Here is a 56,211-nt window from a genome sequence, read left to right as displayed (position 1 = left end):
ACCGCGAGCGTCGCCCGCAGCAGCGCGACCGTGTGCTGGGCGCGCTCGACCCGGATGCCGCCGTCGAGGAAGCCCCACGTCTGGTCGCGCACCATGCTCTCGTGCACGACGCCGGCGACGGCCAGGAGCGACTCCAGCACGGTGTCGAGCTGGAGGCGCAGCGGGGCATCACCGGCAGTCGGCGCGACCAGCGTGCGGCTCAGCCGGGACAACACGTGCCAGATGTCCTGGGACAGCTGGTCGCGGACGTTGTCGGCGGCGGCCACGAGGCGGTGGGTGGCGTGCGCGACGGTGCCGACCCGGTGCGGCCGGCCCACCATCGCGCGCAGGTGGTCGACCGACCCCTGGCCCGGCTGCGCCTGGATCCCGGTCAGCGCCACGGCCGCCTGCACCATCACGTCGGTGGTGTCCGCGCCCGGGGTCCCGGGCCGCCCTGCGTGGTCCTCTGCGAGGTCGTCGGCCACCCGCAGCAGGCGGGCCACGCCCTCGGCGCGCTCGGCGTAGCGACCGACCCAGAAGAGGTTGTCGGCGACACGCGGTGCGACCGCCGTCCGCCGCTGGAGCCGGACGAGCGCGGGTTGCGTCGCCGGATCGGGAGCCGCCCAGCCGCGCACGCCGGACGGCTCGTCGGTCAGCACCCACACGTCCTTCGCGAGCGCGCCACTGGCGTTGGAGACGAGCATCGAGTCGGCCGACGTGTTGACCCGGCCGAGGCCACCCGGCATCACGTGGTGGTCGTCGCCGCGGGCGACGCCGAAGGTGCGCAGCACGAAGCGCCCGGGGGCGAGCCCCGCACGGGTGACGACGGGCGCGGTCGACATCGCGACGGGCTCCTGGCCCACCCACGCCCACGGCCGCGCCTCCACCTCGCGGCGCAGGTCGTCACGCTCGGCGGCGGAGAGCTCCCAACCGAAGCGGGCGGCCACGACCGGACCGCGCGCGATCGGCTTGACCACGAGCCGGTCGAGGTGGGCGAGGACGTGGGAGAGGCCCAGCGGGTCACCGCACCACCAGGTCGGCGCCGAGGGTAGCGCCAGGTCCTCGTCGAGGAGCCGCCGCGCGATCGCAGGGAGGTAGGGCGCCAGCCCGGCGTTCTCGAGGACCCCGGAGCCGAGCGGGTTCGCCAGCCGGACGGCGCCGCGGCGCGTGGCCTCGACCAGCCCGGGCAGCCCGAGCTGGGAGTCGCCGCGCAGCTCGAGCGGATCGCAGAACTCGGCATCCACCCGGCGTACGACGACGTCGACCGGCTCCCGGCGCCCGGTGCTGCGGATCCAGACGCGGCCGTCGCGCACGTGGAGGTCGTCGCCCTCGACGAGCGGGAAGCCGAGCAGCGTGGCGAGGAACGCCTGGTCGTAGGACGTCTCGGAGCCGGTGCCGGGCGTCAGCAGGGCGACGCGCGGCACGTCCACGTCGCCGGGCGCCGCCGCGCCGAGGGCCTGGGCCATCGTGTCGAAGAAGCCGCGCAGCCGGGCCAGCGACGCACGGCGGTGCACCGACCCGAGCACGCGGCTCGTGACGCGGCGGTTGGCCATCGCGTAGCCCGCACCCGCGGGCGCGGCCGTCTTGTCGGCGATGACGGTCCAGTCGCCGCCGGCGCCGCGGGCGAGGTCGGTCGCGGTCAGCACGAGCCGCTGGTGCGCGATGCCGTCGACGGCGCGGACGAAGCCGGGGTGGCCGAGCACGACGTCCGCGGGCACGACGCGCTCGGCGAGCAGCCGCCGCGGTCCGTAGAGGTCGTCGTGGAGGAGCTGCAGCAGGCGGGCGCGCTGGCGCACGGCGGCCTCGAGGCCGGCCCACTCGCCCGCACCGATCACGACCGGGAGCGGGTCGATCAGCCAGCTGCGGCCGCGCTCGGGCTCGTCGTTGGACTGGTCGGGTCCGGCGGGTCCGTAGCGGATGCCGTCGTCGTCCACCAGCCGGCGCGCCTCGGCGCGGGCGGCGAGCAGGCCGGGCAGGCCCAGTGCGTCGATCGCGGAGGTGACCGGCTCCTGCTCGGGCCGCAGCCGGCCGGCGTCGTCGTACCACTCGTCCGGGCCGCCCGCCGCACCGGCGAGGGCGCGGTAGTCCGTGAGCGCACCCGTGCCGGGATCGCTCACGGGGACACTGGCCGGGACGCTCACCCGCGAACCCTAACGATCTCCGGGGAGGTGGCGACGCAGGTCCAGCGTTGCTGGATATTCCACGCCGCGGTCGGGGAGCGGACCCACCTCCATCCGGCCGCTCGTGTGGCCCAGCGCCTCGAACCGCGACGCCCGGCGGGCCTCGGCCGCCATCGCGTTGACGGGGTGGTCGTCATAGCTGCGGCCGCCCGGGTGCGCGACGTGGTAGGTGAAGCCGCCGAGCGAGCGGCTGCTCCACGTGTCGACCAGGTCGAAGGTGAGCGGGGAGTGGATGCCGATGGTGGGGTGGAGCGAGGAGTACGGCGCCCATGCGCGGTAGCGGACCCCGCCGACGGCGCGGCCGTCGAGGCTGCGCATCGGGACGGGTACGCCGTTGCAGGTCACGACGTGGCGACCCTCGACCAGCCCGGTGGCGGCGACCTGCACCCGCTCGACCGAGGAGTCGACGTAGCGCGACGTGCCGCCCAGCGACACCTCCTCGCCGAGCACGTGCCACGGCTCGACGGCCCCGCGCAGCTCGAGGCCGACGCCGGCGACGGTGGTCTCGCCGAGCCGCGGGAAGCGGAACTCCCAGAAGGGCTCGAGCCAGGCCGGGTCGAAGTGCGGCGCACCCTCACCGAGGTGGTCGTTGGTCTCGCGCACGACGTCCTCGAGGTCGGCCATCGCGAAGGCGGGCAGCAGGAAGGTGTCGTGGAGCCGCGTGCCCCACCGCACCAGCGGCCCGGTGTAGGGCTCCGACCAGAATCGCGCCACGAGCGCGCGGAGGAGAGCAGCCTGCACCAGTGCCATCCGCGGGTGCGGCGGCATCTCGAAGCCGCGCAGCTCCAGCAGCCCGAGGCGGCCGCGGTCGCTGTCGGGGCTGTAGAGCTTGTCGATGCAGAACTCGGAGCGGTGGGTGTTGCCGGTGACGTCGGTGAGCAGGTGGCGGAAGAGCCGGTCGACGAGCCAGGGCGCGGCCTCGCCGTCCTCGCGCGTGGTGCGCTCGAGCTCGGCGAAGGCGATCTCGAGCTCGTAGAGCGTCTCGTGGCGGCCCTCGTCGACCCGGGGCGCCTGGCTCGTCGGGCCGATGAAGCGCCCGCTGAAGACGTAGGACAGCGACGGGTGGTGCTGCCAGTAGGTGACCAGGCTCCGGAGCAGGGCGGGCCGGCGCAGCAGCGGGGAGTCCGCGGACGTCGGGCCGCCGAGGGTGAAGTGGTTGCCGCCGCCGGTGCCGGTGTGGGTGCCGTCGGTGTCGAACTTCTCCGTCGCGAGGCCGACCTGCCGGGCGTCCTCGTAGAGGCTCTCGGTGAGGTCGCGCAGCTCGCCCCACGTGCGCGTCGGCTGGATGTTGACCTCGATGACACCGGGGTCGGGCGTCACCGACAGGCTCGTCAGCGACGGGTGGCTGGGCAGGGGTAGCCCTCGAGCACGACCGGGACGCCTGCTGCAGCGGCCGCGGCCTCGATGGTGCGGACCAGCGCCAGCGCGAGGGCGACGTCGGTGAGCGGTGGCAGGAAGACGAACAGGTGGCCGTCGCGCTCCTCGACCACGACGGCGTGGCGGGGTGACTCCTCGACGTCGTGGACGGTGGCGGGCCCGACACCCACCGTCCCCAGCGGGGAGGAGGGGGCGAAGGGGGAGCGGTCGGGCAGGTCCGGGGGCGGGTTCCACGCCAGGGAGTCGAGCGGCAGCCGGTAGCCCGCCGGTGAGTCGCCGGTGGTCAGGAAGAGCCGGTCGCGGCGCAGCCGCCACCGCGCCGTGCCCCAGCCCTCGCCGGACGGGTCCTCGAAGACCGGCACGACCCACGCCCGCGGGCTGCCGGCCGTGACGTCGACCGAGGCCACCTCCGGGACCTCGGGATCGACGGGGTCACCGACCGGCCGCCGGGCCTCGTCCCACGCCCGGGCGAACGGGTCGTCGTACGCCGCCAGGACGTGCTCGTCGGGGACGCCGAGCCCGGCCGCCAGCGATCGCGCGACCGCCTCCGTCGGGGCCTCGCCCGCGGCGACGACGGGGTCGACCCACGGGTGGTCGAGGAGTGCCCGGTCGTGCCACAGCGGCTCACCGTCGGCGCGCCACCAGAGCTGGGCCTGCCAGCGCGGGAGCGGCTCGCCGGGGTACCACTTGCCCTGCCCGTGGTGCACCAGCCCGCCCGGCGCCCAGCGCTCGACCAGCCGCTCGGTCAGCCGCCTGGCCAGCACCCGCTTGTCGGGGCCGTCGGCTGCGACGGTCCACTGCTCGCTGGCCTGGTCGGCCGCCGACACGAAGGTCGGCTCGCCGCCCATCGTGAGGCGGACGTCGCCGGCGCGCAGGAGGCCGTCGACGTGCTCGCCGAGCCGGTCGACCGCGGCCCACTGCGCCTCCGAGTAGGGGAGCGTGACGCGGGCGTCCTCGTGGATCCGGGTGACGACGTTGTGGAAGGCGAAGCCCACCTCCACCGGCGCGGTCGCCCCGCTGATCGGCGCGGCCGACGCGGGGGAGGGCGTCGCGCAGAGCGGGATGTGCCCCTCGCCCGCGAACAACCCGCTCGTCGGGTCGAGGCCGATCCACCCGGCGCCGGGCACGAACACCTCGGTCCAGGCGTGGAGGTCGGTGAAGTCCTCCGCCGGCCCTGACGGCCCGTCGATCGCGGTGACGTCGGAGGTCAGCTGGACGAGGTAGCCCGACACGAAGCGCGCCGCGAGCCCGAGCTGGCGCAGCACCGACACCAGCAGCCAGGCGCTGTCGCGGCACGAGCCCCACTGGCTGGTCAGCGTGTGGTCGGGCGTCTGCACGCCGTGCTCCATCCGCACGGTGTAGCTCACGTCGCCTCGCACGGTCTGGTTGACCGCGACCAGGAAGTCGACGATGCCGTCGGTGCGGTCGGCGAGCCCGCTGGCCGCGAGCCACTGGCGCACGACCGGCCCGGGCCCGCCGAGCCCCTCCTCGTCGACCGGCTGGAGGTACGGCGCGAGCTCGGCCGCGAGGCCGGGCTCGTAGGCGAACGGGTAGCGCGCGGCGTCGTCCTCCACGAAGAAGTCGAACGGGTTGACGACCGTCATGTCCGCCACGAGGTCGACGGTGATGGCGAGCTCCTTCACCGGCTCGGGGAAGACGAGGCGCGCGAGGTAGTTGCCGAACGGGTCCTGCTGCCAGTTGAGGAAGTGCCCGCGCGGCTCGACCGTGAGCGAGTAGGCCTCGATCGGCGTCCGGGAGTGCGGTGCGGGTCGCAGCCGGACGGTGTGCGGGTGGACCGTCACCGGCTCCGCGAAGGTGTAGGTGGTGCGGTGCTCGAGGGCTACGCGGATCGTCACGCGCGCCACCGTAGTCGGGCCATGTGGCCGTCATGTTTCGCGTCGTCGCGTCGCCTGCGACGAGCGCTAGGCTCCCCGCATGCTGAGGACCCGCGAGCAGGTGCGCGTGCTGGGCCCGGGTGACCGGGACCGGTTCATCGCGCTCGCGGAGCAGGACCCGGTCGTCAACGTCTTCGCCGACTACCGTGCGCGCCTGACCAACCTCGACGAGCGCTGGCTCGGGGGGCAGGTCTGGGGCCGGTTCGAGGGCGAGGAGCTCGTCGCGGGCTGCCACCTCGGCGCCAACCTGGTGCCGGTCCAGTGCACCCCCGAGGACGTCGGGGCGTTCGCCGACGTGGCGCTGCGCCGGCGCTCCAGCGTGGGCACGATCGTCGGGCCGAGCGAGGTCGTCGGCTCGCTGTGGGGCATCATCGAGCCGCGGTGGGCGCGCCCCCGCGAGCACCGGCCGCTCCAGCCCCACCTGGAGATCTCGTCGCCGTCCGCCGTGGCGGCAGCGGTCGACGTACGCCCCACGACGCCGCGCGACCTCGAGCAGCTCTATCCCGCGTGCGTGGCGATGTACACCGAGGAGGTCGGCGTCTCCCCGGAGAACGACGCCGGCGGCGGTGACCTCTACCGCGCCCGCATCCAGCAGCTCATCGCGCGCGGGTGGTCGATGGCGAGCTTCGACGACCGCGGCGTCGTCTTCAAGGCCGAGGTCGCCTGCGTGACGCCCTACGCCGCCCAGGTGCAGGGGGTCTGGGTGCGACCCGACCGCCGGGGCGAGGGCCTCGCGACGAGCGGGATGTCCGCCGTCGTGCAGCACGTCCTCGGGACCGGCATGGCGCCGGTCGTGTCGCTCTACGTCAACGAGTGGAACACCGCGGCCCGTGCGGCCTACGCCCGCGTCGGCTTCGAGCAGACCGCCACCTTCGCGACCCTCATGTTCTGACCCGGCCGGCCTACTCCGGTAGCGGGGTCGGGTCGGAGGCGGCCTGGCAGCGCTTCGGGGTGCACCGCACCATCGCCGTGCTCGTGCGCCCGTCGACGCGGAAGCTGATCGCCGAGCCGGTCTCCCACCTGATGTCGGTGAACCGCTCCGCCGTCCAGCGACCGAGCTCGCGGCCGGTCACCGTGCGCATGACGAGGAACCGCACCCGGCCGAAGCCGAGGAAGACCCGACGGTCGGTCGTCACCATCCGGCGCCCGTCGGGGGAGAGCGCGACGACCTGCTCGTCGCACGACCTCCACAGCCGGCGGTGCGGTGTCGCGAGGCGGGCGGTGAAGGTGCAGCGCTCCCCGGGCGCGGTCCAGCCGGCGGCGACGCCGTCGGCGAGGCTGCCCACCTGCAGGTGCCACTTGTCGTCGATGACGTCGCGCAGCGTGTCGCGCTTCCAGTCCCACACCACCACCCGGCCGCCGTCGCCACCGATGAGCAGGCGGTGGCCGTCGAGGTCGATCGGGTGCGCGAAACGGCCGATGTTGGTGTCGACCCAGCTGCGGAACGTGCGCGTGCCGAGCCGCTCGCCGTCCTTCACCCGGCGGACGGTGACGACGGTGACCCCGTCGCCGGCCAGCCCCGCCGAGGCGTAGAGCCGGCCGTCCGGGCTGGTGATGGTGTCCTCGTCGGCACCGGGCAACCGGGACTTCGCGCCGTCGTGGTCGACGAGCACGACGTCGGCGAAGCGTCGGTCGCGCACGAGGTAGCCGCCGCGCACCTCGGCGACGAGCACCGGTTTCTTCACGGGTACGACGACCACGCGGGTGCCGTCGACGATGGTCGTGCCCTCGACGTAGGGGAGGGCCAGGTCGGCGCCGCGCGGCAGGGACCCCGGCCGGAGGTCGGCCGCGGCCGCCGGCGCGGCCAGCAGCGCCAACGGGGCGATCAGCGCGGTCGCGGCCGTGGCGATCCTTCGATGGTGGTGGCGCATGGTCCCTCCCGACCGAGTCCCTGGGGCGAGTGCCTGTGACCACCATGGCGCAGCCGGGAGCGGCTGGCGAGAAAAAGTTCGACTGGTACGTATCAGCACGGCGCGTGCCCGCTCCTGTACTGACATGGGGACAATGGTCACCATGTCAGAGGACAGCAGGACTGAGGGGCAGTCCGACGAGTCACCGTGGAGCAAGGCCAGTGGGGCGTTCATCGCCTGGCGTTCGGGGGACGCCAGGGCCGTGGACGAGCTGGTCTCGACGATGACTCCTGTGCTGTGGCACGTGGTGAGGGCCTACGGGTTGGACCGACAGGCGGCCGAGGACGTGATCCAGGCGACCTGGCTGGGACTCGTGCGCCGCCACCAGACCATTGCCGACCCCAAGGCGGTCGCGTCCTGGCTGATCACCTCAGCCAGGCGCGGCGCAGCCGCACACGCCAGGTCGGCACGCCGTGCCGACCCGGTGGAGGACGAGAAGCTGCATGCCGTGCTCCCGGACGTGGAGTCGGCAGAGGCCCTCGCGATGCTCGACGAGGAGGCGGCCGGGCTCTGGAACGCGGTGGCCTCGCTCGACGAGCGGTGCCAGAAGCTCCTCCGGGTCGTCGCCTTCATGGACCGGCCCGACTACCAGTCCTTGAGCCACGACCTCGACATGCCCGTCGGGAGCATCGGACCCACGCGGGCCCGCTGCCTGGCCAAGGTCCGAACCGCTCTAGCGAAAGGAGGCGGGCGATGAGCGTGCACAGCACGGGGGACGACGCCCTCCTCGAGGAACTGCGTGACATGTGGCTGACCTACGACCCGCCGCCGAGCGACCTCGTGGCGAAGATGATCGCTGCCGTCGCGGCGTCCGACCTCGACCAGGAGTGGGAGCTGCTCGTCCTGGTCCGCGACTCCGCCGAGGAGGCGGCCGCCGCGGTCCGTGGTCTCGCGACAGCCCGGATGCTCTACTTCACGGTCGCCGAGGGCTGGTCCCTCGACGCCGAGATCGACGGCGACCAGGTGCGTGGACAGCTCCTCGACTTCGACGGTGACATGGGGTCCGTCGAGGTCGCCGTGGAGACCCGCGGCGCCTCCGCCGAGCTCTGGCGGTCCGGCCTCGACGAGTTCGGATTCTTCTCGATCGAGGCCGAGCCCACCGGCGAGGTGCGCTTCACCGTCCACTACCGCGGCCACGCGGTCAGCAGCCGCTGGGTCGAGCTCTGAGCCGTCAGGCGTAGGGCTGGCGCAGCTCCCGGTGTGGACCGACCATCGGGTCGGAGTCGTAGACCGACCGGGCGAGGACGGCGTCGCGGGCCTCCTTGGCCGATGAGCCGCTCTCGCTGATCTCGCGGGCGATCAGGCCCGCGACGACCGGCGCGGCGAACGACGTGCCGCTCCAGCGGGCCATGCCCGTGCCGAAGATCCGGATGTCGCCCTTGTCGGGTGTCTCGTGGCACTCGAAGCTGCCGTCGGGGAACGCGTTGACGAGGTTGCGACCGAGCGCGAACACGTCCGCCGAGACGCCGAAGTTGGAGAACTCGGAGACCCGACCGTCACGGTCGAGCGAGCCCACCCCGACGCACCACGGGGCTGCGGCGGGCCAGAAGGGCGCCGCCCAGCCGTCGTTGCCGGCGGCGGCGACCAGCACGCAGTCCCGCTTGCGGAGCCGGGTCCGGTAGAACTTCTCGAACGCGATCGACGGCAGGTCGTCCCGGGTGCGGCAGCCGGCTGACAGGTTGATCACCTGCGGGTCGTGGGTGAGTGCCTCCTCCAGCTGCACGACGAGGTCGGACTCGAGGATCCCGCCCCCACCGATGCCACCGACCGCGAAGCCCTCGACGAAGATCTTCGTCTGCGGAGCCATGCACCGGACGACGCCGGCGATGAAGGTCCCGTGCCCGGCATAGGGGCGGAGGTCGGGTCCGTTGAGCTCGTCGTCGCCCTCGATGTCGTGCATCCACGGGGTGCGGGGATCGGTCGCGGCCGGCGGGTGCCAGCCGGTGTCGACGACCACGACGCTCACCTCGCAGCCCTTCTCCTGGACGGCGACCGGCGGCCAGGGTTCCTTCAGACCGGTCTCCATCGGCTCGACGGCCGGACAGGCCGTGCCGCCGGGGCCGCCGGGACTCACGTGCACCCAGTGGTCGGGAGAGGCGGCTCCTCGCCGCAGCCCTCCGCGCTCGAGCAGGTCGAGCACGTCAAGGACCGTCTGCCCGCCCGCTCGCGGAGGCAGCAGGTAGCGCAGCAGCTCGCCGTCCAGCAGGACCACGTCGTCACGCTTCGGCGGGTCCTGGAAGATGCCCTCGTCGAGGCGCCTGAGCGCCTGGTCGAACGCGTCGGCGTCGTCGGCGTCCACCAGGAGGCGGTCGGGGTGGTAGAGGTAGGTGAAGTCCGCCGGTGCCTCGGTGTCCCAGGCGACGGCGCCGTCGTTGGCCTCCTTGAGGTCCCTCAGCTGGTCGGTGCTGCGTCGTCGTGCGTCGTCGCCGATCTTCCAGTCGCCCATGGTCCGACGCTAGCGCCGCGCGCGTGTGGGTAGGAGGGGTTTGCCACAGTTTCGTGTCGGATCGGCAAGGATGAGTGCCGTGGACCGGGACGAGGCGGAGGACCTGCTGCGCACCCTGTTCGCCGATCCCGAGCGAGCCCGGTCGACGGCACTGATCGAGCTGATCCCCGATCCGGATCGCGCGATCGCATCGATCGGCCACCAGGTACTGGGGATCGTCTTGCGCGACATGGGCGCGACGGAGGAATCCCTCACCCACCTGCGAACGGCGCTTCGTCTTGCCCACGGCGTCGATGGCGACCGCGAGAGTGACGTGCGGGCGACCCTGGGCGGAACGCTCGTCTACGCCGGCAAGACCCGAGAGGGTCTTGCTCAGCTGGACCGCGCGGCAGAAGAGCTCGAGGGGATCTCACTGGCGCGAGTGCTCGTGCGGCGTGCCCGCGTCTTGAGCTTCAGCCTCGAACGACTCGAGGAGGGCGGCGCCGACCTGGGTCGTGCGCTCGAGATCCTCGACCGGGCCGACGACGACGTGTGGCGGGCGCGCGCCCTTCACCTCGACGGTCTCACCCGGACGGGACTCGGCGACCTCGACGGCGCTCGCCGCTCCTTCGCTGCGGCGCTCGAGATCCACTCCGCGCTGGGGCTGGACTGGGACGCGGCTGTGGGTGTCCACAGCCAAGGATGGCTCGCCTTCCTGGCTGGTGACCTGCCCGTGGCGCTGGAGCGCTACGCACGGGCCGCCGCCATGTTCGAACTGCTCGGAATCACCGCAGTGGACCTCGTCTTCGACCAGTGCGCTGCCTATCTGGCAGGTGGACTCGCAGCGGACGCGCTCCTGGTCGTCGAGCACGCGCTCGAGGCTCGTCCCCTTCTGCCTGTTGAGCGCGCGGACCTCCTGCTGGCGCTGGCGGGCGCTGCGATCGCTGCTCCCGACCCGGATCGGGCCAAGATCGCCGCGGACGAGGCGTGTCGGTTGTTCCGACAACAGGGGCGTGAGCAGCACTGGATCAGGTCCGAGCTGTTCGCGATCGCCGCGCGTGAGGAGGCGACCGGTCGACCGCATCGGCTGTTGCAGCGTGTCAAGAGGCTCGTGGACACAGCCCGAGGGAACAGCGCCATGGAGCTGCCTCAGGCGCTGATGCTCGGCGCCGAGCTGGGCGGTCGCGTCCGGTCGGCGCGTGCCGCGGGTCTCGTCGACGAGTGGCTGGCCGAGGCCTCGGGCTTCCGCGGCTCGCACCTGGGGACGACCCGCGCGCTGGGCTGGCTCGCGCTCGCGCGTCGGCGGGCCAACGCGGGTGAGGTGGGCGGAGTGCTCCGCGCCTGCGAACGCGGCCTCGCGGCGCTCGACGAGCACCAGGCGACCTTCGGCAGCCAGGAGCTGCGCGCGCTCTCGTCCAGCCACGGCGCCGAGCTGGCCGAGCTCGGCACCCGGACCGCACTGGCGTCCGGCGACGCGCGCCGACTGCTCCGGTGGGCCGAGAGGTGGCGGGCCACCGCTCTCTCGATCCCGTGGGCGGGCGCCGAGCACGATGCGGCGACCACGGCGGACCTCGCAGCCCTGCGCGCCCAGCACAGTCGCCTCGCCGAGGCGCGCTCAGCTGGGCAACCCACCGAACGGCTCCAGGCCCGCGCCACCAGGCTCGAGCAGGCGGTGCGCCAGCGGCTCTTCCACGAGCGTGGCTCGGGCGAGACGGCCTCGGCCCTCGACGTCCCCGAGCTCCTCGACGCCCTGCGCGAGGACGACACCACGCTCGTCGAGCTGACCGAGGTCGACGGCGAGCTCCACGCCCTCGTCGCCGGCCGCGGTCGGGTCCGCCACCTCCACGTCGGCCCGGCCCTGGCGGCCTCGAAGGCCGTCGACTTCTCGCTCTTCACGCTGCGCCAGGCCTCGCGCGGTCGTCGTACGCAGGTCGAGGCGGCGGGCGCCCGCCTCCAGCAGGCCGTGCTCGGCCGCGCGCTCGACCGGGTGGGGGAGTCGCGCGTCGTCGTGTCCGGCACGTCCACGCTGCAGGGCGTGCCGTGGGGACTGCTGCCGGCACTGGCCGACCGCCCCTTCAGCAGCACGCCGTCCGCGCGGCTGTGGCTGCGCGCGAGGTCTGCCCGGCCGGCCGACCCCGACCGCCGCGTGATGCTCGTCGGACCCGGGCTGGGCAGCGGCGGCGCCGAGGTCCCCGCTGTCGCCGCGCAGGACCCGAAGGCACAGGTGCTCGACGGCGACGGCGCCACGGTCGCGGCCTCCCTCGCCGCGCTCGACGGCGCGGCCCTGGCTCACGTCGCCGCCCACGGTCACTTCCGTGAGGACAGCCCGCTCTTCTCCTCGCTCGTGATGTCCGACGGACCGCTCCTCGTGCACGACCTCCAGCGGCTCGAGCGTCCGCCACACCGCGTGGTGCTGTCGGCCTGCGAGTCCGGCGTGATGGCCCCCGTCGGCGACCAGGAGCTCCTCGGCCTCGCCGCCGCGCTGCTCTCGATGGGCACCGCGGGAGTGGTCTCGAGCCTCGCCGAGGTCGACGACGCCGCGACCGTCGAGGTGATGGTCGCGCTGCACGCCAGCCTCCGCGCCGGAGGGGGGCTCGGTGACGCGCTGCTGGCCGCCAGACAGGCCGCGGAAGGCGATCCGGTGATGGCCGCCACCGCCGCGTCGTTCACCGTGCTCGGCACCTGACGGAACTGGTTCGCGGCGGCCGGAGGCCCGCACCTATCCTTGCGCCCATGACTGGCCGCCTCCTCCGCATGTCGACCCTGTTCGTGCGCACCCTGCGCGACGACCCCAACGACGCCGAGGTGCCGAGCCACAAGCTGCTGGTCCGCGCGGGCTACATCCGCCGCGCCGCGCCCGGCATCTACACCTGGCTGCCCCTGGGCCTGCGGGTGCTACGCCGCATCGAGGACATCATCCGCGAGGAGATGGACGAGATGGGTGCGCAGGAGCTGTCGTTCCCCGCCCTGCTGCCCAAGGAGCCCTACGAGGCGACCGGCCGCTGGACCGAGTACGGCCCCAACATCTTCCGCCTCCAGGACCGCAAGGGCGCCGACTACCTCCTCGGCCCCACCCACGAGGAGATGTTCACCCTCGTGGTGAAGGACCTCTACTCCTCCTACAAGGACCTGCCCCTCTCGATCTACCAGATCCAGACCAAGTACCGCGACGAGGCGCGTCCACGCGCGGGCCTGCTGCGCGGGCGCGAGTTCGTCATGAAGGACTCCTACTCCTTCGACGTCTCGGACGCCGGGCTCGAGGAGTCCTACCAGAAGCACCGCGACGCCTACGTCCGGATCTTCGACCGCCTCGGCTTCGAGTACGTCATCGTCAAGGCGACCTCCGGCGCCATGGGCGGGTCGGCCAGCGAGGAGTTCCTCGCCAAGGCCGAGGTCGGCGAGGACACCTACGTCCGCTGCACCCGCTGCGACTACGCCGCCAACGTCGAGGCCGTCACGGTCCCCGCGCCCGCTGCGGTGTCGTACGACGACGTCCCCGCCGCGCACGCCGAGGACACCCCCGGCACACCCACCATCGACTCGCTGGTCGACCACCTCAACGAGGCGTTCCCCCGCGACGACCGCCCCTGGGTCGCCGGCGACACGCTCAAGAACGTCCTGGTCGTGCTCAAGCACCCCGACGGCACCCGTGAGCCCCTCGCCATCGGCGTGCCCGGTGACCGCGAGGTCGACCAGAAGCGCCTCGAGGGCCAGCTCGAGCCCATCGAGGTCGAGCCCATGGACGAGGCCGAGTTCGCCAAGCACCCCGCGCTGGTCAAGGGCTACATCGGCCCCGGGTCCCTGGGGGAGGAATCGACCTCCGGCATCCGCTTCGTCGTCGACCCCCGCATCTCCGAGGGCACCCGCTGGGTCACCGGCGCCGACGTGCACGGCTCCCACGTCATCGACATGACCGTCGGCCGCGACTTCACGCCCGACGGCACGATCGAGGCCGCCGAGGTCCGCGATGGCGACGCCTGCCCGAGCTGCTCCGTCCGGGGCGACGACGGCGTCCTCGAGTCCGCACGCGGCGTCGAGATGGGCCACATCTTCCAGCTCGGTCGCAAGTACGCCGACGCCCTCGGCCTGCAGGTCCTCGACGAGAACGGCAAGCTCGTCACCGTCACGATGGGCTCCTACGGCATCGGTCCGTCGCGTGCCGTGGCGGCCATCGCCGAGGGCACCCTCGACGAGCTGGGCCTGTGCTGGCCCCGCGACGTCGCGCCCGCCGACGTCCACGTCGTCGCCGCCGGCAAGGAGGAGGCGGTCCACGCCGCCGCCGAGCAGCTGGCCCGCGACCTCAAGGACGCCGGTCTCGAGGTGCTCCTCGACGACCGGGCCGGCAAGGTCAGCCCCGGTGTGAAGTTCAAGGACGCCGAGCTCATCGGCGTGCCCACGATCGTCACGGTCGGCCGCGGCCTGGCCGACGGCGTCGTCGAGGTGCGCGACCGCAAGTCCGGCGAGCGCGAGGACGTCGCGGTTGCCGACGCCGCGGCGCGCATCGTGGGCCTGGTCCGGAGCTGACCCCATCCGCTGGTCGAGGAGGGGAGACGCCGCCTCACGGGACCTGGCGAGGTGGCGCGCCCACCTCGCCGGCATCCGCCCCGACGCCGACCCGTCGGAGGCGGACTGGTGGGACACGACGTGGGGCTCGGGCGACGCGCAACCGGCCGTCGGGTTCCTGGTCCCGGCGGGCTTCGAGGCGTACGCCCGGATCCTCCACCCGGCCCGCGACCGTGACGGCGACCCGGCGACGTGGGCGGCGGTGGCCGAGGAGATGGGTACGACGCTCCATCCCGAGGCCCAGTGGCACCGGCTGGCCGCACGGAGCTCGCCCAGCGACCACGGACCGCCCCACGGGACCGGATGGGCCGGTGGCGACCCGCACGAGGGACTCCTCGATCGCCGGTTGCTCGCCGCCCTGGCCGACGTGCTCGCCCGGCACACCGGCACGCCCGAGGACACCGTCGTCGCCTTCTGGGACGGCTACGGCGTGTGGCCCACCGCGTGGCGCGACCTGCCGACCGCCCGTCAGCCCGGCCGCGACTACTTCCTCTTCCGGCGACCGGTGGCCGACGTCGAGCGGCTCTGCGCCGAGGCGCCCTCCGTCGGGCACGCCCTCGGCCCGGACGCCACCAGCGGCACGATCACCGTCTTCATCCCGGACGGCCAGCCGCCTGCACCGCCGCCCACGCCCGACGAGCACCTCGCCATGTGGGCTCCCCATGCGTGGCAGAGCCCGTCCGAGTGGTGGCCGGCCGACCGCGCGTGGGCGATGTCCAACGACACCGACCTCGACTCGACCCTCGTCGGCGGCAGCCGGGCGCTGGTCGACGACCTCGTCGCCGACGAGCTCCTCGAGGTGCTGCCCTGGCCCGTCGACGGCTCGCTCTGGTCGAGCGCCGACGACGTCAACCACTAGGTTCACCGGCATGGCGATCGAGGCAGTGATCTTCGACTGGGGCGGCACCCTCACGCGCTGGCACGACGTCGACTTCCACGCCGAGTCGGTGGCGCTCGCCCAGGCCGTGCGTGCCTCGCCGTCGCCCGACGACGACCACCACGCGCACGCCGCGCGCCTGCACGGCGCAGGTGCGGCCTTGTGGGGACGGAGCCGTGACCACCAGCAGAGCGCGACGATCGCCGACCTCTTCACCGAGGCCGGGCTCGAGCACGACCCCGAACTGCTGCAGGCCTACTACGACTTCTGGGAGCCGCACACCCTCACCGACCCGGAGGTGCGGCCGATGTTCGAGGAGCTGCGCGCGGCGGGGCTCAAGGTCGGTGTCCTGTCCAACACCATCTGGCCGCGTGAGTGGCACGTCGGCTTCTTCGAGCGCGACGGGGTGTACGACCTCGTCGACGGCGACGTCTACTCCAGCGAGATCCCGTGGACCAAGCCGTCGCCGCTGGCGTTCCGGGCCGCGATGGACGCGGTCGGGGTCAGCGACCCGTCCGCCTGCGTCTACGTGGGGGACCGCCTCTTCGACGACGTCTGGGGCGCCCACAACGCCGGTCTCCTGGCGATCCACGTCCCGCTCAGCGCGATCCCTCCCGAGCAGGTCGGACACACCGAGGGTGAGCCGGACGCGAGGGTCACCTCCCTGGCGCAGGTGCCGGCGGTCGTCCGGACGTTGGACAAGGGCTGACCGCACCGCCCGCGCGGGCGCACGCCCTGCATGTTTGTGCGTTGCAAGAACATGCAGCCGGGAACTGCTTCTGTTCTGGTCGGAACGAATGCATGATTGTGCATGTGGCCGCTCCACCCCCACAGGAGGGGTCACACAGGGTGATGCTGACCAACCCCACGAAGGCGGTCCGTGTCCTCGGCCCTTGGGAAGGATCTCGGGACTTTCCCAAGGGTGGAGGCCACGGGCCGTTCTTCATTTCCGCCTGGCGTCGTCCCCGGCCCGCGGCAGGTGCTCGGTCGAGCTCAGTCGAGCTCGGGGGCGCCGGGCCAGGTCTGGGCCGCGCCGCCCAGCTCCAGCTGCCAGGCCGCCGACCAGGTCGCCTCGGTCAGGGCCCACTCGCGCACGTCGCTCGTCGACTGCGCCACGAGGGCGAGCAGCACCGCCACCGAGTCCGCCTCGAGCGCGAGCGCGGCCGCCTGCACCTGGGGGCCGGTCAGCAGCGGCCCCCCGACGTCGTACGCCGCCGCGGCCGAGACGGGCTGACCGCCGGCGTCCTCGACCATGGCGCGCAGCTGGTCGCGCCGGGCCCGGTGGCGCCGGTAGCCGGCGGTCACGGCGTCGTAGAGCGCCGGGGTCGCCGACTGCGACGTGCGGGCGCCCAGGACGCCGTACGCGTAGAGGGCCCCGTGCTCGTCGGCGAGCGTGCTCTGCAACGCGTCGAGGACGCTCACGAGGTCACCTCGGTGGAGAGGGCGGCGGTGTGCTGGGCGGTCGACGCGGCGACGCTGGCCAGCACCCGGGCGAGGTCACCGCTCGCGGCGGCCACGCATCCCTCGCGGAGCTCGCGGAGCAGCCGCTGCTCCGAGCGGCGCACGGTCCGCAGCGCGCCGAGGATCTGCGGCGCGACCGTGGGCGGGGGAGCGGTCGGGCGCTCGGCGTCCGGCACCGCGCCGACGAGCACCTCGAGGTGCGCCGCGTGCGCCGCGCCGAGCGGCTCGAGCCGACGGCCCAGGCTCGGTACCGAGAGCGTCGCCGACTCGAGCACGGACTGCGCCCGCACGAGGGCGGCCACGACGGTGGCGACGAGCGCGGCGTCCTCCGGCGGCTCCTGCGCGGGCTCCTGGGTGGTCGCCGGCCCGTCGGTCGAGGAGGCCCTCGGCGGGTCGATGTCGCAGCCCGCCACGACGGGGACGGCCAGCGGTGCCGCGAGCGCCGCACCCAGCGTCGTACGACGTGAGAGCGGGCGTCCTGGCACCCCCGAACCCTAACGGGCAGGCCAGGTCCGGACCTGCGCGACGGGGATGTCGAGGGTGTGGAGACGGCCGCTAGGGTGATCCCTCGACAACAGCACAAGGAGGTCGTGCATCCTCATGAGTTCCCACCAGGACGCCACCCGGGACCGCATCGAAGCGGAGCTGGTCGACCCCCTGAGCGTGATGGACCTCGACGTCGAGGCCGTCGAGATCACCCCGGCCGGCAAGCGCCGCGTGCTGCGCGTCGCGGTCGACAAGGACGGCGGCGTCACCCTCGACGACGTCGCCGACGCGACGCGCGAGATCTCCCGGGTGCTCGACGAGTCCGACGTGATGGGCGAGATGCCCTACACGCTCGAGGTGACCAGCCGGGGCGTCGACCGCCCCCTGACCCTGCCGCGCCACTGGCGCCGCAACGAGGACCGCCTCGTCAAGGCCACGCTCACCGACGGGTCGAGCCTGACCGGACGGATCCTCACCTCGTCGGAGGAGTCGGCCACGCTCGACGTCTCCGGCGCGAAGCACGAGGTCGCCTACGCCGACGTGGCCAAGGCGCTCGTGCAGATCGAGTTCAACCGCAAGAGCGACACGAAGGACGACTGATGGACATCGATCTGAGCATCCTGCGGATGCTGGAGCGCGAGAAGGAGATCTCCTTCGAGGTGCTGGCCGAGGCCATCGAGCAGGCCCTGCTCACCGCCTACCAGCGCGCCACCGAGTCGTCCCACCCCGCCCGCGTCGAGCTCGACCGCAAGAGCGGCCACGTGACGGTGTGGGCCCGCGAGGTCGACGACGAGGGCAACGCCGGCCCGGAGTACGACGACACGCCCGACGGCTTCGGCCGCATCGCCGCGACCACCGCCAAGCAGGTGATGCTGCAGCGCCTGCGCGACGCCGAGGACGAGATCAAGTTCGGCGAGTTCTCCGGCAAGGAGGGCGACATCATCTCGGGCATCATCCAGCAGGGTCGCAACCCCGACGACGTGATGGTCGACCTCGGCAAGCTCGAGGCGATCCTGCCGATCAGCGAGCGGGTGCCGGGGGAGAGCTACGTCCACGGCGAGCGCATCAAGTGCCTGGTGACCTCGGTCCGCAAGGGCATGCGCGGCCCGCAGATCACTCTGTCGCGCTCGCACCCGACGCTGGTCAAGAAGCTCTTCGCCCTCGAGGTGCCCGAGATCGCCGACGGCACCGTCGAGGTCGCCGCCATCGCCCGCGAGGCCGGCCACCGCACCAAGATCGCGGTCCACTCCACGATTCCCGGTGTCAACGCCAAGGGCGCGTGCATCGGCCCGATGGGCCAGCGCGTGCGCAACGTGATGAGCGAGCTGCACGGCGAGAAGATCGACATCGTCGACTGGGCCGAGGACCCCGGTGAGCTCGTGGCCCACGCGCTGTCGCCGGCCCGGGTCAACTCGGTCGAGATCGTCGACCTGGCCGCCCGCTCGTGCCGCGTCGTCGTGCCAGACTTCCAGCTCTCCCTCGCCATCGGCAAGGAGGGCCAGAACGCCCGGCTCGCCGCCCGCCTCACGGGCTGGCGGATCGACATCCGCTCGGACGAGGCGCCCGACCCCGCCGACGACTGATCCGCCGACCGGTCCGACGAGTGGTCCGACGACCGATCAGGTGACGGGCTCCCCGAGGAACCGCTGGATCTCGTTCCAGTAGGCGTCCGGCTGCGCGACCGAGACGTGGTCCTCCTCGGGGAGCTCGACGACCCGGGCACCCGGTGGCAGGGCGGCCACGAGGCGGTCGGTGGCCTCGGGGCGCACGATCGTGTCGTGCCCGGCGCGGACCACGAGGATCGGCGCCGCGATGGCGCCGACGTGCTCCACGGACGGGAAGCGGTCGGGCACCAAGAGGTCGACGGGCAGGCCGCCGAAGAGGGTGCGCATGACCCCGGACAGGCTGTCGAACGGCGTCACCAGCACCACCGACTCCACCACGTCGCGCACCCGCGGGTCGGAGCAGACCTGCGCCGCCACCCCGCTGCCGAGGCTGCGCCCGATCACGGCGACCGACTCGTGCCGCCCCGCGACGTCGAGCAGCACCGCGATCCCGTCCTCGACCAGGTCGCGCTCGGTCGGGATGCCGTCGGAGGCGCCGTGGCCGCGGTAGGCGACGAGGTACGACGTGCGCCCGCCCAGCGACGTACGGAAGCGCTGGCGCCAGCCGCTCACGTCCTCGATGTTGCCGCCGAAGTAGACCACCGCGCGGGCCGACCCGGGTCGGGTGACCCAGCCGCGCACCACCGTGCCGTCGCGGTCCAGCTCGTAGGTGGTGGGCGGGAGGTCCCCGCGCGTCCGGCCCGCCTGGTAGACCAGGCGCCGGGTCAGGTCACCGATCGGGTTCACCGAGCCAGCATGACCCACGCGCACGAACGCCCGGTTCGTCAGCCACTGGCGGCACGGGCTATTGTTGACGATAGTGGCCACCACGTCTGACACCCCTGCGCCCGGACCCGTCCGGACCTGCGTGGGTTGCCGGGCCAGGGCCGCTGCGAGCGATCTGCTCCGCGTGGTCGCGGGGACGGATGCCGAGGGCCGACCGGCCCTGGTGCCCGATCCGCACCACCGGGCACCAGGCCGTGGGGCGCACGTCCACCCCACGCAGGAGTGTTGGCAGCTCGCCGTGCGTCGCCGAGCATTTCCCCGTGCGCTGCGCAGGGGGGAGAATCTCAGCGGTGCCCCGGTGGAGGCCCATCTCGAGGAGTGGCTCACCGCGCACGCACCACCGTCCGGATCACAGCAGCACCGACCAGAAACTGGAGCACGCAGCTCATGAGCACTCGATGAGTAACTCGTAATGAGTGTGCACACCCACTAGCTGTTCCGTTTCCCCTGTCCTTCTGGGGTCACGGACCAGAAGGAGCAGAAGCAACCGTGGCAAAGACCCGAGTCCACGAACTCGCCAAGGAGTTCGGAGTCGAGAGCAAGTTCGTTCTCGAGAAGCTCAAGGAGATGGGGGAGTTCGTCAAGTCGGCATCGTCGACTGTCGAGCCGCCCGTCGAGATGCGCTTCAAGAAGCAGTACGGCGACGAGCTGAAGGCCGCTGCGGCCTCAGCCCCCGCCGCCGACACCGCGACCGACGCCCCGGCCGACAAGCCGGCCGCGAAGACCGCGCCCAAGCCCGGCCCGAAGCCGGCCCCCGCGCCCGCCGCGACCGAGGCTCCCGCCGAGGTCCCGGCCCCGGCAGCCGAGGCTCCCGCCCCGGCCGCCAAGCCCGGCCCGAAGCCCGGCCCGAAGGCACCTGTCGCCGAGCCGGAGGCACCTGCCGCCGAGCCCGAGCCGCCGGCCGCCCCGGCCGCACCCGCGGCCAAGGCGCCGTCCCCGGCACCGCGTCCCGTCGGCAGGCCCGGCGCGCCGCGTCCGGGCAACAACCCGTTCGCCCCCAGCCAGGGCATGGGCTCGCGTCCTCCGGCGCCCCGTCCGGCCGCCGGCGACGACAACCGTCCGCCGCGTCCGCCGGCCGGCGGCGACGCCCGCCCCGGCATGCCGCGTCCCAACCCGGCCATGATGCCCAAGTCCCCGGCTGCCTTCGGCAACGGCCCGGGCGCCCGCCCGGCCCGTGGTGGCCCCGGTGGCGCTCCCGGTCGTCCGGGTGCTCCCGGTCGTGGCGGTGCCCCGGGTCGCCCCGGTGGCGCTCCCGGCGGTGCGCCCGGTGGCGCTCCCGGTCGTCCCGGCGGCTTCGGCCCGTCCGGCGGCGGTCGCCCGGGTGGCGGCCGTCCCGGCCAGCGCGGCCAGACCCAGGGTGCCTTCGGGCGCGCCGGTGGTCCGTCGCGTCGTGGACGGAAGTCGAAGCGTGCGCGTCGCATGGAGTTCGAGGCCATGGAGGCCCCGACGATCGGTGGCGTGCGTGTCCGCAAGGGCAACGGCGAGACCGTCCGGCTCCCGCGCGGTGCCTCGCTGACCGACTTCGCCGAGAAGATCAACGTCGACGCCGCAGCGCTGGTGCAGATGCTGTTCTCGCTGGGCGAGATGGTCACCTCGACGCAGTCGGTGGGTGACGAGACGTTCGAGCTGCTCGCCGAGGAGCTCAACTACGTCGTGCAGATCGTCTCCCCGGAGGACGAGGACCGCGAGCTGCTCGAGACGTTCGACCTCGAGTTCGGTGCCGACGAGGGCGACGAGGCCGACCTGGCCATCCGTCCGCCGGTCGTCACGGTCATGGGTCACGTCGACCACGGAAAGACCAAGCTCCTCGACGCACTGCGTGACGCCAACGTGGTCGACAAGGAGGCCGGTGGCATCACCCAGCACATCGGTGCCTACCAGGTCCACACCGAGGTCGACGGCGACGACCGCCGCATCACCTTCATCGACACCCCGGGTCACGAGGCGTTCACCGCCATGCGTGCCCGTGGTGCCCAGGCCACCGACATCGCGATCCTGGTCGTCGCGGCCGACGACGGCGTCATGCCGCAGACGGTCGAGGCGCTCAACCACGCGAAGGCGGCCGGCGTGCCGATCGTCGTGGCGGTCAACAAGATCGACAAGCCGGAGGCCGACGCGACGAAGGTCCGTGGCCAGCTGACGGAGTACGGCCTGATCCCCGAGGAGTACGGCGGCGACGCGATGTTCGTCGACGTCTCGGCCAAGGCCGGGCTCAACCTCGACAAGCTGCTCGAGGCCGTCGTGCTCACCGCCGACGCGTCGCTCGACCTGCGTGCCAACCCCGACCAGGACGCCCAGGGCCTCGTGGTCGAGGCGCACCTCGACCGTGGCCGCGGCCCCGTCGCGACCGTGCTGGTCCAGCGCGGCACGCTGCGGGTCGGCGACTCGATCGTCGCCGGTCCGGCCCACGGCCGTGTCCGCGCGATGCTCGACGAGCACGGCAACGAGATCGCCGAGGCCGACCCGTCGCGTCCGGCGATGGTGCTGGGCCTCTCGGCGGTGCCGGGTGCGGGCCAGAACTTCATCGTGGTCGAGGACGACCGCATGGCCCGCCAGATCGCCGAGAAGCGTGAGGCGCGCGAGCGTGCGGCCATGCAGGCCAAGCGTCGTGTGCGTCGCAGCCTCGAGGACTTCATGGCCTCCATGGAGAAGGGCGAGAGCCAGGAGCTCAACCTCATCCTCAAGGGCGACGTGTCCGGTTCGGTCGAGGCCCTCGAGGACGCCCTGTCGCAGATCGACGTCGGCGACGAGGTCTCGCTCCGCGTCATCGACCGCGGTGTCGGTGCGATCACCGAGACCAACGTCGACCTGGCCGCCGCCTCCGACGCCATCATCATCGGCTTCAACGTCCGCCCGCAGGGCAAGGCGAGCCAGATGGCCGACAAGGAAGGTGTCGAGATCCGCTACTACTCGGTCATCTACCAGGCGATCGAGGAGATCGAGGCAGCGCTCAAGGGCATGCTCAAGCCGATCTACGAGGAGTCGACCCTCGGCCAGGCGGAGATCCGCGAGATCTTCCGCTCGTCCAAGGCCGGCAACATCGCGGGCTGCATGGTCACCTCCGGTGTCCTGCGCCGCAACGCGAAGGTCCGGATCCTGCGCGACGGAGCGGTGGTGGCCGACAACCTCGACCTCGCCTCGCTCCGCCGCGAGAAGGACGACGCCGCCGAGGTCCGCGAGGGCTTCGAGTGCGGTCTGGTGCTGAGGAACTTCCAGGACATCAAGATCGGCGATGTCGTGGAGGCCTTCGAGATGCGCGAGATCCCGCGCGGCTGATCCACCGGGCACTTCGTGCCCGTGAGCGCCATCGACCGGGCGCTTCGTCCCCAGTGACGGGGACGAAGCGCCCGGTCACCATCTGTGGCGGGGACGAAGCGCCCGCTCACGAGTAGGAGAGACTGCAGCCATGACCAACCCCCGCGTCCGCAAGATCGCCGACCGGATCCAGGTGATCGTCGCCGAGATGCTCGAGCGGCGCATCAAGGACCCGCGGCTCGGCTTCGTGACCATCACCGACGTCCGCGTCACCGGCGACTCCCAGCAGGCGTCGATCTTCTACACGGTCCTCGGCGCCGACGACGAGCTCGCCAGCACCGCTGCGGCGCTCGAGTCCGCCAAGGGCGTCATCCGCTCCGAGGTCGCCAAGCAGCTCGGGATGCGGATCGTGCCGTCCCTGACGTTCATCCCCGACGCGCTGCCCGAGAGCGCCCGCGCGCTCGACGAGGTGCTGGCGCGCGCCAAGGAGCAGGACGACGCCGTCGCCGCGCAGCGCGGGTCGGCCTACGCCGGCGAGGCCGACCCCTACAAGAAGCCGCGCGTCATCGGTGACGACGACGAGCTGGACGACCTCGACGACGAGGACCTCGACGACTGATGGTCGACCCCGGTCTGGTCGTCGTCGACAAGGCCCCGGGCATGACCTCGCACGACGTCGTGGCCCGGGTGCGCCGCCTCGCCGGCACCCGCAAGGTCGGCCACGCCGGCACCCTGGACCCGATGGCGACCGGTGTGCTGGTCCTCGGCGTCGACCGCGCCACCCGGCTGCTCGGTCACCTGATGCTGACCGAGAAGGCCTACGACGCCACGATCCTGCTCGGAGTCGCCACGACCACCGACGACGCGGAGGGCGAGGTCGTCTCGACGGCTGCCACGGACGACGTCCGCGAGGACGACGTACGCGCCGAGCTGGCGAAGCTGGTCGGTGACATCGAGCAGGTGCCGACCACCGTCTCCGCGATCAAGGTGGACGGCAAGCGCGCCTACGCGCGGGTGCGCGACGGCGAGCAGGTGGAGCTCAAGCCCCGGCCGGTGACCATCCACGAGATCGTCGTGCACGAGGTCGCGCTGCCCGAGGTGCGGATCTCGGTGCGGTGCTCGAGCGGCACCTACGTCCGCGCCATCGCGCGCGACGTCGGCGCGGCGCTCGGCGTCGGTGGCCACCTGACGGCACTGCGGCGTACTGCCGTGGGCTCCTTCGACCTCACCGTGGCCAGGACCCTCGAGCAGCTCGCCGACGACTTCTCGGTCGTCCCGATCGCCGACGCCGCGCGCGCCACCTTCGCCACGGTCGACCTCGACGAGGAGCAGGCCGCCCACGTCCGCTTCGGGCGCCCGCTCGACCTGGCCCTTCCCGCTGACGGCCCGCACGCCGTCTTCGCGCCGGACGGGTCGTTCCTCGCGCTCTACGAGCAGCAGGGGATGAAGGCGAAGCCGGTCGCGGTCTTCGTCTGAGCGATCCGCCGACCGGCAGGGGGAGCAGCGGTCCGGGCCCGGGTCGCCAGTAGGCTCTGGCCGTGCAGATCTGGCGTGACGTCGACGACGTGCCGGCCGACCTCGGCCGCACGGTCGTCAGCATCGGCAACTTCGACGGCGTGCACCTCGGGCACGCCCACGTGCTGCGGGAGGCGCGGGCGACCGCGACCCGCCTCGGCATCGACACGGTGGTCGCGGTGACCTTCGACCCGCACCCGATGGCGGTGCTCCGGCCCGACCACGCACCACCCACGCTCACCTCGATCCACACCCGTGCGCGTCTCCTCGAGGCCGCCGGCGTCGACGCGATCCTCGTCGTCGGCTTCGACCGCGAGATCGCGAGCTGGTCGCCGGAGGAGTTCATCGACCGGATCCTCGTCGGCGCGCTGCACGCCGGCGCGGTGGTGGTCGGCGCCAACTTCCGCTTCGGCGCCAAGGCCGCCGGCGAGGTCGCGACGCTGGTCGACGCGGGCGCGACCCGCGACTTCGAGACGGTCGGTGTGCCGCTCGACGGCGGGCCCCAGGTCTGGAGCTCGACCTACGTCCGCCAGTGCCTCGCGACCGGCGACGTCGCCGGTGCGGCCGAGGCGCTCGGGCGCGCGTTCACCGTCCGCGGCACGGTCGTCGAGGGCGACAAGCGCGGCCGCGAGATGGGCTACCCGACGGCCAACGTCCCGATCCCGCCGGTCGACGCGGCGCCGGCTGACGGCGTCTACGCGGGGTGGCTGACGCGACTCGACACGGGGGAGCGGTTCCCCGCGGCGATCTCGGTCGGCACCAACCCGACCTTCGACGGTGAGCGCGACCGTCGCGTCGAGTCCTACGTGCTCGACCGCGACGACCTCGAGCTCTACGGCGTCGAGGTCGAGGTCGCCTTCGTCGACCGACTGCGCGGGATGGTGAAGTTCGAGGGCATGGAGGCGCTCATCGAGACCATGCACGACGACGTACGCCGGGCGCGCCAGGTCCTGGCGTGACGCACGCCGAGCCGAGCACCCGCCCCGAGGCGGAGGCCTGGTTCCTGGCCCACGGGCTGCCCTACTTCGTCGACCCGATCCGCGAGCAGGTGCGCCGACGGCTCGCGCGCGGTCGGCTCCTGGTCGTGGCGGCCGTCGGGCTCCTGCTGGCCGTGCCCGTCGGCCTCACCGCCGGGTGGCTGGTGCACCGGGCCGAGCTCGACGGAGCGGTGTCGACGGGCGTCGCCACCGGCGGGACCGTGCTCGTCCTCGTGGCTGCGGTGTACGCCGCTCGCGCGCTGCGGGTGCACCTGATCGGCGCCTGGGCGGTGCGCCAGACCCTGGCGAGCCTGGGGCTGCTCTTCCCGCTCGCGACCCGCGCGCTGCCGATGCTGCTGCTGTTCGTGACGTTCCTCTTCATCAACACCGAGGTCTGGATGGTCGCCTCCGCGCTGGACGGCGGGATCCTGTGGGGCGCGGTGATGCTCTTCGCCGCCGTGGCGGTCGGGTTCCTGGTCGTGCGCCTGGTCGAGGAGGTCGACCGGCTCGATGACGAGATCGGTCGCGACGAGCTGGGCGACGACGCCGACGTCGTCGGCCTCCAGCGCACCAACCTGGTCCTCGTGCTGCTGATCACGCAGGCTTTCCAGGTGCTCCTGCTGGCATTGGCGGTCTTCGCGTTCTTCATCGTCTTCGGCGCGGTCGCGATGAAGCCGGAGGTCCTCGAGTCGTGGATCGGCGACGACCTGACGTACGTCTGGGGGATCCGCCCGATCAGCCTCGAGCTCGTCCAGGTCTCGACGTTCCAGGCCGCCTTCAGCGGCCTCTACTTCGCCGTCTACGCCGTCACCGACGAGACCTACCGCCGCGAGTTCTTCTCCGAGGTCCTCGGCGAGCTCGAGCAGGCCCTCCGGGTCCGGGTGCGCTACCTGCGCGGCTGATCCTGCGGGCGATCGTGGCCCGGCGTGGTCAGCGGTGCGTGAGCCACCTTTCCGACGTACGGAATGTGGCTGCGGCACCGCCCCTCGGCGAGTCGACCCCGGACATGCGCGTGGGCGGTGCGTGAGCCACCTCTCCGACGTACGGAATGTGGCTCACGCACCGCCCACAGCAGCGGACCGTCGTGGCCCGGTCAGCGGTGCGTGAGCCACATCCGCGGGCCTGCGAAGGTGGCTGTGGCACCGCTGCTCGGCGAGTCGGCCCCGGACATGCGGGTGGGCGGTGCGTGAGCCACCTCTCCGACGTACGGAATGTGGCTCACGCACCGCCCACAGCAGCGGACCAACGGGGGTCGGATCAGGCGTCGAGGTCCTGCTCGACCAGCGCGGCGATCGCGTCGACGGCAGCCTGGTCGTCACCGGCGACCTCGACCGTGTCGCCGGCACCGGCGCCGAGGGTCATGATCATCAGCGAGGAGCTCGCGTCGACACCGTTGATGGTGACGTCCGAGCCGAGCTCGCCGGCCTTCTCGGCGATGATCGCGGCGGGGCGGGCGTGGAGGCCGACGGAGGAGCCGACGACGACGGACTTGCTGGGCATGGTTCTCCTAGGTGTGCTGCGGGGTTGTGGGTCAGACAGTAGCGATGTCGGCGTCCTTGCGGCCCATCGTCTTGAGCGCGATCACGAGCGCGGACGCGACCAGCGTCCCGGCCACGAGGGCGATGATGAAGCCGCCGACCCCGTCCACCGCGAAGAGCACGAAGATGCCGCCGTGCGGGGCTCGGAGCTCGACGCCCATCCCCATCGAGATCGCGCCGGTGACCGCGCTGCCGGCCATGATCGAGGGGATCACGCGCAGCGGGTCGGCCGCGGCGAACGGGATCGCGCCCTCGGTGATGAACGAGGCGCCCATCAGCCAGGCGGCCTTGCCGTTCTCGCGCTCGGGGACGGTGAAGAGCCCGGGGCGTACGACGGTGGCGAGCGCCAGCGCCAGCGGCGGGACCATGCCCGACAGCATGACCGCGGCCATGACCTTGAGCTCCGGGGCGTCCGTGGCGGTGGCCGCCGCGCCGAGCCCGGCCGTCGCGAAGGCGTAGGCCGTCTTGTTGAGCGGGCCGCCCATGTCGAAGGCCATCATGAGGCCGAGGATGATGCCGAGGATGATGGCCGACCCGCCCTGGAGGCTGTTGAGGCCGTCGGTCAGGTTGGACATCAGGCTGGCGAGCGGCTTGCCGAGGATCACGAGCATCACGAAGCCGGAGATCATCGTCGCGAGCAGGGGGATCACCAGCACGGGCATCAGCCCGCGGGCCCAGACCGGAACCTTCCACGACGCGATCCAGTGGGCGGCGAGACCGGCGAGGACACCGCCGATGATGCCGCCGAGGAACCCGGAGTTGATGACGCCGGCGATCGCGCCCATCACGAAGCCGGGGGCGATGCCGGGCCGGTCGGCGATGGCGTAGGCGATGTAGCCCGCCAGCGCCGGCACGAGGAACCCGAAGGCCGCGCCGCCGAGCGTGAAGAACAGCGCGCCGAGGTAGGCGAAGAACGGGCTGCCCGCGAGGGCGTGGTCGAGGCCGAGCGCGTCCACGTCGGGCAGGTTGAAGAGCGTGTTGGTGACGGCGATGTTCTGGCCGTCGGTGACGATCTCGTAGCCGCCGAACAGGAAGCCGAGCGCGATCAGCAGACCGCCGGCCGCGACGAACGGGATCATGTAGGACACGCCGGTCATCAGCACCCGGCGGATCCGGCCGCCCCACGACTCGTCGGCCGCACCGCCGCCGCCACCGGCTGCCGAGGCGTCACCCTCGACCCGCGGCGAGCCGGCCGGGTCGGCGGCGTACTTCAGCGCCTCCTGGATCATCGCGTCGGCGTCGTCGATGGGGCGCTTCACGCCGGAGCTGACCATCGGCTTCCCGGCGAAGCGACCGCGGTCGCGGACCCCCACGTCGACGGCGAAGATCACCGCGCCGGCGGCGGCGATGGTGTCGGGGGCCAGCGGCGTCGAGCCGGCGGAGCCCTGCGTCTCGACCTGGAGCTGGACGCCGGCGCGCTCGGCGGCGGCCTCGAGGGCCTCGGCCGCCATGTAGGTGTGCGCGATGCCGGTCGGGCAGGCCGTGACGGCGACGAGGGACGGCTTGCCGCCGGCGGCTGCGGCGGGCGCGGCCGCACCAGAGGCCGGAGCAGCTCCGGCCGCGGGAGCGGCCGCGGGGGCAGCGGCGGCGGTCTTGGCGGGGGCCGGCTCGCCCAGCTCGTGGCTGACCAGGTCGACGACGTCCTGGGGCGTCTCGGCCGTGCGGAGCGCATCGGTGAAGGCGGGCTTCACGAGCGCACGGGCCAGCTTGGTGAGGATGGTGAGGTGGTCGGCGTCGCCACCGGCCGGGGCGGCGATGAGGAACGCGAGGTCGGCCGGGCCGTCCTTGGCGCCGAAGTCGACCGGCGGGTCGAGGCGGGCGAAGGCCAGCGTGGGCGTCTCGACGCCGGCGGTGCGGCAGTGCGGGATCGCGATGCCACCGGGGAGCCCGGTCGCTGACGTCGACTCGCGGGCGAACGCGTCGGCGACGAGCTGGTCCTTGTCGGTCGCCCGTCCGGCGTCCTCGACGACGGCCGCGAGGGCGCGGATCACGTCCTGCTTGTCGGCGCCCCAGTCCGCGCCGAGGCGCACGAGGTCGGTGGTGATCAGGTCGGTCATGCTGTGCCTCCCGAAGAAGCGGTCAGTGCGGTGACGCCGACGAGCTCCGTGCGGAGCTGCGAGGGCTGGGGGATGGTGGTGCCAGGTAGTCCTGCGGCGGCACTGCCGTAGGCCACAGCCAACGCCAGGCGCTCGGGAGCCGCAAGACCCCTGATGTCGCCGAGCAGGTAGCCGAAGAGGCTGGAGTCGCCGGCACCGACGGTGCTGACGACAGTGGTGGGCGGGGGCGTGGCGTGCCACGCGCCCTCCGCGGTGACGAGGACGGCGCCGTTGCCGCCGAGCGTGGCCAGCACGGCGCCGACACCCTGGTCGATGAGCTGGCGCGCGGCTCGGGCGGTCGCGGCCGGGTCGGACTCGAGCTCGTCGGCGTCGCCGCCGGTGAAGGAGGCGAGCTCCTCGCCGTTGGGCTTCATCAGGTCGGGCGCGGCGTCGGGCAGGGCCGCGACGAGCGCCTGGAGCGGCGCCTCGCTCGTGTCGACGGCCACGTGGCCGCCGACGGCACGGAGGCGGCGTACGAGGTCGGCGTAGAACTCCGCGGGAGCCCCCGCCGGCAGCGAGCCGGCGAGGACGGTCCAGGCGGCGGTGGACGCGCGGGCGAGCACCGCCTCCACCATGCGCTCGAGGTCGTCGGAGGAGACCTCGGCGCCGGGGGAGTTGAGCTTGGTGGTCGTGCCGTCGGGCTCGGTGATGGTCAGGTTGACCCGCACCCCACCGGCCGGGCGCACGGGGCGGCAGTCGATGCCGGCGCCGAGCAGCTCGAGCACGAACGGGTCGTCCTTGAGGGCGGGTACGACGGCGATGCTGGGGATGTCGGCGATCACCGCGGCGCGCGAGATGTTCACCCCCTTGCCACCGGCCTGGGACGTCACCGACACCACCCGGTGGACCTGCCCGCGCTCGAGCTCGCCGTCGAGCGCGACGGTCCGGTCGAAGCTGGGGTTGGGGGTCAGGGTCAGGATCATGCGATCACTACCTCTATTCCGGCGTTCTCCAGCGCGCGGCGGTCCGCGGCCTCGATGTCGCTGTCGGTGACCAGGACGTCCACGCTGTCGAGCGTCGCGAAGCGCACCGCGGTCTCGACGCCGAACTTGGTGGAGTCGGCCAGCACCACGGTCCGGCGCGCGCACGCGATCATCGCGCGCTTGCTCGCGGCCTCGTCGCTGTCGGGGGTGGTCAGCCCGTGGCCCACCGTGATGCCGTTGGTGGCGATGAACGCCACGTCGGCCCGGAGCTCGGCGAGCGCCCCCACCGTGTCGGCGCCGACGGCCGCGTGGGTGGCCGGGCGGACCTTGCCCGGGAGCAGGTGGAGCTCGATCTGGGGCAGCCCCGCGAGTCGCGTCGCGACCGGCACCGCGTGGGTGACGACCGTGAGCCGGTGGTCGCGGGGCAGCGCCGCGGCGAAGCGCGACGTCGTGCTCCCGGCGTCGATGACCACGACGGAGTCGGGCGCGGGCAGCAGGGCGAGCGCCGCGGTGGCGATCGCCTCCTTGGCCTGGGTGTTGGACTGGTCGCGCTCGCCGATCCCGGACTCGATGACGGTGAGCGAGCCGGCCGGCACCGCGCCGCCGTGCACGCGTCGCACGAGTCCCATGCGGTCGAGCGTGGAGAGGTCGCGGCGTACGGTCTCCGTGGTGACGTCGAACTCCTCGGAGAGCTGGACGACGGACAGGCGGCCACGTCGGCTGATCAGGTGAGCCATCGCTTGCTGGCGCTCTTCGGCGTACATGGTCCTCCCCGCAATCTGTGTATGTGTTGTTTTAGTCCCGAACGTGTTGCCTGTCAACAAGCCTAGGATCTACGGTGTGTCCATGACCACACCCGAGAGCCCCTCCCTCAGCGGGACCCCGGTCGTTCCGGGTGTTGCCGCCGGCCCCGTCCTCCACGTGCGCGGCGAGGTCTCGCCCGACGCGATCGCCCGCTTCGGTGAAGGCGACTTCGCCGACGCCGACGCGGCCCTGTCGGCGTACGACGACGCGGTGGCCGCAGTGGCCGACACGTTCGCCTCCAAGGCGGCCAACGCGCAGGGCGCCGCGGCCGAGGTGCTGACGGCGAGCGCCGGCCTGGCGCGCGACAAGGGCCTGCGCGGCGCGGTGTCGAAGAACCTGCAGTCCGGGCAGGGCCCGGTGGCCGCGGTGCAGGGCGCCGTCGAGCAGTTCGTCACGATCTTCACCAACATGGGCGGCCTGATGGCCGAGCGGGTCACCGACCTGCGCGACATCGAGCGCCGGGTCGTCGCCCACCTCGTCGGTGAGCCAGAGCCGGGCGTCCCGACGCCCAAGGAGCCCTCGATCCTGGTCGCCGAGGACCTCGCCCCCAGCGACACCTCCGGCCTCGACCCGTCGCTGGTCACCGCCCTGGTGACCGAGCGCGGCGGCGCCACCAGCCACACCGCGATCATCGCCAGGCAGCTCGGCATCCCGTGCATCGTCGGCGCCGCCGGCATCACCGCGCTCGCGGCGGGCACGTTCGTCGTCGTCGACGGCGAGGCCGGCACGATCGCGCAGGGCGCCGACCCCGAGGAGGCCCGCGCCCGGGTCGAGGAGAGCCGTCGGCTGCGCGAGGAGCTCGCCAGCTGGAGCGGTCCTGCGTCGACCGCCGACGGCATGCCCTTCAAGCTGCTCGCCAACGTCGCCGACGGCGCCTCCGCCGAGACCGCGGGTGTCGAGCCGGTCGGCGGGGTGGGCCTGTTCCGCACCGAGCTGTGCTTCCTCGACCGCAAGGAGGAGCCGAGCGTCGAGGAGCAGGCCGACATCTACAGCGCCGTCCTCGCGCCCTACGCCGACGGCCGCTACGTGGTCGTGCGCACCCTCGACGCCGGCTCCGACAAGCCCATCGCGTTCGCGACCCACGAGGGCGAGGAGAACCCGGCCCTCGGTGTCCGCGGGCTGCGGCTCAGCTTCGACAACCCCGGCCTGATGGAGCGCCAGCTCGACGGCATCGCCGCCGCGGCCGAGAAGACCGGCACCGAGACGTGGGTGATGGCGCCGATGGTGGCGACCGTCGCCGAGGCGGCCGACTTCGCCGCGAAGGTCAAGAGCCGCGGGCTCAAGGCCGGCGTGATGGTCGAGATCCCGAGCGCCGCGCTGCTCGCGCACCGGATGCTCGAGGTCGTCGACTTCCTCTCGATCGGCACCAACGACCTCACCCAGTACGCCATGGCCGCCGACCGCATGGCGACCGACCTCGCGCACCTGACCGACCCCTGGCAGCCGGCCGTGCTGCAGCTCATCGCGATCACGGCGCACGCGGGCACCGAGGCGGGCAAGCCCGTCGGCGTCTGCGGCGAGGCCGCGGCCGACCCGCTGCTCGCGACGGCGCTGATCGGCATGGGCATCACCTCGCTCTCGATGGCTGCCCGCGCCGTGCGTCCCGTGGGTGCGCAGCTGGGGAGGGTCACGTTCGAGACCTGTGAGGCGGCCGCCGAGGCCGCACTGGGTGCGCCCGACCCGATGGCGGCGCGTGCTGCCGTGCGCGAGCTGCTGGGCCACTGAGCCCCGCTCGCCGACCACCCCACCCACGACGGAGGAACCATGACATCTGCGTACGACCGCTACCGCGCCGCCGACACCGACGTGCCCGACGAGGCCTGGGCCTGGAACCTGTGGGGAGCGGGTGAGGACAACATGGGCAAGGACGACGGGCCCGAGCTCGTCGAGATCCCCTCGCCGGACGCCGACCACATGCTGGTGCGCATCGACAGCGTGGGCCTGTGCTTCTCGGACGTGAAGATCATGCGCCAGGGCGGCAGCCACCCGAAGCTCTACAACCGCGACCTGGCCCACGACCCCACCCGGCTCGGGCACGAGGTCAGCCTCACCGTGATCGAGGTCGGCGACCACCTGAAGGACCGCTACCACGCCGGACAGCGCCTGGCCGTGCAGCCGGACATCTACCAGGACGGCAAGAGCACCGCCTACGGCTACACGATCCCCGGCGGGCTGATCCAGTACCACCTCATGGGCGCCGAGATGCTCGAGACCGACGACGGCGCCTGCCTGCTGCCGCTGCCCGACTCGTTCGGCTACGCCGAGGCCTCCACGCTGGAGCCGTGGGGCTGCGTGATGGCGGCCTACACCCAGCGTCGCCGCCTGGAGCCGAAGAGCGGCGGGACGATGTGGATCGTCGGCCGTCCCGGCGACGAGCGCCACTACGACTTCTCGGCCGGGCTGGACGCTCCGGCCACCATCGTGCTGACCGACGTGCCGGCCGCGGTCGTCGCGCTGGTCGAGGGCACCTCCGCGACAACGGTCGTCCGCGACGGCCTCGGCACCGACGACTACCAGGCGCTGGTGGACGAGCTGACCGACGGCGCCGGCTTCGACGACATCGTCATGCTCGACCCGCGCTCGGCGGAGACCGTCGGTGCGGTCGCCACGCACATCGCCCGACGCGGCACCCTCAACATGGTCGGCGAGACCGCGCTCGACGGCCTGGTGAGCACCGACGTCGGCCGGCTGCACTACGACTACACCGCCTACGTCGGCGGCACGGGTCCGGACATCGCCGCGTCCTACGGCGAGGCGCGCAACCGCTGCGACCTCCGCTCGGGCGGTACGACGATCTTCGTCGGGGCGGGTGGTCCCATGGGCCTGATGCACCTGCAGCGGGCGATCCAGCAGACGGACGGTCCGCGTCGGGTCGTCGCCACGGAGGTGAGCGACGAGCGTCTGAAGAGCCTCGAGGACCGCCTGGCACACCTGGCGGAGACCAACGACTGCGAGCTGATCACCTTCAACTCGCAGACCTCGGAGGTGTCGCTGCGCGACTTCGTCATGGACCTCACCGACGGCGAGGGCGCCGACGACGTCGTCGTCAGCGTCCCCATCTCCGCCGTGATGGCCGAGGCCGACACGCTGATGAAGTCCGACGGCATGCTGGTCTTCTTCGCCGGAGTTCCTAACGGCACCCTGGCGCCGGTGAACCTGAGTGCGGTCTACCTGAGCAACGCCCAGTACACCGGGACCTCGGGGCTGACCATCCACGACCAGCAGCAGGTGGTGGACCTCGCCACCGCCGGCGAGCTCTCCCCGGGCTCGATCGTCGGCGCTGTCGGCGGCATGCGGGCGGCCAAGGACGGGCTCCAGGCGCTGGTCGACGGTGCCTACTCCGGCAAGGTCCTGATCTTCCCCCAGATCCACGACCTCCCGCTCATGGGGCTCGACGAGCTGGGGGAGAAGCTGCCGGAGGTCGCGGCCAAGCTCGGCCCCGGCGGCACGTGGAACGGAGACGTGGAGAAGGCGCTGTTCGAGAGCCAGCTGAGCGGCTAGAACGTCCTCTTCCTGAGAAAGCCACATAGTCGGGCACGAATGTGTGCCCGAATGCTTGGCAACATGCCCGTTCGTGATGTTTAATCACGAGCATCATGTGATGGGGGTCACCCGCCCCCATAGTTCAACTGGAGGACATCAAGCATGGCGACCACCACTTCCACCCCGGCGCCCCGATCCGGCGCCCGGGTCCACGTGCAGAAGTTCGGCACGTTCCTCTCCAACATGGTCCTGCCGAACATCGGCGCGTTCATCGCGTGGGGCCTGATCACCGCACTCTTCATCCAGACGGGCTGGATCACCCTGATCGGGGACAAGCTGTTCGGCTTCGAGGCGGGCACCGAGGCAGGCCAGCACACCTACGGGTTCGTCTCCGCCCTCGGCGGCTGGGACGGTGAGCACGCGGGCATCGTCGGCCCGATGATCACCTACCTGCTGCCGCTCCTCATCGGCTACACCGGCGGCCGGATGACCTACAACGACTCCATCCGGGGCGGCGTCGTCGGCGCCATCGCGACCATGGGCGCCATCGCCGGGGCCAGCGTCCCGATGTTCCTGGGCGCGATGGTCATGGGCCCGCTCGGCGGCTGGTCGATGAAGAAGCTCGACGCCATGTGGGCCCACAAGATCCGCCCGGGCTTCGAGATGCTCATCAACAACTTCTCCGCCGGCATCTGGGGCGGCATCCTGGCCGTGCTCGGGTTCGTCGTCGCCGGCCCGTTCGTGGAGGCCTTCAGCAAGGTCGCGTCCAACGTCGTCGACACGCTGGTCTCGAACAACCTGCTCCCGCTGACCTCGATCTTCATCGAGCCGGCCAAGATCCTCTTCCTCAACAACGCCATCAACCAGGGCATCCTGACGCCGCTCGGCACCTCCGAGGCTCTCGACAAGGGTCAGTCGATCCTGTTCCTGCTCGAGGCCAACCCCGGCCCGGGCCTGGGTCTGCTGCTCGCGTTCATGTTCTTCGGCAAGGGTGCAGCCAAGGCCTCGGCCCCCGGCGCGATCCTGATCCAGTTCGTCGGCGGCATCCACGAGATCTACTTCCCCTACGTGCTGATGAAGCCCAAGCTCGTCCTCGCCGTGATCCTCGGCGGCATGACCGGCGTCGCCACCAACGTCGCCTTCGGCTCCGGACTGCGCTCGCCCGCCAGCCCGGGCTCGATCATCGCGGTGTGGCTCGCCTCCCCGGCGGGCAGCATCATCGGTGTCACCCTGTCGGTGATCTTCGCGGCAGCCGTGTCGTTCATCGTGGCCGCCTTCCTGCTGCGCATCGACAAGACCGACGACGAGGGTGACCTCGCCGGAGCGACGAGCTCGATGGAGTCCATGAAGGGCAAGCAGTCGTCGGTCGCCAGCGCGCTCACGGGTGCCGGTGCCGCCGCAGCCACGACCACGGCGACGAGCACGGCCACCAAGGAGATCACCAACATCGTCTTCGCCTGCGACGCCGGCATGGGCTCGTCGGCGATGGGTGCCTCGGTGCTGCGCAAGAAGATCCAGGACTCCGGTCACTCCGAGGTCACGGTGGTCAACAAGGCCATCTCCAACCTGACCGACGACGTCGACCTGGTGGTCACCCACCAGGACCTGACCGACCGCGCCCGGGAGAAGAGCCCGTCCGCGATCCACGTGTCGGTCGACAACTTCATGGGCAGCCCGCGCTACGACGAGATCGTGGCGATGGTCCAGGAGAACAACCCGTCCTGACGGACGGGGTGACCCGTCCCGAGCGGGTCGCCTGACACACAGCAGGGCCCGGTCCTCCGTCACGGAGGGCCGGGCCCTGTGTCGTACGACGACGAGGTGCGTGCCGCGGCCGGGCGCACGCGCGGCGTGGGCGGGGCTCAGTCGGCGAGCGCGGACGAGCGGTGGGAGGCGAGGTCGACCCCGTGGAGCGCGCCGCCGCCCACGTGGATCGCCGAGGCGATCTCGGCGGGGTCGCACCCGAGGTCCGCGATGGCCACGGCCAGGCCGTTGCCGACGGGCGCGGCGACCATCTGGACCCACTCGAACCCGGTGACGAGCGACGTCGTGCCGAGGAAGCGGTCGAAGGCGTCGAAGGCGACCCTCATCCGACGCCCGGTCCCGGACAGGCCGTCCGGGTCGATGCCCGGCACCCGCTCGGCGACCATCGTGCCGCTCGCCGAGACCACGAAGCAGCCGGCGACCAGGTCGATGCGGCACACCTGGTCCATGACGGCGTCGAGCCCGTCGCCGAGCTCGTCGCCGTGGGCTGCGTCGACGGGCCGGCCGGAGCCTGCGGCGACCGGGTCGAGGCCGGTGCGGCTGAGCGCGCACGTCACCTCGAGGCCGAAGTCGCCCTCGTGGCCGACCTGCACGGCCAGCTCCTGGCGACCACCTCGCGCGTGCACGGACCGGAGCGCGCCGAGCCCGAGCAGCTGGTCGACCTGCACCAGCGCGCGGACGACGTACAGCGTCATCCCGGCCAGCTCGCCGCCGTGCTCGTCGTCCCCGCGGAAGCGCCCGTCACCGGAGACGGTGAAGCCTTCCTCTGTCGCAGCCTGGATCTCGCCCATGGTCGATGCCCTCTTCTGTGATGGCGGTCACCCCTCAGGGTAGGGGCGCTCGGATTCCCGCGTGGCCGTCTTCGCAATCTCGGCTGGGCGCTCTCGGGCCGCGGCCGGCCACCAGCGGTGTGGTGTGATGGGCCCCACGACGCCACCCGTGCCGGTGACGCCACCAGACTGCTGAGGAGTGAGGCGAGATGAGCGACGTACTGAGCCGGGAGTCGATCGTGCTGGGCGGACAGGCCCGCGACCGCGACGCTGCGATCACCGAGGCGGGCAACCTGCTGGTGGCCAGCGGTGCCGTGCCGGAGGCCTACGTCGAGGCGATGCACGAGCGCGAGACCTCGGTCTCGACCTTCATGGGCAACGGCCTGGCGATCCCGCACGGCACCAACGAGGCCAAGTCGCTGATCCAGCAGACGGCCATCTCGTTCGTCCGCTACGACGAGCCCATCGACTGGAAGGGCAGCCCGGCGAAGTACGTCGTCGGGATCGCCGGCGCCGGCGACGACCACCTGGTCGTGCTGCAGGCGCTCGCGGGCGCCTTCACCGACGACGCGAAGATCGCCGCGCTCGACGCCGCGCAGAGCCCCGACGACGTGCTGGCCGTGCTGGGCGACGTCAGCGCCTGACCCGGCCGGCGCCGACGAACGTCAGGCCGGCGTCACCGCGACCGGTACGCCGTTGAGGGCGGCGTTGCCCGACACGTCGAGCAGCTCGGGGTCGGTGAGGTCGTTGATCGACACGCCCGGGACCTCCCGGCTGCGGGCCATCAGGACGCCGTCCTTCGCGTGGCCGTAGCCGTGGGGGAGGGACACCACCCCGGGCATCAGGTCCTCGGACGCGGCGACCTCCACCTCGACCGAGCCGATCCGTGAGGTGACCCGCACCCGTGACCCGTCGCTGAGGTCGCGGGAGGCGAGGTCGGCCGGGTTCATGAGCAGCTGGTGGCGCGGGCGCCCCTTGGTCAGCCGCTGCGAGTTGTGCATCCACGAGTTGCAGTCCCGCTGGTGCCGGCGTCCGATGAGCAGCAGCTCGTGCTCGCCCGGCGTGTCGATGGCGGCCAGCCGTCCGACGTCCGCCACCACGACGGCCGGTGCCAGGTCGACCCGCTTCCCCCTCGACGGCAGCCGGTCCGGCAGCTGTCCGCCGCGCAGCGGTCCGAGGTCGAGGCCCGCAGGGCGGCTGCGCAGCTTCTTCATGGTGACCCCGCTGCCACCGCGTCGCAGCAGGCCGGTGACGAGCAGCGTCGGGCTGGCGGTGAGCCGGGCGCGCTGCACCAGCTGCTTCTTGAGGGGCGGCTTGCGGTCGAGGCGAGCGGTCGTGCGCAGCGTGATCTCCCGGAAGATCTGCCAGTCGTGGCGCTGGTCCGCCTCCTTCTCGAAGACCGCCGGCGTGAACCGGGCGGTGTTGCGCACGGCCAGGAGGTGGAACACCAGGTCGTAGTGGTCGCGCTCGAGCGCCGTGGTCGGCGGCAGGATCACGTCGGCGTGCCGCGTCGTCTCGTTGACGTAGATGTCGACCGCGGCCATGAAGTCGAGGTCGCGCAGCGCACCGTCCAGCCGGGCGCCGTCGGGCGTGGAGAGGACCGGGTTGCCCGCCACGGTCAGCAGGGCGCGGACCTGGCCCTCGCCGGGCGTCTCGATCTCCTCGCGCAGCGCCGAGACCGGGAGCTCCCCGGCGGTCTCCGGCAGGCCGCGCACCCGCGAGCGCCACGCGTCGAAGTGCCCGCGCCCGATCAGCCCGGTCCCGACTGCGTCGATCGCCGGGCTCGTGAACATCGCCCCGCCGGGGCGGTCGAGGTTGCCGCTGAGGACGTTGAGGCAGTTCACCGCCCACTGGCAGACCGTGCCCCACGGCCCGGCCGAGACGCCGATCCGGCTGTAGACGACCCCACCGTCGGCCGCCACGAGCTCGCGGGCGAGACGTCGTACGACGTCGGCCGGCAGGCCGCTCATCGCCTCGGCGCGCTCGGGGGTGAAGTCCGCGACCAGCCCGACCACGGTGTCCAGCCCCTCGGCGTACGCCGGCGCCGGGGGCAGCTGGTCGGCGAGCTCGGTCGTGAGCACCTGCAGCAGCGCCAGCAGGACCCACGCGTCCGTGCCGGGACGCACGAAGTGGTGCTCGTCGGCGACCTTCGCGGTCTCGGTGCGGCGCGGGTCGAGCACGACCATCCGGCCACCGCGCGAGCGCAGGTCGCGGACCCGCTGCGGGAAGTCGGGCACGGTCATCAGCGATCCGTTGGAGGCCATCGGGTTCGCCCCGATCACGAGGAACCACGAGGTCCGGTCGATGTCCGGGACCGGCAGGAAGAGCTGGTGGCCGAACATCAGGTGCGCGACGAGCTGGTGGGGGAGCTGGTCGACCGACGTCGCCGAGTAGCGGTTCCTCGTCCGGAAGGACTTGAACATGGCGGTGCCGTGGGTCATCGCGCCGAGGCTGTGGGCGTTGGGGTTGCCGAGGTAGACCCCCAGCGCGTCGTCGCCGTGCTCGTTGATCGTCGCGGCCAGGCGGTCGGCGACGAGGTCGAACGCCTCGTCCCAGCCGATCTCCTGCCACGTGGCGCCGGCGCCCTCGCCGACCCGCTTCACGGGGCGCCGCAGCCGGTCGGGGTCGGCGTACACGTCACCGATGGCGACGCCCTTCGGGCAGACGTGGCCGCGCGACAGCGGGTCCGCCGGGTTGCCGCGGACGCCGACGACCTCGCGGCCCTCGATCGTGATCTCGAGGCCGCAGATCGCCTCGCAGAGGTTGCAGACCCCGATCCGCTTCTCGCCCGTCGCCGTCGCGGTCGTGGTGGCTGTCATGGTGCGATCGTCGCACGTGGGCGGGGGTCAGGGAGTGATGGAGACCGGGCCGTGGGGGACCCAGACCAGCGAGGTCCACAGCCACTGGGCGAGGCAGCAGGCCACGACCACCGGCACGGCCAGCGCGATCCGGGACCGGGTGGTGCGGCACCGCTGCGACACCTCCGGCAGGGGCCAGGACGGGAAGGCCGCGAGGGCGAGGTAGCGCACGACGCTCGCGGTCGGCCGGGTGGCCGCCAGGATGTAGAGCGTGTAGAGCCCGGCCCAGAGCCTGCCCTCGAGCGGCCACGCGGCGGCGTCGCGTCGCAGCACGAACCACCCGACGAAGACCAGCACGACCACGCCGAGGACGGTGGCGGCGCTTGCGCCCAGCCCCGCAGTCCCGGACAACCACGTTGTCCACCCCTCTGTCCCGGTGACCCACGCGGCCTGGGTCAGGCGGTAGGCATCGCCCTCGCCGGTGACCACCCCTGCGACCGTCGGCCACACGAGGAAGCTCGCTGCGACCGCGACCGTCGCCGCAGCCAGCCCGATCCGGTCGCGGACGGGGAAGGGCTCGGTGCGACGTCGCCACCACAGCACCACCCACAGGGCTCCACACGCGGCGGCCAGGGCGAGGGTGACCGGGCGCGTGAGCGAGAGGAGCAGGCCGTACGCCACGACGCGCCCCCATCTTCGCGCGCCCAGCGAGCGAAGGGCCAGCAGCACCACTAGGAGGGCAGGGCCCTCGGTGTACGCGGTTTGGAACACCAATCCCACGGGGCCTAGGACGAGGACGGCCACGGTCAGTGAGGCCGTGAAACTGTCGCTGCGCTCGCGGACCATCCCGAACAGCAGCGTGCAGGCAGCGCCGGAGGCAAGGGTCGCTACGGCGGCGGCTGCCCAGGCATAGTCGAGCCCGGTCGTCATCACTAGCCGGGCGAGCGCCGGAACGATCGGATAGAAGGCCCAGGCGTTCTGCACGACGACGCCATCCCCGTTTCTCGGGAGCTCGGTGGGGTATCCGTGGATCGCGATCGTGCGATACCAGTAGCCGTCCCAGTTCACGAGCAACCGACTACCGGACGGGTCGTCCGGCCACGTGGATGTCCAGCCCGGCGGCGTCACCTGGTCACTCCCCGCGACCAGCAGCATGACCGAGCTCACGATCCGGCTGGCGACGAAGATCCCCAACGGGAGCCACAGCCGCGAGCGTCCTGCGGGCATGGCGGTCTGGGCTCGCGTGGCAGCACCGGTGAATCTCGTCACCAGCTGCTCCATCGGGGGTCCTCCTGCGGTCGGCCCGGCGCTGGGCAGCGCGAGCATAGTTGCCGACGGTCGTACCTCGGGCCGTAATCCTCGATTCGTTCACCCCGAGAGGGGTGGACGTGCTGCTCACCGCCGGGAACAATCACGCCCGCCCCGCACGTCCCGGGCACTCCACACGAAGGGAGCACGTCATGGGTTACGGAGGACCGATCGGTCTGGTCGTCGTTGGGCTGGTGCTGTCACTGGCACTGACCGAGCAGCAGGTGGGACCCGTCCAGGTCACCACGGTGGGATGGATCCTCGTGGCCGCTGGAGCGGTCTGGCTGCTCCTCACGCTGGTCCAGCAGAACACCCGCCGCCGCGCGACCACCACCGCCACCACGACCGACGCCGCGGGTCGCCAGGCGACAACGCAGCGCACCACCGAGTCGGACCCGCCCCCGCCGGCGATCTGACCGCGTCACCCCGCGGACGCTCACGGGGTCACGGAGTACACGCCGTGCTGCACCCAGGCCGCCGACACCCAGCACCACTGGACCAGGCAGCAGAGGAGCAGCACGGGGACCGCCAGGGCCACCCGCTTGGCGGTCGTGTCGCACCGCTGCGACAGCTCGGGCAGCGGCCAGCTCGGGAACACCGCGAGGACGAGGTAGCGCACCACGCTCGGGGTCGGCCGCGTGGCCGCGAGGATGTAGAAGGCGTAGACCACGGCCCACAGCCGGCCCTCCCGGGGCCACGCCCGCGCGTCACGTCGGGCCACCGCCCACACCACGAGCGCCATCGTGACGGTGCCGATCAGCGCGACCTGGAACGAGCCGCGCCCGACCAGCCCCGGAGAGCCACGTCGTCCACACCGCCTCGGGGTGGAGCCACGCGGCCTGGGTCGTGCGATAGGCGTCGCGCTCGCCGGTGGCGATCCCGGCGATGGCCGGCCAGGCGAGGAAGCTGAGGGCGAGCACCACCGTCGTGGCCGCGAGGCGCACCCGGTCCCGTGAGGGGAACGGCTCGGTGTCGCGCCGCCACCACAGCAGGACCCACGTCAGGCCGCACACGGCGGCCAGGGCGAGCGTGATGGGGCGTGTGAACGCCAGCAGCAGGCCGTACGCCACGACGCGCCCCCACTGGCGTGCACCGAGGGCACGCAGGGTGAGGAGCACCAGCAGGAGGGCCGAACCCTCGGTGTAGGTCGTCTGGAACACCGCGCCGATCGGACCGAGGACGAGCGTGGCCACGGCCAGGGCGGCGGTGAAGTCGTCGCTGCGCTCGCGCACCATCGCGAACAGCACCACGCAGGCCGCGGCCGACGTCACCATCGCCACGGTGCTCGCCGCCCACACGTGTCCGAGACCGCCCAGCATCAGCAGGCGGGCCAGACCGGGGACGAGCGGGTAGAAGGCCCAGACGTTCTTGACGACGGCGTCTCCCTCGCGCGGGAGGTCGGTGGGGTAGCCGTCGGTGGCGATCACGCGGTACCACCGGCCGTCCCAGGTGCTGAGGAGGTCGGCGAACGACGGGTCGCGCGGGAAGTGCTCCTCCTCGCCCGTGACGGGGATCTGGTCGGGACCGGCGAGCAGGAGCATCACCGAGCTCACCACCCTGCTGGCCGCGAAGACGGCCAACGGGATCCACCACCACGCCCACCCGGACAGCGGTCCCGGCCGTGGTCCCTGCTCGGCCGTGACGGTCCGCGCGTCCCCGCGTTCCATCAAGGATGTCTTGACAACCACGGGTGGACCCTAGGTGGGTGTCGCGCCCGCGGTGCGCAGGTCAAGCGTGATTCGTTCTTTGGTCGGAGCCCGCCGCGGATTGGGCCTCGGTCCCACGCCTCGATATGCTTCTGCGGTTGCCCGGACGGGTGACACGCCGTCATGACGGCCGCGGAACCAGAGTGCCCCGGTGAACAGGCCCGGGCGCGCCGCGCAACGAGAACCGAAGGAGCCCCGAATGTCGATTGGTACCGACGCGGAGACCAAGAAGAAGATCATCGCCGAGTACGCCGTCGCCGAGGGCGACACCGGTTCGCCCGAGGTCCAGATCGCGCTGCTCAGCCACCGCATCTCGCACCTCACCGAGCACCTCAAGCAGCACAAGCACGACCACCACAGCCGTCGTGGCCTGCTGCTGCTGGTCGGCCAGCGCCGTCGCCTGCTGAACTACCTGCAGAAGACCGAGATCGAGCGCTACCGCTCGATCGTCGAGCGCCTCGGCCTCCGACGCTGAACCCCTGGAGCGGTTCCCCGACACGGGGAGCCGCTCCGCTCGGTTTCGGGGGTCCCGCCGCGCTAGTGTCGGCCCCGAAGCACGAGTGCACGCACCACTGCACGCACAACTGAACACACCAGATCCAGGAGCGACCCGCGAATCCCGGCTCGGTCCTCGGTAGTGGCCCTCAGATCGTCGATCTGCGGGCCTCGATCGAAGACCGGCACCTCATGCGGCGTCGCGGATCGCTCCGCGAAGAGAAAGCAGATCCTGCTTCCATGAGTGAACCCATCATCTCCGCTGTCGAGACCGTTCTCGACAACGGCTCCTTCGGCAAGCGCACGGTCAAGTTCGAGACCGGCCTGCTCGCCCGCCAGGCGGCCGGCGCCGTCACGGCCTACCTCGACGACGAGACCATGCTGCTCTCGGCGACGACCGCGGGCAAGACGCCCAAGGACCACTTCGACTTCTTCCCCCTGACGATCGACGTCGAGGAGCGGATGTACGCCGTGGGCCAGATCCCCGGCTCGTTCTTCCGTTCCGAGGGTCGTCCCGGCGAGGACGCGATCCTCGCCTGCCGCCTCATCGACCGGCCGCTGCGCCCGACCTTCAAGAAGGGCCTGCGCAACGAGGTCCAGGTCGTCATCACCGTCATGGCGCTCGACCCGAACATGCCCTACGACGTGCTCGCCATCAACGCAGCGTCCATGTCGACCCAGCTCTCCGGCCTGCCGTTCTCCGGCCCGGTCGGTGGCGTCCGCGTGGCCCTCATCGAGGGCCAGTGGGTCGCCTTCCCGTCGCACTCGCAGCTCGAGAACGCCGTCTTCGACATGGTCGTCGCCGGCCGCGTCACCGACTCGGGCGACGTTGCCATCATGATGGTGGAGGCCGAGGCCCCCGAGGAGACCATCGCCCTCATCCAGAGCGGCGCGCAGGCGCCGACGGAGGAGGTCGTGGCCAGCGGCCTCGACGCCGCGAAGCCCTTCATCAAGCAGCTGTGCGAGGCGCAGTCGCAGCTCGCCGCCGAGGCCGCCAAGCCGGTCCAGGACTTCCCGGTCTTCCTCGACTACGAGGACGACGTCTACGCCGCGGTCGAGGCCGCCGCGAAGGCCGACCTCACCGCCGCCATGCAGATCGGCGACAAGCAGGAGCGCGAGGCGCGCACCGACGAGCTCAAGGCGTCGCTGCTCGAGTCGCTCTCCGGCCAGTTCGAGGGCCGTGAGAAGGAGATCGGCGCGGCCTTCCGCTCGGTCAACAAGGCGGTCGTGCGCGAGCGCGTCCTGCGCGACAAGATCCGCATCGACGGCCGCGGCCTGGCCGACATCCGTCCGCTGCACTCCGAGGTCGACGTGATCCCGCGCGTCCACGGCTCCGCGCTGTTCGAGCGTGGCGAGACCCAGATCCTGGGCGTCACCACCCTCGACATGCTCAAGATGGAGCAGCAGCTCGACACGCTCTCCCCGGAGAAGCACCGCCGCTACATGCATAAGTACGTCTTCCCGCCGTTCTCCACCGGTGAGACCGGCCGCGTGGGCTCGCCCAAGCGTCGCGAGGTCGGCCACGGCGCCCTGGCGCGCCGCGCCCTCCTGCCCGTGCTGCCCTCGCGCGAGGAGTTCCCCTACGCGATCCGCCAGCTCTCCGAGGCCATGGGCTCCAACGGCTCGACCTCGATGGGCTCCGTCTGCGCCTCGACCCTGTCGCTCCTGCAGGCCGGTGTGCCGCTCAAGGCGTCCGTCGCCGGCATCGCGATGGGCCTCATCTCCGGCGAGGTCGACGGCGAGACCCAGTACGTCGCGCTGACCGACATCCTCGGCGCCGAGGACGCGTTCGGCGACATGGACTTCAAGGTCGCCGGCACGCGCGAGTTCGTCACCGCCCTCCAGCTCGACACCAAGCTCGACGGCATCCCCGCCGAGGTGCTGGCCGCCGCGCTGACCCAGGCCCGCGACGCGCGCCTGGCGATCCTCGACGTGATGGCCGAGGCCATCGACGCGCCGGAGGAGATGTCGGTCCACGCGCCGCGCATCATCACCGTCCGCGTGCCCGTCGACAAGATCGGCGAGGTGATCGGTCCGAAGGGCAAGGTCATCAACCAGATCCAGGACGACACGGGCGCGACGCTGTCCATCGAGGACGACGGCACGGTCTACATCGGCGCGACCAACGGCGAGGCGGCCGAGGCCGCCAAGGCCGCGGTCAACGCGATCGCCAACCCGACGATGCCCGAGGTCGGCGAGCGCTACCTCGGCACCGTCGTGAAGACCACCAACTTCGGTGCCTTCGTGTCGCTGCTCCCCGGCAAGGACGGCCTGCTCCACATCAGCAAGCTGCGCGGCCTCGCCGGCGGCAAGCGCGTGGAGGCCGTCGAGGACGTCCTGGCCGTCGGCCAGAAGGTCCAGGTCCAGATCGCCGAGATCGACGACCGCGGCAAGCTCTCGCTGATCCCCGTCGTCGACGAGGCCGAGGGCACCGAGGACGCCGCCGAGGCCGCCGAGGCGACCGACGCCGAGTGATCCTCACCTGACGCACCACCCACGACCGGTCGGCCGCCTGGCCGGCCGGTCGTGGGCGTTTCACACCGAGCAGCACACTGGTGGCTCGCCCGCCATGACAGAAGGACCCCCGTGCAGAAGAACGGCACCACCCGCACCCTCCACACCGTCAAGGACGCCGAAGGTGCGGTGACCTCGCGCGTACGCCGCACGGTCCTGCCCAGCGGACTGCGCATCGTCACCGAGCAGATGGCCGGCTCGCGCTCCGCCAGCATCGGCGTGTGGGTCAACGTCGGCTCCCGCGACGAGACGCCGGCCCTGCACGGCTGCTCGCACTTCCTCGAGCACCTGCTCTTCAAGGGCACCCCCGAGCGCTCCGCGATGGACATCTCCGTCGCGCTCGACGCGGTGGGCGGCGAGTTCAACGCCTTCACCACGAAGGAGTACACCGTCTTCCACGCCCGGGTCCTCGACGAGGACCTGGCCACGGCCGTCGACGTGCTCGGCGACATGATCACCGCCTCGACCATCACCCCGGCCGACGTCGAGGCCGAGCGCGACGTGATCCTCGACGAGATCGCGATGCACGACGACGACCCCGACGACGTGGTCCACAACCTCTTCGCCCAGCAGGCCTGGGGTGACAACACCCCGCTCGGGCGTCCCATCGCCGGGACCGAGGCCTCGATCAGCGCGATGACGCGGGCGCAGGTCCACCGCTTCTACCGCCGTCACTACCGCCCCGGCAACATGGTCGTGTCGGTGGCCGGCAACGTCGACCACGCGTCGGTCGTACGCCAGGTGCGTGCCGCGTTCGGCCGCGAGGGCTTCCTCGACGGCGAGTCCGAGCCGACCCCGTCCGAGCAGTCGGAGAAGGCCCGGAAGGTCACCCCCGGCACCGCGACCACGGTCCGGCCCCTCGAGCAGGTCAACCTCGTGCTCGGGGTCAAGGGCCTGACCCGCACGGACCCGCGTCGCTACGCCCTCGGCGTGCTCAACACCGCCCTCGGCGGCGGCACCTCGTCCCGGATGTTCCAGGAGGTCCGCGAGGTCCGCGGGCTGGCGTACTCGGTCTACTCCTTCGCCACCCACCACGCCGACGCCGGTGTGGTGGGTGTCGCGGTGGGTTGCCTGCCCGGCAAGTACGACGCCGTGCTGGAGACCGTGCGCAACGAGCTCGCCAAGGTGGCCGAGCACGGCCTCACCGAGGAGGAGGTCGAGCGCGGCAAGGGTCAGCTCAAGGGCGGCCTCGTGCTCGGCCTGGAGGACTCCGGCTCGCGGATGTCGCGCATCGGCAAGGCCGAGCTCGTCCACGACGACCTGCTCACGATCGACGAGGTGGTCGCGCGGATCGAGGCCGTCACCCTCGACGACGTGTCCGAGCTCGCACGCGAGCTGTTCACCCAGCCCGAGCTGCTCGCGGTCGTGGGTCCGAAGGCCTGAGCTCCGGCTCCGGCTCCGGCTGGGTCAGCACAGCCGGTCGCGGCGGCCTCGTCGCGACCCGCACGCCGCCGACGACGAGCGCGGCGCCGGCCACCTCACCGCGGCTGACCGTCTCGCCGAGCGCGACCCAGGCGGCGCTCATCCCGACGACGGGGACGAGCATCGAGAACGGCGCGACGGTGCCGGCCGGGTGCCGGGCCATCAGCCACGACCAGATGCCCGAGCCCAGAAGGGTGCCGATCACGATCGTGTAGGCCAGCCCGACGAGAGCCGGGACGGTGTCGGGGGAGTGCCAGTCGGTCAGGGAGTCGGCGATCCTGCGCGGACCCTCGACCACGAGGGAGAGCGCCAGCATCGGCAGCGGCGGCACGACCGACATCCACAGCGTGAGGTGGAGCGGGTTCGGGGCCTTGGCCTGCGCCGTGCACAGGTTGCCGACCGCCCACGCCAGCGCGCCCGCCAGCACGAGGACGAAGGGCGCGAACGCGGCCGGGCCGTCGAGCCGCTGCCACCCGACGACCGCGAGCCCGATGACGGCGACCAGCACCCCGGTCCCGGCCCGCGGCGTGAGTCGGGTGCGGAGGAAGAGGCTCGCCAGGACCACGGTGAACGGCGCCGAGGCCTGCAGCACGAGCGACGACAGCCCGGCCGGCATCCCTACGGCCATGCCCCAGTAGAGGAACAGGAACTGGAAGGTGCCGAAGCCGAGGCCGTAGCCGACCAGCCACTTCCTCGGCACCTGCGGCACGGGCACGAGCAGCACCGTCGGGACGGCGATCAGGGCGAAGCGCAGTGCGACCAGGAAGAACGGCGGGAAGTGCTGCAGGGAGGCGTCGATGGCCAGGAAGTTGAGTCCCCAGCAGACGGCGACGACGACGGCGAGCAGGCGGTGACGGGTGGGCACGCGGCCCAGCCTCGTGCTTGTGATGGTGAAGGACAAGTGAAAAGAAGTACGCCGGATCTGTAGGCTGGCTATATGGACGTCCGCCACCTCGAGCTGCTCCGCGAGCTCGACGACCGGGGCAGCGTGACCGCGGTCGCCGCTGCGACCCACCGCACCCCGTCGGCCGTCTCGCAGCAGCTGCGCAGCGCCGAGCGGGCGTTCGGCGCGACGCTCGTCGAGCCGAGCGGTCGCGGCCTCCGGCTCACCGAGGCCGGCCGCGTGCTGGCCGACGCCGCACGCGACGTCGCGGTGGCCCTCACCGCGGCGGAGGCGCGCTGGCAGGAGTTCCACGGCACGGCGGCCGGCGTGGTCTCGCTGGCCGCGCTGCCCAGCGCCGCGACCTTCCTGCTCCCGGGCGTCCTCCGCGAGCTCGGCGACGAACCGATCGAGGTGGTGTGCACCGACGTCGACATCGCCGAGGCGGCCTACGCCGGCCAGGTGCTCGACCACGACATCGTCATCGCCCACAGCGCGCATCTGGTCCCACCGCACACCGACGACCTGGTGGTGCGCCAGCTCGCTCGCGAGCCGCTCGAGATCGCGATGGCGACGGGCCATCCCCTGGCGGTCCGGGACCGGGTGACCCCCGACGAGGTCGCCGCGTGGCCGTGGATCGGCGTACCCCTCGGCTATCCGTTCGACACGGTGCGGCTGGCGGTCGAGGAGGCGACCGGCACGCGCGTCGACGTGCGCCAACGGGTGCGCGACAACAGGCTCGTCGAGGCCCTGGTGGGTGCCGGCGACTGGCTGGCGGTGCTGCCGCGGTTCACCGCTCCTGCGGGCGACGAGGTGGTGCTGCGGCCGCTCGCCGGGATCGAGTCGGGGCGCAACATCGTCGCGATCCTGCGCGCGGACCGGGCCCAGAGGCGTGCCGTGCGCCGGGTGCTCGGCGCGCTGGAGAAGGTCGGGGCGACCTTCAGCGCTTCGCGATCAACCCGATGACCGGGGGAGCCTTCTGCTCGACCACGCTGACCCGGAAGCCGCCTCGGACGAGGTTCTCGGAGGCCTTCTTCACGATGTTGGGGACGAGCTCGGGCCGGGCGGCCTCGTAGAAGAGGTAGACCGCGCCTCCGGGCACCACGCGCTCGTGCAGCAGGGCGATCTCGTCCTGGCAGTCGCGCACCCAGAACAGGTTCACGTTGAAGGCGAAGACCTTGGTGAGGCGCTTGACCGGGACCCGCAGCGTGGCGAGGTCGATCTGGCGCACGACGAGCCGGCCGGCGTCGACGTACTTCTGGTTGCGGCGCTTGGTGCGGTCGACACCGGACTCGGAGCGGTCGATCGCGAACAGCTTGCCCGTCTCGAGCCTCGCGCAGATCGCCTCGGCCCCGGCTCCGGGGCCGCAGCCGATCTCGAGGACCTGGTCGTTCGGCTGGACGTCCATCAGGTCGACGGCCCACTTGATGCGCGGCGGGATGGTCGGAGCAGGCATGGTCTCTACCCTGCCAGACCCGCGTTCGCGAGTCAGCCACCGCCACTCGCGATCTGAGGTGGAGGCGATAGGTTCGGGTCGTGAGCACAGGTGACAGCACCCAGGATCGGGCACTCATCAGGGTCGGCGTGCTGGGGGCGCGCGGCAAGGTCGGCGCCGAGGTCTGCAGGGCCGTCGAGGCGGCTCCAGACACCGAGCTCGTCGCCTCGGTCGACGCCGGCGACGACATCGCCGCGCTGGTCGAGGCCGGTGCCGGGGTGGTCGTGGACTTCACCCACCCCGACGCGGTGATGGACAACCTGCGCTTCTGCATCGAGCACGGCGTCCACGCCGTGGTCGGCACGACGGGTTTCGACCAGGCCCGCCTCGACCAGCTCGAGACGTGGCTCGCCGATGCGCCCGGAGTGGGTGTCCTGATCGCGCCGAACTTCTCGATCGGCGCGATCTTGATGATGCGCTTCGCGGCGCAGGCCGCGCCGTTCTTCGACTCCGTCGAGGTCGTCGAGCTGCACCACCCCTCCAAGGCCGACGCCCCCTCCGGCACGGCCGGACGCACCGCCGAGCTCATCGCGGCCGCGCGGCGGGAGGCGGGGAGCGCCCCCATGCCCGACGCGACGTCGACCGGCATCGAGGGCGCACGTGGCGCCGACGTCGACGGCGTGCGCGTGCACAGCCTGCGCGTGCGCGGGCTCGTCGCGCACCAGGAGGTCCTCCTCGGCACGGCGGGGGAGACCCTCACCATCCGCCACGACTCGCTCGACCGCATCTCGTTCACGCCCGGCGTGCTGGTCGGCGTGCGGGCGATCGCGGACCGTCCGGGGCTCACCGTGGGCCTCGACGGGTTCCTCGACATCGAGTGATCCCCGGCGATGGTGTAACTCCCGGTCACCTGTCCTCGTTGAGGAGGTGACCGCCACGGTCCACTCGGGGACCGGGCACACTCTCGGGAGGGTTCCACCATGCGCAGAACCGCAGGTCTGGCCGCGTTCGCGGTCGCCACTGCCGCCGCAGCCGCACTGCCCCTGACGACCGCGTCCAGCGCCCAGGGCGCTCCGTCCGCCTCGTCCACCGCCTCGCCCGCCGCTGCGCGCACGGGCGTCGTGTCCGGCGCACTGACGTCGCTCCAGCGCCACCCCGGCGCCGCCCGCGCCACCGACGGCCAGGCGTTCGTCGCGACCGGCTCGATCACCGACGCCGACGGCAGCACCCACGTGCGCTTCGACCGCACGATCGACGGCCTCCGCGTCATCGGCGGCGACCTCGTCGTCCACCGCGACGCCGCCGACGCGTTCGCCGGCGTGAGCCAGACACTGGCCAGGCCGCTGACCCTCGGCACCGACGCATCGGTCGCCAAGGCCGCGGCCGCGCGCACGGTGCTCGCCCGCAACGCGCGCACCGCAGCCGTCCGCGGTGACGACGAGGCCGAGGCCACCGAGCTCGTGGTCGACGCGACCGGCGCGAAGCCGCGGCTGGCCTGGGAGGTGCTCACCGGCGGTATGCAGGCCGACGGCACGCCCTCGCGCCTCGCGACCTACATCGATGCGAGGACCGGCCTCGTGATCCGCAGCGAGCAGCAGATCGTCAACGTCGACGGCCACGGCGAGACGCTCTACAGCGGCGACGTGCCGCTGCAGGTGAGCGGGTCCGGGTCGTCCTACACGCTGAAGGACGACACGCGCGGCGGGACCTACACGACCGACATGAAGAACGCCGAGGACTCGATCCTGTGCCAGCTCCTCCAGATGGGCTGCTCGACCGGCACGACGGTCACCTCGGGGACGACCACGTTCGGCGACGGCACCAACGCCAACCGCGCCAGCGCCGCCGCGGACGCGCAGTACGGCTCCAACGAGACCTGGGACTACTTCCAGGACGCGCACGGCCGCGACGGCATCTGGGGTGACGGACGTGGGTCGTTCAACCGGGTCCACTACGGCAACGGCTACGTCAACGCCTTCTGGGACGGCAGCAAGATGACCTACGGCGACGGCGACGGCACGAACTACGGCCCGCTCGTCTCGCTCGACGTGGCCGGCCACGAGATGTCGCACGGCGTCACGGAGAACTCCGCCAACCTCACCTACTCCGGTGAGTCCGGCGGACTCAACGAGGCCACCTCCGACATCTTCGGCTCGATGGTCGAGTTCTACGCGGGCAACGCCAACGACCCGGGCGACTACCTGATCGGCGAGCAGTTCGACCTCCGGAACCACGAGGGCCTGCGCCGGATGGACCAGCCCTCGAGCGACGGCTCGTCGCTCGACTGCTGGAGCACCGGGGCCAAGGACGTCGACGTCCACTACTCCTCGGGCATCGGCAACCACTTCTTCTACCTGCTGGCCGAGGGCAGCGGCGGCAGGACGATCGGCGGCGTCGCCCACAGCTCGACGACCTGCAACGGCTCGTCGATCACCGGCATCGGCCGCGAGGCCGCCGGCGACATCTGGTACCGCGCGCTGACCGTCTACATGACGTCGAGCACCACCTACGCCGGCGCGCGCACCGCGACGCTCGACGCCGCCCGTGACTTCTACGGCCAGGGCAGCACCCAGTACGACACCGTGGCCGCCGCCTGGAGCGCGGTCTCGGTCGGCTGAGGAACGCCCCTCACCCAGGGGTTCCTCGCGGGGGTCGGGTGGGGGCGTCAGACGAGGCGGAACAGGGCCGCCACGACCGACGCCCCCACCACCACGACCAGGAAGGGTGCGCGCAGCAGCAGCGCCACGACGGCGAACCCGAGGCCCAGTGCCCGCGCGTCCAGCGTGAGCGCCGGGCCGTCGCCGTCCCCGGAGAAGACCTGCACCGCGACGAGGGCCGCCAGCAGGGCGACCGGGATCAGGTCGGCCACCCGCTCGACCGTCGGGTGGCTCAGCACCCGCTCCGGCAACGACATGCCGGCGAGCTTGAGCAGGTAGCACCCGGCGCACGCCAGGAGGACGGCGGTCCACATCAGCGGTGGCCTCCCGCCGCGTCGTCTCCGGGCACGTCGGTGGTGCCCTGCCGCCTCGCCAGCACGCCGACCAGCAGCGCGACGCAGCCCGCCGCGAGCACCGGCACCCCGGGCGCCGTGATCGGCACCATCGACAGTGCGACGGCCGCGGCGAGGAGGCCGACCACCACGTTGCGCCGGTCCTTCAACCGCGGCCAGAGCAGGGCGAGGAAGGCCGCACCGACCGCCGCGTCCAGGCCGTAGGTCCGCGGGTCGCCGACCGCCTCGCCGGCGATCGCCCCGATCGCGGTCGCGAGGTTCCAGAGCACGAAGACCGAGATGCCCGTGGTGAGGAAGCCGACGCGGGCACCCTCGGTGGTCGGACGGTTGACCGACATCGCGGTCGACTCGTCGATCAGGACGTGGGCGGCTGCGAACCGACGCCAGCCCCGCCACTTCAGCACGGGCGCCATCCGCAGGCCGTAGAGCGTGTTGCGGGTGCCGAGCAGGAGCGCGGTCGCGGCCCCCGACAGGGGAGCCCCACCCGCCGCGACGACGCCGGCGAGGGCGAACTGGCTCGCACCGGTGAACATCAGCAGCGAGAGGGCGCAGGTCTGCAGGACGCTCAGCCCGGACGCGACCGACACGGCTCCGAAGCCGATGCCGTAGGCCCCGGTCGCGACACCGACGGCCAGGCTGTCCCGGACGATCGAGGAGCGCTCGGCGGGGGAGAGGGCGGCGTCGGACACGCCCCGAGGCTAGGTCATCGCCACGGGTCCGCCGGGCCGGGTCTCACCTGCTCCGGCCGGGTCCGCTCACGGCAGGTGGCGGCGCACCCGGGAGGGCCGGACGCGGCGTTGGTGGAAGTCGTGGACCAGCACGAACGCGCCGGCCACGCCGGCCGCGCCACCGGCCAGCAGCCCGACCCGGACGTTGAGCGGGAGCTCCGGGACGGCCCCGAACCAGAAGCCGATGCCGATGCCGACCACGAGCGCGGCGAGGACGAGCACGAACCGGTGAAGCGTGGGAAGCGGACCTAGCATGTGGACCCCCGGTGCGGACCGGCCGAGCGGCCGGACCTCCATAGTGACTCCGGTCACGCGAATTGCAAGCAGCCCCAGGGGTGGGTTTCACCCATTCTGGGCGTCAGCCGATGGCGGTGTGGAGCCGGACCTGCTTGACCCGGGTCGCGCCGGAGCCGTCGAGGTCGAGCTCGCGGTGGGCCGTGTCGGGAGCCCAGCCGGCCTCGGTGAGGAAGGCCCGCAGAGCGTCGTCGCCGGCGTTGATCCAGCTGACGGCACGCGTGAAGCGGTCGGCGGCGAGGGTGTCGACCGCCGCCTGGAGGAGCCGCGAGCCGTGTCCCTTGGCCCGCTCGCCGGGGTCGAGGGTCATCTCGGCCAGCTCGCCGTCGGCGACCGGGTCGCAGTCGGGGTCGGCGGCGGGGGAGGTGAGGGCGAACCCAACCACGCGGTTGCGCTCGAGGGCGACCAGCACCCGGTTGCGCGCGTCAGCGGGTCGGGCCAGCAGCTGGCGCCACTGCGCGGCCACCACCTCGACGTCGCTCGGGAGCACGCCCGCGGGCAGCAGGTCGGCGTACATCTCCGGCCAGGCGCGCCCCTGGACCGCGGCGATCGCCTCCGCGTCGTCGGCCCACGCGATGCGCACCGACACGTCGGCGGACGGACCGCCGGAGTGCGAGTGGGTCATCGATAGGTCTCGGGGAGCTTCTCGCCGATCTTGACCTGGGGCTTGGGCAGGCGCAGGAACTTCATCTGGAGCGAACGCATCGCGGCGTAGCGCGTCGGGCCCTTGATCTTCTCGCCGGGGAAGCGGCGAGCGAGCTCGCGACCCAGCCGGAACCGGAGCATGACGATGTCGAAGATGATGACCAGGATCGTGGTGAACATCAGCGTGGTGCCGAGCTGTCGGGCGCCGGGCGAGTTCATGTAGCCGAGGATCATCGACACGATCAGCAGCGGCACCATCAGCTCGATGAACGAGAAGCGCGCGTCGACGAAGTCGCGGATGAAGCGACGGGCCGGACCGCGGTCGCGCGCGGGGAGGTAGCGGTCGTCGCCGGTCTTCATCGCCTCGCGCATCCGGCGTGAGGTGTCGCCGCGCGCCGAGCGCTGGGCGGCGGCCTGCTCCTTGCGGGTGCGCGGCACCTTGGCACGGGCCCGGGCAGCTGCCTCGGCCTCCTTGCGCGACGGCGTGGGACGACCCTTGCCGCCCACCTTGTCGGTGACGGTCTCGGTCTGCGGCTCGGAGCTGGTACGACGGAACACGGGTGCTGCCCTCACGTGGATCGGATGCTGGCGCCAGCCTATCGCCGTACGCAGGCGCACAGGGGACGCCCTACCTCCCGCTTGGCTTTGGTTCTAGGGTGAGGGGACAGCCAGACGTCACGAGCCTGACCCCGAACTGACCCAGAGAGGGTTCACACCCAGATGAGCCTCATGCAGCGCATCAGCCTGATCTTCCGCTCCAAGGCCAACAAGGCCCTGGACAGGGCGGAGGACCCCCGCGAGACCCTGGACTACAGCTACCAGCGGCAGCTCGAGCTCCTCTCCAAGGTCCGGCGCGGCGTGGCCGACGTCGCCACCAGCCGCAAGCGCGTCGAGCTGCAGGTCAACCAGCTCGAGCAGCAGGCCGCCAAGCTCCAGGGGCAGGCCGAGAAGGCGATCGGCGCCGGCCGCGAGGACCTGGCGCGCGAGGCGCTGACCCGCAAGTCCGGCCTGGCCTCGCAGATCACCAACCTCAAGGAGCAGCAGGCCGCGCTGCAGGGCGAGGAGGACAAGCTCGTCCTCGCGCAGCAGCGGCTGCAGGCCAAGGTCGAGGCCTTCCGCACCCGCAAGGAGACCATCAAGGCCACCTACACCGCGGCCGAGGCGCAGACGCGCATCGGCGAGGCGATGTCGGGCATCGGCGAGGAGATGGGCGACGTCGGGCTCGCGATCCAGCGTGCCGAGGACAAGACGGCGCAGATGCAGGCACGCGGCGCGGCGATCGACGAGCTGATCGCCTCCGGTGCCCTCGACGACGCCTCCTCGCTCAACGCCGGCGACGACATCTCCCGCGAGCTCGACGCGCTGAGCTCCGGCTCCGACGTCGAGGCCGAGCTGGCCCGGCTCAAGGGTCTCAGCGCCCCGCAGTCCGCCCCGGCCATCGAGGCCGGCGGCGACATCCTGGAGGAGTCGGACGAGGTGGCTGTGAAGCGTGAGGTCAACGAGGGCGGCCAGGCATGATCGTCCGGATCCTCGGCGAGGGTCAGTACGACCTCGACGACCACGCGCTCGACGCGCTCAACGGCCTCGACAACCAGATCGAGCAGGCCATCGAGTCGGGTGACGAGGCGATGTTCCGCACCGCGCTCCAGGGGCTGCTGGCCGGCGTGCGGGCGAGCGGGACGCACCACGACCCCGACTCGCTCGACGAGTCCGACCTGATCCTCCCGCCCCCGGACGCCACGATCGACGAGGTCCGCGAGCTCTTGGGCGACGACGGCCTCATCCCCGGCTGACGCCGCCCGGATGGCCACTTCTCGCTTCATCAAGGACGGCGGGCTCACTGCCCGGATGACCCTGACCATGTTCCTGCTCGGCGGCCTCTACGTCGCGTTGGTAGCAGTGGTGCTCCTCTACGTCCGGAGCCTCGGTGGTGCCGTCGTGGTCGCCCTCGTTGCGATCGGCATCGCCTTCTGGCAGTGGTGGAGCTCGGACAAGGTCGCCATGCGCGCGATGCGTGCTCGTGAGGTGACGCCGCAGGAGGCCCCCGAGCTGCACGGGATGATCGACCGGCTCTGCGCCCTGGCCGACATGCCGAAGCCGCGCGTCGGCGTCTCCGACATGGCGATCGCCAACGCGTTCGCCACCGGTCGCTCACCGGACCGGTCGGTGGTGTGCGTGACCACCGGCATCCTCCGCACCCTCGACGCCGAGGAGCTCGAGGCCGTGCTGGCCCACGAGCTGAGCCACGTGGCCCACCGCGACGTCCTGGTCATGACCGTCGCCTCGTCCGCCGGGATCGCGGCCGGCC

The 56,211-nt window shown here is 72.2% G+C and carries 52 protein-coding genes and 1 pseudogene (2 of these 53 only partly in view); 29 read left to right on the top strand and 24 right to left on the bottom strand.

What is annotated here, in order from left to right; genetic code table 11:
* Together BLV76_RS21390 and BLV76_RS21385 are read right to left on the bottom strand one after the other, a co-directional pair.
* On the bottom strand, window positions 1-2,096 hold the 5' portion of the coding sequence (locus BLV76_RS21390; protein ID WP_175539779.1) for a circularly permuted type 2 ATP-grasp protein. The gene continues 430 nt to the left of window position 1, outside the view; the window shows 2,096 of its 2,526 coding nt (coding positions 1-2,096); it begins with the start codon at window positions 2,094-2,096; its stop codon lies beyond the left edge, outside the window.
* Between the two features lie 33 nt (window positions 2,097-2,129).
* A pseudogene (locus BLV76_RS21385) lies at window positions 2,130-5,338 on the bottom strand (transglutaminase family protein).
* A 133-nt stretch (window positions 5,339-5,471) separates the two neighbouring features.
* On the opposite strand from BLV76_RS21385, the gene BLV76_RS21380 reads away from it, so the two are divergent.
* On the top strand, window positions 5,472-6,323 hold the full coding sequence (locus tag BLV76_RS21380; protein WP_090971964.1) for a GNAT family N-acetyltransferase: 852 nt from the start codon (window positions 5,472-5,474) through the stop codon (window positions 6,321-6,323).
* 10 nt (window positions 6,324-6,333) lie between these two features.
* On the opposite strand, the gene BLV76_RS21375 is transcribed toward BLV76_RS21380, so the two are convergent.
* On the bottom strand, window positions 6,334-7,302 hold the full coding sequence (locus BLV76_RS21375; protein ID WP_090971962.1) for a hypothetical protein: 969 nt from the start codon (window positions 7,300-7,302) through the stop codon (window positions 6,334-6,336).
* 142 nt (window positions 7,303-7,444) lie between these two features.
* Between BLV76_RS21375 and BLV76_RS21370 the strand changes: the two genes are divergently transcribed.
* A complete protein-coding gene (locus BLV76_RS21370) occupies window positions 7,445-8,038 on the top strand; it encodes an RNA polymerase sigma factor (RefSeq protein WP_217630419.1) in 594 nt (197 codons plus the stop codon).
* On the top strand, window positions 8,035-8,508 hold the full coding sequence (locus BLV76_RS21365) for a hypothetical protein (protein WP_090971958.1): 474 nt from the start codon (window positions 8,035-8,037) through the stop codon (window positions 8,506-8,508). The genes BLV76_RS21370 and BLV76_RS21365 overlap by 4 nt, the downstream gene beginning before the upstream one ends.
* Window positions 8,509-8,512: 4 nt before the next feature.
* Here BLV76_RS21365 and BLV76_RS21360 read toward each other — a convergent pair whose 3' ends face one another.
* Together BLV76_RS21360 and BLV76_RS22735 are read right to left on the bottom strand one after the other, a co-directional pair.
* Entirely contained in the window at window positions 8,513-9,787 is a 1,275-nt protein-coding gene (locus tag BLV76_RS21360) for a S8 family peptidase (protein ID WP_090971956.1), read from the bottom strand.
* Between the two features lie 409 nt (window positions 9,788-10,196).
* Window positions 10,197-10,850 carry a hypothetical protein gene (locus BLV76_RS22735; RefSeq protein ID WP_175539778.1) on the bottom strand — a complete coding sequence of 218 codons (654 nt, stop codon included), beginning with the start codon at window positions 10,848-10,850 and terminating at the stop codon, window positions 10,197-10,199.
* Between the two features lie 54 nt (window positions 10,851-10,904).
* Here BLV76_RS22735 and BLV76_RS22730 point away from each other — a divergent pair, with 54 nt between their 5' ends.
* From BLV76_RS22730 to BLV76_RS21340, 4 genes are read left to right on the top strand one after another with little or no spacing between them, the layout of a single operon-like run.
* A complete protein-coding gene (locus BLV76_RS22730) occupies window positions 10,905-12,452 on the top strand; it encodes a CHAT domain-containing protein (protein WP_175539777.1) in 1,548 nt (515 codons plus the stop codon).
* 47 nt (window positions 12,453-12,499) lie between these two features.
* Complete coding sequence (locus BLV76_RS21350; RefSeq protein WP_245734833.1) at window positions 12,500-14,290, top strand: proline--tRNA ligase; 1,791 nt, start codon at window positions 12,500-12,502, stop codon at window positions 14,288-14,290.
* Entirely contained in the window at window positions 14,247-15,188 is a 942-nt protein-coding gene (locus BLV76_RS21345) for a hypothetical protein (RefSeq protein ID WP_090971949.1), read from the top strand. Before BLV76_RS21350 ends, BLV76_RS21345 begins: the two co-directional genes overlap by 44 nt.
* Window positions 15,189-15,198: 10 nt before the next feature.
* On the top strand, window positions 15,199-15,915 hold the full coding sequence (locus BLV76_RS21340) for an HAD family hydrolase (RefSeq protein ID WP_090971947.1): 717 nt from the start codon (window positions 15,199-15,201) through the stop codon (window positions 15,913-15,915).
* Between the two features lie 284 nt (window positions 15,916-16,199).
* Here the strand turns inward: BLV76_RS21340 and BLV76_RS21335 are convergent, their stop codons facing one another.
* Complete coding sequence (locus BLV76_RS21335; protein ID WP_090971945.1) at window positions 16,200-16,628, bottom strand: DUF4439 domain-containing protein; 429 nt, start codon at window positions 16,626-16,628, stop codon at window positions 16,200-16,202.
* Window positions 16,625-17,152, bottom strand: coding sequence for a hypothetical protein (locus BLV76_RS21330; protein ID WP_090971944.1), 528 nt, complete (start codon window positions 17,150-17,152; stop codon window positions 16,625-16,627). The genes BLV76_RS21335 and BLV76_RS21330 overlap by 4 nt, the downstream gene beginning before the upstream one ends.
* Before the next feature lie 115 nt (window positions 17,153-17,267).
* Here BLV76_RS21330 and rimP point away from each other — a divergent pair, with 115 nt between their 5' ends.
* The gene (gene rimP, locus BLV76_RS21325; RefSeq protein WP_090971942.1) at window positions 17,268-17,753 is read left to right on the top strand and encodes a ribosome maturation factor RimP; all 486 of its coding nucleotides are present in this window, start codon (window positions 17,268-17,270) and stop codon (window positions 17,751-17,753) included.
* Window positions 17,753-18,736, top strand: coding sequence for a transcription termination factor NusA (nusA, locus tag BLV76_RS21320; protein WP_090971940.1), 984 nt, complete (start codon window positions 17,753-17,755; stop codon window positions 18,734-18,736). Before rimP ends, nusA begins: the two co-directional genes overlap by 1 nt.
* A gap of 36 nt (window positions 18,737-18,772) precedes the next feature.
* Here the strand turns inward: nusA and BLV76_RS21315 are convergent, their stop codons facing one another.
* The gene (locus BLV76_RS21315) at window positions 18,773-19,504 is read right to left on the bottom strand and encodes an alpha/beta hydrolase (RefSeq protein ID WP_090971938.1); all 732 of its coding nucleotides are present in this window, start codon (window positions 19,502-19,504) and stop codon (window positions 18,773-18,775) included.
* Window positions 19,505-19,577: 73 nt separating this feature from the next.
* Between BLV76_RS21315 and BLV76_RS21310 the strand changes: the two genes are divergently transcribed.
* The 6 genes from BLV76_RS21310 (at window position 19,578) to BLV76_RS21285 (ending at window position 26,192) form a co-directional block, all read left to right on the top strand.
* Window positions 19,578-19,934, top strand: a complete 357-nt coding sequence (locus BLV76_RS21310) for a DUF448 domain-containing protein (protein ID WP_090971937.1) — start codon at window positions 19,578-19,580, stop codon at window positions 19,932-19,934.
* 98 nt (window positions 19,935-20,032) lie between these two features.
* A complete protein-coding gene (infB, locus tag BLV76_RS21305; protein WP_090971935.1) occupies window positions 20,033-22,819 on the top strand; it encodes a translation initiation factor IF-2 in 2,787 nt (928 codons plus the stop codon).
* Window positions 22,820-22,949: 130 nt separating this feature from the next.
* Complete coding sequence (rbfA, locus tag BLV76_RS21300; protein ID WP_090971933.1) at window positions 22,950-23,417, top strand: 30S ribosome-binding factor RbfA; 468 nt, start codon at window positions 22,950-22,952, stop codon at window positions 23,415-23,417.
* Entirely contained in the window at window positions 23,417-24,274 is an 858-nt protein-coding gene (gene truB / locus BLV76_RS21295) for a tRNA pseudouridine(55) synthase TruB (protein WP_090971931.1), read from the top strand. The genes rbfA and truB overlap by 1 nt, the downstream gene beginning before the upstream one ends.
* 62 nt (window positions 24,275-24,336) lie before the next feature.
* Entirely contained in the window at window positions 24,337-25,272 is a 936-nt protein-coding gene (locus BLV76_RS21290; protein ID WP_090971930.1) for a bifunctional riboflavin kinase/FAD synthetase, read from the top strand.
* Window positions 25,269-26,192, top strand: coding sequence for a hypothetical protein (locus BLV76_RS21285; protein ID WP_090971928.1), 924 nt, complete (start codon window positions 25,269-25,271; stop codon window positions 26,190-26,192). The genes BLV76_RS21290 and BLV76_RS21285 overlap by 4 nt, the downstream gene beginning before the upstream one ends.
* Before the next feature lie 355 nt (window positions 26,193-26,547).
* Here BLV76_RS21285 and BLV76_RS21280 read toward each other — a convergent pair whose 3' ends face one another.
* From BLV76_RS21280 to BLV76_RS21265, 4 genes are read right to left on the bottom strand one after another with little or no spacing between them, the layout of a single operon-like run.
* Window positions 26,548-26,790 carry an HPr family phosphocarrier protein gene (locus BLV76_RS21280; RefSeq protein WP_090971926.1) on the bottom strand — a complete coding sequence of 81 codons (243 nt, stop codon included), beginning with the start codon at window positions 26,788-26,790 and terminating at the stop codon, window positions 26,548-26,550.
* A gap of 31 nt (window positions 26,791-26,821) precedes the next feature.
* Entirely contained in the window at window positions 26,822-28,885 is a 2,064-nt protein-coding gene (locus BLV76_RS21275; protein WP_090971923.1) for a PTS fructose transporter subunit IIABC, read from the bottom strand.
* Entirely contained in the window at window positions 28,882-29,847 is a 966-nt protein-coding gene (locus tag BLV76_RS21270) for a 1-phosphofructokinase family hexose kinase (protein ID WP_090971921.1), read from the bottom strand. Before BLV76_RS21270 ends, BLV76_RS21275 begins: the two co-directional genes overlap by 4 nt.
* Entirely contained in the window at window positions 29,844-30,584 is a 741-nt protein-coding gene (locus tag BLV76_RS21265) for a DeoR/GlpR family DNA-binding transcription regulator (protein WP_245734831.1), read from the bottom strand. Before BLV76_RS21265 ends, BLV76_RS21270 begins: the two co-directional genes overlap by 4 nt.
* A 109-nt stretch (window positions 30,585-30,693) precedes the next feature.
* Between BLV76_RS21265 and ptsP the strand changes: the two genes are divergently transcribed.
* From ptsP to BLV76_RS21250, 3 genes are all read left to right on the top strand, one after another.
* Complete coding sequence (gene ptsP / locus BLV76_RS21260; protein WP_090971917.1) at window positions 30,694-32,376, top strand: phosphoenolpyruvate--protein phosphotransferase; 1,683 nt, start codon at window positions 30,694-30,696, stop codon at window positions 32,374-32,376.
* Between the two features lie 39 nt (window positions 32,377-32,415).
* A complete protein-coding gene (locus BLV76_RS21255) occupies window positions 32,416-34,152 on the top strand; it encodes an alcohol dehydrogenase catalytic domain-containing protein (protein WP_090971915.1) in 1,737 nt (578 codons plus the stop codon).
* Between the two features lie 144 nt (window positions 34,153-34,296).
* Window positions 34,297-35,859: a PTS mannitol transporter subunit IIBC gene (locus BLV76_RS21250; RefSeq protein ID WP_090971913.1), complete on the top strand. Its 1,563-nt coding sequence runs from the start codon at window positions 34,297-34,299 to the stop codon at window positions 35,857-35,859.
* 137 nt (window positions 35,860-35,996) lie between these two features.
* Here BLV76_RS21250 and BLV76_RS21245 read toward each other — a convergent pair whose 3' ends face one another.
* On the bottom strand, window positions 35,997-36,689 hold the full coding sequence (locus BLV76_RS21245; protein WP_090971911.1) for a hypothetical protein: 693 nt from the start codon (window positions 36,687-36,689) through the stop codon (window positions 35,997-35,999).
* A gap of 188 nt (window positions 36,690-36,877) precedes the next feature.
* On the opposite strand from BLV76_RS21245, the gene BLV76_RS21240 reads away from it, so the two are divergent.
* A complete protein-coding gene (locus tag BLV76_RS21240; protein ID WP_090971909.1) occupies window positions 36,878-37,312 on the top strand; it encodes a PTS mannitol transporter subunit IIA in 435 nt (144 codons plus the stop codon).
* A gap of 21 nt (window positions 37,313-37,333) precedes the next feature.
* Here the strand turns inward: BLV76_RS21240 and BLV76_RS21235 are convergent, their stop codons facing one another.
* Together BLV76_RS21235 and BLV76_RS21230 are read right to left on the bottom strand one after the other, a co-directional pair.
* Entirely contained in the window at window positions 37,334-39,487 is a 2,154-nt protein-coding gene (locus BLV76_RS21235) for a molybdopterin-dependent oxidoreductase (RefSeq protein WP_090971907.1), read from the bottom strand.
* Window positions 39,488-39,514: 27 nt separating this feature from the next.
* Entirely contained in the window at window positions 39,515-40,735 is a 1,221-nt protein-coding gene (locus BLV76_RS21230; RefSeq protein WP_139306660.1) for a hypothetical protein, read from the bottom strand.
* 191 nt (window positions 40,736-40,926) lie between these two features.
* On the opposite strand from BLV76_RS21230, the gene BLV76_RS21225 reads away from it, so the two are divergent.
* Window positions 40,927-41,190 carry a DUF6458 family protein gene (locus BLV76_RS21225; RefSeq protein WP_090971904.1) on the top strand — a complete coding sequence of 88 codons (264 nt, stop codon included), beginning with the start codon at window positions 40,927-40,929 and terminating at the stop codon, window positions 41,188-41,190.
* A 20-nt stretch (window positions 41,191-41,210) separates the two neighbouring features.
* Here the strand turns inward: BLV76_RS21225 and BLV76_RS21220 are convergent, their stop codons facing one another.
* On the bottom strand, window positions 41,211-41,495 hold the full coding sequence (locus tag BLV76_RS21220) for a hypothetical protein (protein ID WP_139306659.1): 285 nt from the start codon (window positions 41,493-41,495) through the stop codon (window positions 41,211-41,213).
* Window positions 41,482-42,441, bottom strand: a complete 960-nt coding sequence (locus BLV76_RS21215) for a hypothetical protein (RefSeq protein WP_139306658.1) — start codon at window positions 42,439-42,441, stop codon at window positions 41,482-41,484. Before BLV76_RS21215 ends, BLV76_RS21220 begins: the two co-directional genes overlap by 14 nt.
* Before the next feature lie 238 nt (window positions 42,442-42,679).
* Between BLV76_RS21215 and rpsO the strand changes: the two genes are divergently transcribed.
* The 3 genes from rpsO (at window position 42,680) to BLV76_RS21200 (ending at window position 46,872) form a co-directional block, all read left to right on the top strand.
* Window positions 42,680-42,955: a 30S ribosomal protein S15 gene (rpsO, locus tag BLV76_RS21210; RefSeq protein WP_090971898.1), complete on the top strand. Its 276-nt coding sequence runs from the start codon at window positions 42,680-42,682 to the stop codon at window positions 42,953-42,955.
* A gap of 260 nt (window positions 42,956-43,215) precedes the next feature.
* Complete coding sequence (locus BLV76_RS21205) at window positions 43,216-45,450, top strand: polyribonucleotide nucleotidyltransferase (protein ID WP_090971896.1); 2,235 nt, start codon at window positions 43,216-43,218, stop codon at window positions 45,448-45,450.
* 111 nt (window positions 45,451-45,561) lie between these two features.
* A complete protein-coding gene (locus tag BLV76_RS21200) occupies window positions 45,562-46,872 on the top strand; it encodes a M16 family metallopeptidase (RefSeq protein WP_175539776.1) in 1,311 nt (436 codons plus the stop codon).
* Here BLV76_RS21200 and BLV76_RS21195 read toward each other — a convergent pair.
* Entirely contained in the window at window positions 46,829-47,776 is a 948-nt protein-coding gene (locus tag BLV76_RS21195; RefSeq protein ID WP_090971892.1) for an EamA family transporter, read from the bottom strand. The two genes, BLV76_RS21200 and BLV76_RS21195, sit on opposite strands and share 44 nt — an antisense overlap.
* 72 nt (window positions 47,777-47,848) lie before the next feature.
* Between BLV76_RS21195 and BLV76_RS21190 the strand changes: the two genes are divergently transcribed.
* Window positions 47,849-48,757 carry a LysR family transcriptional regulator gene (locus BLV76_RS21190; RefSeq protein WP_090971890.1) on the top strand — a complete coding sequence of 303 codons (909 nt, stop codon included), beginning with the start codon at window positions 47,849-47,851 and terminating at the stop codon, window positions 48,755-48,757.
* Here the strand turns inward: BLV76_RS21190 and BLV76_RS21185 are convergent.
* Window positions 48,732-49,247, bottom strand: a complete 516-nt coding sequence (locus BLV76_RS21185; protein ID WP_090971889.1) for a class I SAM-dependent methyltransferase — start codon at window positions 49,245-49,247, stop codon at window positions 48,732-48,734. The genes BLV76_RS21190 and BLV76_RS21185 overlap by 26 nt on opposite strands.
* Before the next feature lie 80 nt (window positions 49,248-49,327).
* Here BLV76_RS21185 and dapB point away from each other — a divergent pair, with 80 nt between their 5' ends.
* Together dapB and BLV76_RS21175 are read left to right on the top strand one after the other, a co-directional pair.
* On the top strand, window positions 49,328-50,107 hold the full coding sequence (dapB, locus tag BLV76_RS21180) for a 4-hydroxy-tetrahydrodipicolinate reductase (RefSeq protein ID WP_245734829.1): 780 nt from the start codon (window positions 49,328-49,330) through the stop codon (window positions 50,105-50,107).
* A gap of 99 nt (window positions 50,108-50,206) precedes the next feature.
* Window positions 50,207-51,844 carry a M4 family metallopeptidase gene (locus tag BLV76_RS21175; protein ID WP_090971887.1) on the top strand — a complete coding sequence of 546 codons (1,638 nt, stop codon included), beginning with the start codon at window positions 50,207-50,209 and terminating at the stop codon, window positions 51,842-51,844.
* 47 nt (window positions 51,845-51,891) lie between these two features.
* Here BLV76_RS21175 and BLV76_RS21170 read toward each other — a convergent pair whose 3' ends face one another.
* The 5 genes from BLV76_RS21170 to BLV76_RS21150 form a co-directional block, all read right to left on the bottom strand.
* A complete protein-coding gene (locus tag BLV76_RS21170) occupies window positions 51,892-52,197 on the bottom strand; it encodes an AzlD domain-containing protein (protein ID WP_090971885.1) in 306 nt (101 codons plus the stop codon).
* Window positions 52,197-52,925 (bottom strand): AzlC family ABC transporter permease, encoded by a 729-nt coding sequence (locus tag BLV76_RS21165; RefSeq protein WP_090971883.1) that lies wholly within the window; start codon window positions 52,923-52,925, stop codon window positions 52,197-52,199. The genes BLV76_RS21170 and BLV76_RS21165 overlap by 1 nt, the downstream gene beginning before the upstream one ends.
* Window positions 52,926-52,991: 66 nt before the next feature.
* A complete protein-coding gene (locus tag BLV76_RS21160) occupies window positions 52,992-53,186 on the bottom strand; it encodes a hypothetical protein (protein WP_090971881.1) in 195 nt (64 codons plus the stop codon).
* Between the two features lie 136 nt (window positions 53,187-53,322).
* Window positions 53,323-53,883: a GNAT family N-acetyltransferase gene (locus tag BLV76_RS21155; RefSeq protein WP_090971879.1), complete on the bottom strand. Its 561-nt coding sequence runs from the start codon at window positions 53,881-53,883 to the stop codon at window positions 53,323-53,325.
* Window positions 53,880-54,476 (bottom strand): DUF3043 domain-containing protein, encoded by a 597-nt coding sequence (locus tag BLV76_RS21150; protein ID WP_245734827.1) that lies wholly within the window; start codon window positions 54,474-54,476, stop codon window positions 53,880-53,882. Before BLV76_RS21150 ends, BLV76_RS21155 begins: the two co-directional genes overlap by 4 nt.
* Window positions 54,477-54,623: 147 nt before the next feature.
* Between BLV76_RS21150 and BLV76_RS21145 the strand changes: the two genes are divergently transcribed.
* The 3 genes in view from BLV76_RS21145 to htpX are tightly spaced (at most 10 nt apart) and all read left to right on the top strand, a layout consistent with a single transcriptional unit that may run on beyond the window.
* Window positions 54,624-55,421 carry a PspA/IM30 family protein gene (locus tag BLV76_RS21145; RefSeq protein ID WP_217630417.1) on the top strand — a complete coding sequence of 266 codons (798 nt, stop codon included), beginning with the start codon at window positions 54,624-54,626 and terminating at the stop codon, window positions 55,419-55,421.
* Window positions 55,418-55,696: a PspA-associated protein PspAA gene (gene pspAA / locus BLV76_RS21140; RefSeq protein WP_090971874.1), complete on the top strand. Its 279-nt coding sequence runs from the start codon at window positions 55,418-55,420 to the stop codon at window positions 55,694-55,696. Before BLV76_RS21145 ends, pspAA begins: the two co-directional genes overlap by 4 nt.
* Window positions 55,697-55,706: 10 nt before the next feature.
* On the top strand, window positions 55,707-56,211 hold the 5' portion of the coding sequence (gene htpX / locus BLV76_RS21135; RefSeq protein ID WP_090971872.1) for a zinc metalloprotease HtpX. It continues 395 nt past the right edge of the window; only the first 505 of its 900 coding nucleotides appear in the window; its start codon is at window positions 55,707-55,709; its stop codon lies off the right edge, out of view.

The organism is Nocardioides exalbidus, assembly GCF_900105585.1.
GTDB classification, from domain to species: domain Bacteria; phylum Actinomycetota; class Actinomycetes; order Propionibacteriales; family Nocardioidaceae; genus Nocardioides; species Nocardioides exalbidus.
This window is presented reverse-complemented; position numbering and strand designations above follow the sequence as displayed.

Excerpts from the sequence above, each read along its gene's own strand:
- BLV76_RS21145 (WP_217630417.1), top strand. The coding sequence starts at position 54,624 with ATGAGCCTCATGCAGCGCATCAGCCTGATCTTCCGCTCCAAGGCCAAC.
- BLV76_RS21340 (WP_090971947.1), top strand. The coding sequence starts at position 15,199 with ATGGCGATCGAGGCAGTGATCTTCGACTGGGGCGGCACCCTCACGCGC.
- BLV76_RS21240 (WP_090971909.1), top strand. The coding sequence starts at position 36,878 with ATGAGCGACGTACTGAGCCGGGAGTCGATCGTGCTGGGCGGACAGGCC.
- rbfA (WP_090971933.1), top strand. The coding sequence starts at position 22,950 with ATGACCAACCCCCGCGTCCGCAAGATCGCCGACCGGATCCAGGTGATC.
- BLV76_RS21215 (WP_139306658.1), bottom strand. The coding sequence starts at position 42,441 with ATGGAACGCGGGGACGCGCGGACCGTCACGGCCGAGCAGGGACCACGG.
- BLV76_RS22730 (WP_175539777.1), top strand. The coding sequence starts at position 10,905 with ATGGAGCTGCCTCAGGCGCTGATGCTCGGCGCCGAGCTGGGCGGTCGC.
- BLV76_RS21245 (WP_090971911.1), bottom strand. The coding sequence starts at position 36,689 with ATGGGCGAGATCCAGGCTGCGACAGAGGAAGGCTTCACCGTCTCCGGT.
- BLV76_RS21175 (WP_090971887.1), top strand. The coding sequence starts at position 50,207 with ATGCGCAGAACCGCAGGTCTGGCCGCGTTCGCGGTCGCCACTGCCGCC.
- BLV76_RS21255 (WP_090971915.1), top strand. The coding sequence starts at position 32,416 with ATGACATCTGCGTACGACCGCTACCGCGCCGCCGACACCGACGTGCCC.
- BLV76_RS21375 (WP_090971962.1), bottom strand. The coding sequence starts at position 7,302 with ATGCGCCACCACCATCGAAGGATCGCCACGGCCGCGACCGCGCTGATC.
- BLV76_RS21225 (WP_090971904.1), top strand. The coding sequence starts at position 40,927 with ATGGGTTACGGAGGACCGATCGGTCTGGTCGTCGTTGGGCTGGTGCTG.
- BLV76_RS22735 (WP_175539778.1), bottom strand. The coding sequence starts at position 10,850 with ATGCGGTCGACCGGTCGCCTCCTCACGCGCGGCGATCGCGAACAGCTC.
- BLV76_RS21250 (WP_090971913.1), top strand. The coding sequence starts at position 34,297 with ATGGCGACCACCACTTCCACCCCGGCGCCCCGATCCGGCGCCCGGGTC.
- rpsO (WP_090971898.1), top strand. The coding sequence starts at position 42,680 with ATGTCGATTGGTACCGACGCGGAGACCAAGAAGAAGATCATCGCCGAG.
- BLV76_RS21155 (WP_090971879.1), bottom strand. The coding sequence starts at position 53,883 with ATGACCCACTCGCACTCCGGCGGTCCGTCCGCCGACGTGTCGGTGCGC.
- BLV76_RS21350 (WP_245734833.1), top strand. The coding sequence starts at position 12,500 with ATGACTGGCCGCCTCCTCCGCATGTCGACCCTGTTCGTGCGCACCCTG.
- BLV76_RS21360 (WP_090971956.1), bottom strand. The coding sequence starts at position 9,787 with ATGGGCGACTGGAAGATCGGCGACGACGCACGACGACGCAGCACCGAC.
- BLV76_RS21370 (WP_217630419.1), top strand. The coding sequence starts at position 7,445 with ATGTCAGAGGACAGCAGGACTGAGGGGCAGTCCGACGAGTCACCGTGG.
- BLV76_RS21280 (WP_090971926.1), bottom strand. The coding sequence starts at position 26,790 with ATGCCCAGCAAGTCCGTCGTCGTCGGCTCCTCCGTCGGCCTCCACGCC.
- ptsP (WP_090971917.1), top strand. The coding sequence starts at position 30,694 with ATGACCACACCCGAGAGCCCCTCCCTCAGCGGGACCCCGGTCGTTCCG.
- nusA (WP_090971940.1), top strand. The coding sequence starts at position 17,753 with ATGGACATCGATCTGAGCATCCTGCGGATGCTGGAGCGCGAGAAGGAG.
- BLV76_RS21185 (WP_090971889.1), bottom strand. The coding sequence starts at position 49,247 with ATGCCTGCTCCGACCATCCCGCCGCGCATCAAGTGGGCCGTCGACCTG.
- BLV76_RS21380 (WP_090971964.1), top strand. The coding sequence starts at position 5,472 with ATGCTGAGGACCCGCGAGCAGGTGCGCGTGCTGGGCCCGGGTGACCGG.
- BLV76_RS21190 (WP_090971890.1), top strand. The coding sequence starts at position 47,849 with ATGGACGTCCGCCACCTCGAGCTGCTCCGCGAGCTCGACGACCGGGGC.
- truB (WP_090971931.1), top strand. The coding sequence starts at position 23,417 with ATGGTCGACCCCGGTCTGGTCGTCGTCGACAAGGCCCCGGGCATGACC.
- BLV76_RS21275 (WP_090971923.1), bottom strand. The coding sequence starts at position 28,885 with ATGACCGACCTGATCACCACCGACCTCGTGCGCCTCGGCGCGGACTGG.
- BLV76_RS21235 (WP_090971907.1), bottom strand. The coding sequence starts at position 39,487 with ATGACAGCCACCACGACCGCGACGGCGACGGGCGAGAAGCGGATCGGG.
- rimP (WP_090971942.1), top strand. The coding sequence starts at position 17,268 with ATGAGTTCCCACCAGGACGCCACCCGGGACCGCATCGAAGCGGAGCTG.
- BLV76_RS21170 (WP_090971885.1), bottom strand. The coding sequence starts at position 52,197 with ATGTGGACCGCCGTCCTCCTGGCGTGCGCCGGGTGCTACCTGCTCAAG.
- BLV76_RS21365 (WP_090971958.1), top strand. The coding sequence starts at position 8,035 with ATGAGCGTGCACAGCACGGGGGACGACGCCCTCCTCGAGGAACTGCGT.
- BLV76_RS21205 (WP_090971896.1), top strand. The coding sequence starts at position 43,216 with ATGAGTGAACCCATCATCTCCGCTGTCGAGACCGTTCTCGACAACGGC.
- BLV76_RS21265 (WP_245734831.1), bottom strand. The coding sequence starts at position 30,584 with ATGGCTCACCTGATCAGCCGACGTGGCCGCCTGTCCGTCGTCCAGCTC.
- BLV76_RS21270 (WP_090971921.1), bottom strand. The coding sequence starts at position 29,847 with ATGATCCTGACCCTGACCCCCAACCCCAGCTTCGACCGGACCGTCGCG.
- pspAA (WP_090971874.1), top strand. The coding sequence starts at position 55,418 with ATGATCGTCCGGATCCTCGGCGAGGGTCAGTACGACCTCGACGACCAC.